Raw genomic sequence first — 55,351 nt, forward strand, 5'->3', positions numbered from 1 at the left:
ATTTTACTGGTCAGGTTCATTATGATATTAATAAGCCTCGAATACAATGTCACCAATCCCCCTGCCCCTTACGCGGGCCGCCCTTCGCCAAGGGGGATTTCGTACGTTATCCTTCTGTAGGTAAAGAGCTTAATCCATAATTCACGTTAGCTTTAGCTACTACGGTAGCGGCAGTAAAAATGCTCAGCTGCAGCGATTCCCCTCCTGAATTAGGAGGGGCAGGGGTGGTTTTGGGGTAGCTAAGGGATGGAAGCGCCAAGCGGAGGCTCCCTCTACAACAAAAAGAGCCGTCCAACAGGGCGGCTCTTTCATTATCAGATGTTATGAACGTGTGTTAGAATTCCCAGAGCTCGTGCTCCAGTTCCAGCAGTTGCATTTCTATCCACTGAGAGGCCATAAGACCGTCTTTGTTGCTGCGGTTGTAGATATCCACCAGCATAGAGTCATCAGGGTTGGCAACTTTGATGATGCGGCCGCTAAACAGGCGTAGGGTAAAGGCATCAGCCAGGTTCAGGTGACCGGCACTGTTGTGCGGGTTGAACCAGATGGCTTCGCCTGGCATGCTGCGGAACAGTTGCTCTACATCTTTGTATTTAAAGACGGCAACTTCGCGCAACAGGCCTGTTTCAAACTGTGAGGCAGGGATTACCAGCTTCACGGCCTGAATATCCCAGTACAGACGGCTACGGCGCTTATCGAAGATCATGTCTTCCATCAGCTCCAGGGTAGTGATCTGGCGGGGCAAGAATTCGGTAGCAGAGGCACTGGACGCTCCTGATGAAGCTCCGGCATTGTTTCCTGCAGCACCTGAATTGTTGTTGGAGCCCCAGCCGCTGGTATCCCAGCCGCTGTTGTTCTCCTGCGAAAAGCCCATTGCTTTTTCTTCCTCAGTAAGCCCTCCGCCGGTATCCGGCATCTGCAGGTTGGCAAGGAAATCCTCGCGCGACATGCGGGTTTTCAGAGAATCATTTGCATAGGGAGTAAGGACCCCCGCCTTTACCGCCTCAATCATGATCTTGCTGATCTCATTGTTGTAGGCAAAGAAGGGCTTGTTCTGCTTTTCTTTCAGGTCAATGCGGCGCCATACCCGCTTTTTCAAGAGGATATCCGATTCGCGTATCGGGCGTACAGAGTTCTCATTGTACTCTGAGGCTCTCTCTTGTGCTATAGCCGGGCTGGCTCCTGCCAGGAACATGGCGAATGCACCTATGTACCAAAATCTTTTCATATACACCTGTTTTAACAACACCTTATTCGTTTATGGGAAGTGTGAAGGTTTTAGTACCCATGGGCACATCCAGCACTTCGTCACGGAAGTTCATCCGCTTCACTTCAGTCACTTCTATTACAATCCTGTCGCCGGGTCTTGCCTGGGCAGCCCACTGACGCAGGTTTACTTCTGGTCCGTTTACTTTCTGGTTGGCTACGGGGCGGTTGCCACGGGCCAGGTATACTGTATAACCGGTTACACGGAAGCGGGCATCTTTAGGAAGGAATTCCTTAAAGCTGGCGTCAGCATCGGCACGCATTACAATACGGCCCAGCTGTGCAGCTTTGATTCCCTGCTTCTGATCCAGTTCCCGGCCACCATCGGTAGGGATGATATCGGGCTTAGGCACCAGGCGTACACCAAAGTTCTCGCTGCCAATGAAGGTACCACCGCTGCTTACGTTCAGTTTTACATTCTTGGCGTTCGGTACCAGGGTTACAATACCAGGCTTGTTGCCTTGCAGTACAGAAGCACCATCGGCGGTGAAGTTTGGCTGGTAGGCAGTACCCAGGGCAGGTACCTGCACGTTCAGCTCGTTACCGCACTGCAGGTAAAGGGCCTGCACAGAAGCAGACTGTACCTGAATTACCGGCTTGGCTACAAAGTACTCGATGGTATTGGTGTAGGTAGTATCACGGCCGCCGGGCAGTGTTACACGGATCTCCGCTTTGTAGGTTTGCTTGGCCAGGCCATCGGCATCGTAGCTGCTGGCCGAGGCCGGAAACTCAACTTTACCAAAGCCATCAGGACCTACAGGCAGTTTCTTGCCGTTTACGTACATGTCCGGGGTAATGCTGGAAGAAGAAGCGGCGATGAACATATCGGCCGTATACTTGGTACCAGCGGCTACCACCCGGGCGTTTGGCAGTACCATGGGTACTACGCGGTCAAACTTCACGTCTTCTGCACCTACTTTGCGGGCCAGCTCATCCAGGGCCGCTTGCTCGCGCATCAGCACTTCGGTTTCGTATTGGGTAATGGTGGCCAGACCAGCTACAAGAGGGGTTTGTCCGAAGTTCAGCTCGGCAAAGTTCTTGCTCTTCTGGTTAGGGTCATTGGCAAAGATGGGGTGCTCGGCACCATCATAAGCGATCGGGTCGGTCTTCACACCTGATTTTTGCTGCAGGAAAGCAGCATAATCATTCAATTGTGCTTTTAGCTCCTCGCCTTTCTTCTTATTGATCATCAGGTTGGCCAGTACCTCTTCGTCATTGATGTTAACGGGGGTTACGCCGTCTTCACCAAAGCCGCCGGTCTGTTGTACCAGATCTGCTTTGATCTGATTCAGTTCGGCAATGATCTGTTGCGTGCGCTCCCGCACTTCGCGGGCGGTCTGCAATACTGCAGCGTCGTCTTTACGGTTTCCGGATTCATCTACCTGCTTCTGGATGCGCGACACAAGGTTGCTGTTTCCAGTATTGGTTTCGGATACGGTATGCTCTAGGCTTCTGTTAATGAAGATGAACTTTTCTAGTACTGTGTTGCTCACTTGTAGGGCGAGCAGGGCGGTCAGCACCAGGTACATCATGCCGATCATCTTCTGCCTTGGGGTTTCTTTTCCTCCTGCCATTGGGTTTTCCTTAAGTTGTGGTTAAGTACCTGATAAATTGGTTAGGAGTGATTAGCGGGCTTGCTGCTGTCCGCCGCTACGCATGGCCGTCAGCATGCTGCCGTACACATTGTTCAGTGAGCTCAGGTTAGTGGTAAGGGCAGACAGTTCTTTCTTGAATTGCTCGCTTTCCTTGCTGGCCTGGGCCATATTGTCCATTGCGCTTGAGATGCTGGCGTAGAATTTGTTCATGGCCTTCACGTGGCTGTTGGCATCCTGAAGTTCCATTTCGTACACCGCATTCAGTGCACCAAGGTTCTTGGTAACGTTCTGAACCTGGTTGTGGTATTCTTTGGCGTCTTTGCTGGCGCTGGCCATAGCCGACATGGCCTCTACAGTAGAGCCGTACGACTTGTTCATTTCTACCAGTGACTTGGAAGCGCCACGTACGTTGGTAGCATATTCTTCAGTGGCTACAGCAGCGTTGCTCAGGTTGGCCATCTGCTTGGCATTCACCGCCAGGCTCTGCATGCCCTGACCCAGGCTCTGGATCAGCTCAGGACCGATCTTGTTGCTTTCCAGCATGTGGTCCAGCTTCTTGGTGATAGAACCGTTGCCATTTGACTGGGCAGCCAGGCGGCTGGTAGGCTCACCGTCAAAATCGTCGGCCAGCTCGGGATATACTCTAGACCAATCGGGATCGCTGTGCTTGGGTTCAAAGGCACTCAGGAAGAAGATAATTGCCTCAGTCATCAGACCGATGAAAAGCATGGTGTTTGCACCTTCCCAGTGAAGGATTTTGAAGAGGGCACCTACGATTACGATGGCGGCACCGATGCCGTAAATTTTAGGCATGATAGAACCATATAGCAGGTTCATGAATCCACCTTTCTTTCTGCTCATTTTCTTAAGGATTAGGGTTTATGATGAAGCTTGTTAATTAGAAATCACTTCTTGAGCGGCCAATGTGGGTCATGGCACAGCGGAAGCCAATGTACGAGCGAGCTGAGTCTTGGTACTCAAAGCTGCGGGTACCGGTCTGGAGATAGTAGGAAACGTCTTTCCAGGATCCGCCACGAACTACTTTGCGTGGTTCGTTCTCATCGAAGTAAGTAGGGTTCAGGTCCCAAACAAGGGGTACAGCAGCGGGGTTGAAGGCATCTTCGCACCATTCGGCTACGTTACCGGCCATATCATAGAGACCAAAGTCATTTGCAAAATAAGATTGTACGGGAGAGGTATAAGCGAAACCATCATCGTAGTAGTTCCCGCGCCCTGGCTTAAAGTTGGCCAGCATACATCCTTTTGCGTTGCGGATGTAGGGGTTACCCCAGGGATAGGTGGCCATGTCCCGGCCGCCACGGGCGGCATATTCCCACTCAGCCTCAGAAGGCAGGCGGAAGGCAGGCATTACAAACTCGCCCTGGCTTTTGCGGTACTCGTTGAGATAGTCGGTACGCCACTTGGTAAAGGTTTTGGCGGCTACCCAGTCCACACCTACTACAGGGTAGTCGTCGAAGGCGGGGTGCATGTAGTAGTATTCTGTCAGCGGATCGCCCATGTGGTGGGTAAAGTCCTTCATCCACACGGTTGTATCGGGATACAGCTGCTGCATGATGAAATCTTCGCCGAGGGTGCTCACAGAATCTTCGAGCATGGCGTTCATAAACTGGCGATACTCGTTATTGGTGATCTCGGTATCGTCCATGTAGAAGCTGCCGATGGTAATCTGCTTGTTGAAGTTGATTTGGGTCTGGGCAATGTCTTCCTCGGCCTGTCCCATATGGAACGTACCGGCAGGCACAACCACCATACCATACGGCGTAGTCGGGGTCCAGCCTTCGCGGCCTTGTACACCCACCAATTCGCCGTAGTCTTCACCAGATCGACCACCGAACAGGCCGCAGCTTTGGATAGAAGCTGCCGAAGCTATTATCATACAGTAGGTAATAGCTTTCCTGAGGGATAGCACTTTATTCATAACACCTTTTATTGTTTAACATCTGTTTCTCACCTGTATGACCCAAAATTATAGGGTCTCACTCTTCCATACCTGTCAATACCGGCCCAAATCTGTAGCTTGTAATATTTAGCCGGAATTGCAGAAAAATAACTACACCTGTATATTCTGTCTCTGGTAACGCAAAGTCCTGATTTTTATTGGCTTATTCGTGCCTAAATCTTGGATTGCGTATAATTTTTTTGCTGTTGGGTGTTGCCTGCGGCAGGGTATAACTGAGCACAACTTCGTGCGATCCTGCACGGGATTTTGCATCCATCCCCTTGATCACCATATCAAAGGAGTACCCAAACCGGAGCGATTTGTCCTTTAGTACGCTATAACCCGTAATAATGTTTATTGATTCCCCCTGCCGAAAAGACAATCCTGCCCAATATTTATCATCCAGGTTACCTATTGTCGAGAGGGTAAAGTTATAGCCGTTAAAATCGGTCTGTACCAGCATCGAGGGGGTAATGGTTACTTTGCGGCCATATTCGTAATCATAGCCGAAGATAAAGTTCATGTGATTCTCCAGCGGGTTGGTGGCCAGGTCGCTGGCGTATTTAAATTCACTCTTCACCAGGTGGCTGAAGGCTACCCCGCCAAACACCTTCTCAGAGCGGAAGTACACCCCTGCCCCAAAGTCGGGCTGGATCTCATAGGCCTGCCCAATCTGCAGCAGGCGGTCATCCATGTCATTGGCCTGAAACCTGGAGTTGTCAATGGACTTGGCAATGGCGCCCAGGCGTGCTCCAAAGCTCAGCTTGGTACGCAGCTCTTTCAGGTGCAGGTGGTAGGCATAGGAGCCCTGCAGCTGCAGGGTAGATTCAGGGCCCAGGCGGTCCTGCACAAAGTGCGCCCCAAAGCCGCTGCTCAGGCGGTAGATGGGGGTGTTGAAACTGACTACCTGTGTGGTAGGATTTCCGTAGCCATAGCCAGCCCACTGAGTACGATGTACAGCCGTAAGACGCGTAAGCCCCTCTACCCCTGCAAAGGCCGGGTTGTAGAACAGGGTATTAAATGTATACTGCGTAAACTGAGCATCTTGCTGCGCCAGTACCTTGCCTCCCCCCACCAAAACAAGGGTGAGCAATAAACTGTATATCTTCCTCATAAGCCTGGGATGGTTGTGCTCTTAATATAAAAGAAAAATCCGGATATACCGGATTTTCTGCTAATTTATAGAGTAGGAAGTTAAGTCTGCGCGAAATGTAATATTTCCTATTTAATTTTATTCGCCTTTTTTATATAGAGCTCCAGGGCGCCGGTCATAGAAGGGGCATTGGGGTGCGGAGCCTCAATATCCAGCCGCAGGCCGGCATCCAGCACCGCCTTGGCGGTAGTAGGCCCAAAGGCGGCAATGCGTGTTTCCTTCTGCTCAAAATCCGGAAAATTCACAAAAAGCGAGTTGATACCCGAAGGGCTGAAGAAGGCTATGATGTCGTAATTGACATCGGCCAGGTCAGAGAGGTCGCTGGCTACGGTGCGGTAAATGATGGCCTCGCTGTAAGTAAAGCCGTTCTCCTCCATAAACTGCGGAATATCTTCCTTGCGAATATCCGAGCAGGGAAAGATGTACTTCTCGTTCTTATGCTTTTTGAGGATCTCAATGAGATCGTTTGCAGTGCGGTAGCCGGTAAACACCTTGCGCTTGCGCACCACAATATATTTTTGCAGGTAGTTTGCAGTTTGTTCGGAGATGCAGAAATACTTCATGTCGGCCGGTATCTCTACCTTGCTTTCCTGCGCCAGACGAAAAAAGTGGTCTACGGCATTGCGGCTGGTAAAGATCACCGCCGTATGGGCCAGTATATCGATCTTTTGCTTCCGGAAGTCCTTGATATCGGCAGGCTCGATCTGGATAAAAGGCCGGAAATCCACCTTCAGCTTGTACTTCTCCGCCAGCTGGTAGTAGGGAGATTTACTGTCGCTGGGTTTTGGCTGAGATACCAGAATGCTCCGGACTTCTTTCAGTTTGGGCTCTTTTTCCTTTTGTGTCATGTGGATTCGAACAGTTTGCTCAAGGCAGATCAGACTAATCAATAAGTAGCTTAAGACCAACCAGAAGCGGCAGTATTTCTGTGGCGCAAAGGTAAGAAAATAAATAGGTTTTTCTAAAGTTGGCCAGTTGCATTAGTTTAAAAAAGATCAGACCTATGCGCAGCAGCGCAAAGATCAGCACTACTTTCAACAACAGGCTGGCGCCGGCCGACACCTGCATGGGCAGGCTCAGAAACACCACCGCTACCGCCGCCAGCAGCATGGAAAAGAACATCTGGGAGATGCGCAGAAAATCAAAATAATGCACCGAGGCAAATTCCTGAAAGTTAAAGATGCCCGCCATGATCTGCAGCATAAAGTACTTGATCAGCTGCAGCAGCAGCACCAGGGCCACCAGCCGCAGCCAGCTCCAGAGGTAGGCCCCAAAGCCGGGATCGGTCCCCAGCCAGCCCAGCTCGGGCCAGTAGCCGGCCGCATGCAGCAGCACCAGCAGCAGAAAGGCAAAAAGCGCACTGTATACGACAATAAAGAGCAGCTGCCCCGGCCCCCCCAGCTTATAGGCAAAGGCCGAGCTGGAATTGGGCATCCGATCTGAGAGCACCTCCCCCAGGCTGTAATAACTGCTGAACACCCGCGGAAAAAGGTTGCGCAGCATGGCCAGCCCTGCCAGGATCAGCACCAGGGCTATCACAAAGAAGTTATCGAAATTGCGGGAGGGCCGCTCCTGTACTTTTAAGAACTGTTCGCCCACATGGCTTTCGGTTACGGGCAGGCTCTGCTGGCCTACCACCGCCAGCTGCACCTCCGGCAGCGACAGGGGGTAGCGGTACAGGGTTACCAGGCAACTATCGCCATAGAGGCTGCGTAGGCTGTCGACCGGGTACACATAACTACCCCCCTGCGGGTAGTGGGCTACTACATTCTGATTGATCAGCAGGGAGGCTTCTGGCGGAGCGCCAATCAGCAGCAGGTAGCTCTGGTACTGGTGCAGGGGCAGCCAGAAGGTGGCCGCATTTGACAGAAAAGGGGTGCCCCGCACATAGGGCAGGTAGCTTTCTACATCATCGTCGTACACCAGCAGGTCGGCTTCCAGATCGTGCACTATGGCATACTGGCGCCCCTGCACCTGCAGCAACTGACTAAAAGCAGGCCCTGCCACCCCCAGCAGCAGTACCAGCAGCAGGTAACACTTATGCTTTGGCATAGATTTTAGGCTGTTGTCTGCCAAAGATGGCCAGCAAAATACTAATGCCCGCCGCAACCCCAATCTGCGCCAGCAGCAGGCCGGTATTGCCCATGTCTGCAAACCAGATGGTACCTACAATTACCCCCAGGTTGATCATGATCATGAGAGTAACTACCATGATCTGGGGCAGGCCCAGCTGCAGAAAGCGGTGGTGCAGGTGATTTTTTGTCGGGGCTGAAGGGGGAGCGGCCATTGCCAATGCGCATGGCAAACACCCGCAGCGTATCAAATACCGGAATAAACAGAATGGCCACAGCCGTAGCCGGCGCTGCCGGCACCGCCCGCAGCTCTACAAATTTAATGGCCAGCACGGCTATCACAAAGCCTGAGACCAGCGAGCCGGTATCGCCCATAAAGATGGAGGCCCGGTACATGTTATAGCGCAGAAATCCCAGAATACCCCCTGCCAGGCAAAAGGCTACAAAGGCATACTCAATGCTGTAAAAGTAAAAGAAGGTACCAAAGCACAGGGCAATGAGCAGAATAATGGAACCGGCCAGGCCATCCAGCCCGTCAATAAGGTTAATGGCATTGGTAATGCCCACAATCACCAGAAAGGTAAACAGGTAGCTGATGCCCAGCTCCAGCTCGCCAATGCCTAAAAAGCCCTGCAGGCTGGTAATGCGCACATCGCCCATGAACATAACAATAAAGGTGGCGATGATCTGCACAAAGAATTTCTTGAAGGCCGATACCGAGATGATATCGTCCTTAACACCGATAAAGAACATGACAATGCAGCCGGCCAGCAACTGCTGCACACCATCTCCGAATTTTCCAAATATGGTGACTGCCGACATAAAGCCTGCAAAGATGGCCAGGCCGCCCAGGCGGGGGGTCAGCATCTCGTGGATGGTACGATGATTGGGTTCGTCGTACAGCTTTTTGCTATGACTAACACGTATTACAGAGGGTACGGTAAAGAGAGAAACAATCAGCGCCCACACAAAAGCAATCAGCAGACTCAAGTACATAGAAACGGCTTTTATCCAATACCAAAAGTACACCAAATTTCCGGCAACACAAAACCAGTCAGAAGCGACTGGTATACCCAAAATGCACCTGGGAACTTCGCAGGGACAGCGGCTGATGCTGCTGACGGCCAAGGGCATATACCAGGCTGAACAACCCGGCACTGGTCTGCAGGCTCAGCCCGCTGCCCAGGCCGGCGGGCCAGTCCTCATAGCGGGTATCCGGCAGGCGGTAGTGGAGCCAGCCCTGGTCATAGAACAAAAACAAAAAAGAAGAGTTTCCGAACTGCTGCCGCACTTCTGCCTGCAGCAACCCGTAGCGGCTCGCAAAGAGCGACTGCTCCCGAAACCCCCGGATCGACTGCAGCCCACCCAGGCGGTAGAGGTCGGGCAAGAAAAGGCGCTCATCCTGCAAAAAGGCTGCCTGGGTCTGCAGCACCAGCGTAGTGCGGGGCGCCAGCCGCCAGTAACGCTCGGCGGCCCACTCGGCACTTAGCTGCAGGCTTTTGCCTGTACTAACAGGGCTTCCGTCCGGTACGGCGGTGATCTGCTTGGGACCGGCCAGCACCCCTCCTTCCAGCCGGTAGCCCTGGCGGGGAAACAGCCGGCTGTCCAGCCGGCTCCACTCGGCCCGCAGGCCCCACTTATGCAGCCTGAAACTAGCCAGGTTTGGGCCCCTGGCGGCATCCAGCAGGCGGGCATCCTTAAACTGGTACTCCAGCCCCAGCAACAGCCCCCCTGCCTGCCGGCTCTGCAGCTGCACGGAGGCCATACGATTCAGGAATTGTTGCTGCTCTTTGAGCAACCCCCCTTCCAGCGCCAGGCTCAGGGGGGAGCCCAGCAGGTAAGGATGCCGGTAGGCCAGTTTCAGCTGCTGCGATTCTTCGTTGGCCGCTGCCAGTTAACCGCCAGCAGCTTGCCGCCGCCAAAGGGGTTCTGCAGCAGCAGGTCCAGCTGCCCGGTCAGGAGTACACCCCCTGTGGGGCGCGACTGCAGGCCCAGAATGCCATCGAAGCGGTTGGCAGGCCGCTGGCGGAGGGTGAGCCACAGCCGCGCCTCCCGGTTCTGAAAGCTCAGCCGCGGCGGCTCGGCCAGCCGCAGGTAGGGCAGCATCTCCAGCCGCTGCAGGGCCTCGGCTATGCGCTGCTGGCTAAAGGGCTGTCCGGGCTCAATACCCAGGTGCGCTGCCAGAAAGCGCTGCCGGATGCGCACATCGCCCGTAAGCTGCAGCGAGTCAAAGGTAATGTAGGGACCCGGGTCGTAGTAGAGCGAAGCGCTTATGCTGCCGGGCACTATCTGCAGGGAATCGAGCCGTACCTGGGCAAAGGGGTAGCCGCTGTTTTCGGCCGCTTCTACCAGGCGGCGCATCAGCTGCGAAACCTGCTGATAGGAAAAGGGCTTCTGCCGGTAAAAGCGCTCCCGGTAGCCCGCCTGCAGCAGCATGCGTTCCTCTACATTACCGGGCCGCAGCTGCAGCCAGCTGAAGGGCTCGCCTGCCGCCAGCAGGTATCGGCTGCTGTCTGGCCCTTGCTGTAAGGGGAGCAGTTGAGCCAGCAGATAACCCTCGGCCTGCAGGGCCTGCAGCACCGTACGGGCCTCCCGCAGGGCCGTAGCCGAATCGGGCTGTTGCGCCTGGTAGCGGTAGCGGCTCAGGAGTGCTCCCTCTGCCGCACCGGCCGGTTCCAGCAGCAGCAGGTGCTGGGCATGGCAGAGGGGAGCCAGCAGCAGCCAGCACAGGCCAAGCAGTATAAGGGCTCTCCCATTCATTCCCCCTAAAGTACGGAATTTACCTCATCCATTTCATGAGGGTTATGGAATGATGGCTATTCAATAGAAGCCCTAACCTCCGCTCGTGCGAGCTTGCAGCTCGTACGTTTACCCATTCAACTGGAAGTACCAGCTGCTAGCTCGCACGAGCGTTTTAGCACCAGTGAATGAGTATGCATTACCAGAATACACAAACATGAGTCATCCCGAATTTTCTAAATGGCTAAAACAGCCTTAGATTACTGTATTCTAGCCCAAAAACATAAAGAAGGGACGTCATCTCGACCAGCGGGAGAGATCCGGCATAGGACAACTCATTACTAAAAACTTTCCAAGATCTCTCCCCGCGCGGCGGCCGCGCTGGTCGAGATGACAGCCTACCTTAATAAAAAAGGCCTCAAGATTCATTCTGAGGCCTTTTTTATTAAGTGTCCCGCTAAAAAATTCGGGATGACTCATGTCTATACCTTAGGCAGGTATGTATATTTGTGTGCCGGGCCCGGCTTGTTAGTGCGCCGCGGCCTGAGGATTGCTTGCTTCCTTAAGGGTGATGGTACGGGTTACGGGGTTAAAAGGACTTTCTACCCGATTGCCGTTGCCGTCCAGCAGCTCCAGCTGAATGGTGGTTTCGCCCATGGGCAGGCCGGTAATGTAGTAGGGCTTCCACTCATTGATCATAAACTCCTGCCCGTTGATGGTGGCCCGTACCTTGTGGCCGTTTTCCTGCAGATCGGCATTCACCAGGTAAAAATCCAGCATGATGCGCTCGGTATCCTTACCCTCATACTCGCCTTTGGGGCGGCTGTAGAACATATGGGGCTGGGTAAGGTCTACATTCTTGTTTTCGGCATTGCCAACCGTAAACTGGCGTAGCACATAGGCATCGGGCGTTTTGATGCTCTCATGATAGGAGCGGCTCAGGAAGGAAAGCGCTACATAATGGCCGGCGCTCAGCTCTTTCTGATGGGTGGTCTTGTAGAGCGCATCATAGGGATCGTTGTTTACAATCAGGTGAATGTGCTGCCCCTGCTGTGAGTTTGCCAGCATTTTGTTGTGGGCATCCTCGGTCATTTCAGTGAGCTTGAAATTCTTGATGTTGTAGCGGAAGGTAACGGATTCGGAGCGAAATTTCTGGCCATCGGTAGGCTGTATCTGCTCCAGCATGGCATCCGGAAATTCGGGCGAATCTTCTCCTTTGGTAAGCTGTATGGAAGATTGCGCGCTGTTGCCAGCGTCTACAGAGGTGGCGGTAGTGTCGGTTGCGGCTTGTTCGGCATCCCGATTGGTGCCGGAATCACAGGCGGTTAGCAGGGCGCCTGCCATCAAAAAGGAAAAAAATAGTGAATTATTCATAGTGGCTGTTTGGTTGATCGTTCGCTATCTATAGCTAAAGTAATAAAAATAGAATTTGTTTGAAAAACTGCTAACTTGCGCTACTCATTTACCATACGAAAGAAACGAGCAGAAACCATTATGAGTCAGGTATTATACGATGAGGTTCCCTCGCTGGACCTTGCAGATTTTCTGAGCGGCGACCCACAGCGGAAGCAGCGGTTTGTAGAAGAGCTGGGCCGTGCCTATCAGAACATTGGCTTTGTGGCGATCAAAAACCACGGCCTTAGCGATGCCCTTACCAACCAGCTCTATACTACCATTAAAAAATTCTTTGCCCTGCCCGACGAGGTAAAGATGAAGTACCACCTGGCCCACCTGGCCGGACAGCGGGGCTATACCCCCAAAGGAAAAGAGCATGCCAAAGGCCGCAATACAGGCGATCTGAAGGAGTTCTACCACGTAGGCCAGGAGGTGGAGGGCAACGACCCCATCCGCAGCCAGTACCCTGACAATGTATGGCCCACCGAGATCCCCGAAATGGAAGAGGTGTGCGTTACCGCCTACAAAACCCTTGAGAAAGCCGGCAAGCACATGCTGCAGGCCATTGCCCTGTACCTGGGCCTTGATGAGTTTTACTTTGAGGATAAGGTGCGCAACGGCAACTCCATTCTGCGCCCCATCCATTACTACCCCATCGAAAATCCCGACAGCGTACCGGCCGATGCCGTACGGGCTGCCGAGCATGGCGATATTAACCTGATCACCCTGCTGATGGGCGCCAGCGCCGACGGCCTGCAGGTACTGCGCCGCGATGGCCAGTGGATTCCCATTACGGCCCTGCCCGAGCAGGTGGTGGTAAACGTGGGCGACATGCTGGCCCGCCATACCAACGACTACCTGAAGAGCACCATTCACCGTGTGGTAAACCCGCCACGTGAAAAAATGAACACCAGCCGCTTCTCCATCCCCTTCTTTATGCACCCGCGCTCCGAAATGGACCTGACGGTGCTGCCAAGCTGCGTGGATGCCAGCCACCCCAAGAAGTACGACGACATTACTGCCGGCGACTTCCTGAACCAGCGTCTGGCCGAAATCGGACTTAAGAAATAAGCGCAGCCTATGCCACTCTGCGGGCATAAACGCATACGCACCTCCCCTATAGTGCCTGAAGACTCCCGCTCATGAGTCTCAGGCACTATATTTTTTTAAAGGAGGTATTCCTGTTTGCCCTTACGGCCTTTGGGGGTCCGCAGGCGCACTTTGCCATGATGTTCGATATTTTTGTGCACAAGCGCCGCTACCTGAGCGAGCAGGAGCTCATTGAACTCAACGCACTCTGCCAGATTCTGCCCGGGCCTACCTCTACCCAAACCATTACCGCCATTGGCTTTCGGCTGGGAGGACCTACCCTGGCCTACCTGACGCTGCTGGTCTGGGTGCTGCCGGGCGTAAGCTTTATGACCCTGGCCGCTATTGCCATCCACTGGCTTGAGCAAAATGGCGTATCGCTGCACTTCACCAAATTCATTCAGCCCATTGCCGTGGGCTTTGTGGCCTTTGCCGCCTACCGCATCAGCTTTAAAGTAATCAATTCCAGGCTAAGCATTTTTCTGATGGTGGTGGCTGCCGTGGTCTCGTACTACATTCGTACCCCCTTTGTGTTTCCGGCCCTGCTGCTGGCCGCCGGGGTGGTTACGGCCTTTGATTATAAGCAGCATCCCAAGGAAGTAAAAGCTCCCTTTAAGGTAAACTGGTCCAACTTTCTGCTCTGGGCAGGGGTACTTATTGCCGCTGCGGTAGTGGGCCACTATACCCGCTGGTTGCCGGTGCGGCTCTTTGAGAACTTTTACCGGAATGGCAGCCTGATCTTTGGCGGTGGCCAGGTGCTGGTACCCCTGATGTATACCGAGTTTGTGGAATTTAAGCGCTACCTGACTTCCGAGGAGTTTCTGACCGGCTTTGGCATTGCCCAGTCGCTGCCCGGTCCCACCTTCTCCTTTGCGGCCTACATCGGCGCCATGAGCATGCAAAAGCACGGTCTTTCCGGCGAGCTGCTGGGCGGCCTGGTGGCAGCTGCGGGTATTTTTCTGCCCGGCACCTTTCTGATCTTTTTTGTGATCCGCTTCTGGACCCGGCTAAAACAGTACCGGCCGGTAAAAGCCTCCCTGGTAGGCATCAATGCGGCCTCGGCCGGACTGGTGATTGGGGCGGCCATTCTGCTCTTTGAGCCCATTGAAAGTACCCCCCTCAACATCGGCTTTATTCTGCTCACCTTTGGGTTGTTGCTGCTCACCCGGGTGCCTTCCTTTCTGATTGTGCTGGTGGGCCTGCTGGCAGGCTTTCTCTTGTAAGCGTTTCCCTTTCTTCTACCCCCTATAGGCGCAAACACTTCGGCTACTGACCCCCTGCACAAGTTCGGTACATACGGCAGAAGGGCTTTTTAGACTTTTTTCAAAAAAAATAGGGGGCAGCCTTGGTACTTTGGCAAATTACTACTTGCTTTGCATATCGAATGAATATTCAATACATGAAAATAACCGATAAGCGAGAAGCCATCTTACAGGCCACCATGCAGCTGATCACCGAACATGGCTTTCATGCCACCCCCATGTCAATGGTGGCCAAGCAGGCAGGGGTAGCAGCCGGCACCATTTACCACTACTTCAGCAGCAAGGAAGAACTCATCAACAAGCTCTATGCTGAGCTCAAGCAAAAGATGGGCGCTGCCCTGCTGCAGAATGATGCCGGCAGCAGCAACATCCGGGAGCGCTTTTTCCGCTTTTACCGCAATCTTTATACGCACTTCATCCAGCACCCGGACGAATTTGGCTTTCTGGAGCAATACGCGAATTCGCCTTATATCAGTCAGGCCTCCAAAGAAGAGAACCAGCAGTTCTATAAGCCGGTAGTAGATTTTCTGCTGCAGGGCATGGAGATGGGGGTGCTGCGGGGAATGGAGCAGGAGCTGATCACTGCCCTGGTGTACGGGCATGTAGTTTCGGTGGCCAAACTGCAGCTCTCCGGCCAGCTTGAGATTACCGATACCCGCCTGCAGCAAGCCATCCAATCCTGCTGGGATAGTGTGAAAATCAATTAAGGCCCCCCTCTCCCTCGAGTGAACCTGTACGTTCACTCTTTTTAGCACGTACGCATAGAATGAATATTCAATACAAAAAAGATGAAAAAGACTGTTTTGATTACCGGCGCCTCCAGTGGTATTGGCAAAGCCAGCGCCCTTTATTTTGCCCAACGAGGTTGGAATGTTGCAGCCACCATGCGCCGGCCCGAGCTGGAAACCGAGCTGCAGCAGCAGCAGGGCATCCGTCTCTTTTCCCTGGATGTAACCCAGCCCGAATCCATCGAGAAGGCTCTTGCCGATACCCTGGCCCATTTTGGCCGGCTGGATGTGGTGGTGAACAATGCCGGCTACGCCATAAAAGGGGCCTTTGAGGCAGCCAGCCCGGAGCAGATCCAGCGGCAGTTCGATACCAATGTATTTGGCCTGATGCAGGTGGTGCGGGCCGTGCTCCCCTATTTTCGCCAGCAGGGGCAGGGCACCATCATCAATGTGGCCTCCGTGGGCGGCCGGCTTACCTTTCCGCTCTACAGCCTGTACCACAGCACCAAGTGGGCTGTTGAGGGTTTTTCAGAATCGCTGCAGTATGAGCTGGCCCCTCTGGGCATACGGATAAAAATTATTGAGCCTGGACCCATCAAAACCGATTTCTATGATCGTTCGCAGGACCTGGTCACCAAAGAAGGGCTTACCGCCTACACCCCCTACCAGCAGGCCGTATTGCCTCTGATGGACAAGGTAGCCGCCCGGGCTGAGGGGCCCGAAGTAGTGGCCAAAACCATTTATAGCGCCGCCACCGATGGCAAAAGCAGGCTCCGCTATGCCTCAGGCCGGGGCACGGCCGCACTTCTGCTCATGCGCCGGCTGCTGTCTACCACCCTGTTTATGGGCATGGTGCGTCGGGTGGCCGAGCGCGGCCGCAAGCAGGGGATGCCAAATCAATAAGCTTCCCCTGGCATTACAGCAGGGGTAAGGTCCGCAATGCTCATGTAGGCGCAGGCTGCCTGCAGGCGGGCAGCGGAGGGCAGGCAGGGGTGGTGAAATTCTCCGGATTTTACTATCATTAGTCCTGCAACTCCTTGTTGTTCCCCATGCTAAGACGGCTGTTCAGATACTTCTATGTCCTGCTGCTAAGTCTGCTGGCCCTGCTGCTGCTCTTTGTAGGGCTCGCCTGGCTGCTGGCCCTTCTGCCCGCCAATGCCGATGCACATCCGCAAAGCGAGGGGGTAGCGGTGTACATTACCACCAATGGGGTGCATGCCGATTTTCGGGTGCCGGTGCAGACGGAGGTGATCGACTGGCGTCAGCTGCTACCCCTCAGGGACTATACCGGTGCCGATAGCCGCTTTCGCTATGTGGCTTTTGGCTGGGGCGACCAGGGCTTTTACCTCCATACCCCGCAGTGGAGCGACCTGACGCCCGGCACGGCCGCCCGGGCCCTGTTTATGCCCAGCCCTACAGCCATGCATGTGACCTACTACCCCCATGCCCCTGCCACAGGCAAGGATAGTCGACGCCTGTACCTGAGCCCGGAGCAGTACCGGCAGCTGGTGGCCTATATTCAGCAGAGCTTTGCCCGCACCGCATCCGGAGAGCTGCTGCTGATCCCGGGGGCTGGCTATTCCCCTTATGATAATTTTTACGAAGCCCGGGGAAGCTACACCCTCTTCTACACCTGCAACAACTGGGTAAACGAGGGGCTACAGAAAATTGGGGTTAAAACCGCCCGCTGGGCGCCCTTCGACTGGGGGGTGATGTATCATTTGGAAGAGTAGTGGGCAGCGAGTAGAAGCGATCTTCCCAGTCTAGTATTGTTGGTGAAAACACCAACAACTGGACAGGTTTTCATATTGTAGCCGGCGGGCCAGCCTTACTGTTGAAAATGGAGAACCGGGGTACTAAGGATTGTTGGTAGCCGGTAATGAGTATGGGGTATAGAGAACTGGAGATTAGGTATTTGGTAGGGGGCATCCAGTTGTTGGTGTTTTCACCAATACCTTCCCAATTGTTGGTGTTTTCACCAACAACTCCAGCGGCTTATCTATTCTGTATGCTTCGTTCGTTTAGTAACCTTTGTCACCTGCAAAGCTGATTTCCTAAGTCGGCTGGCTGAAAGATGCTGCAGAGGCGTTGTTGGTGAAAACACCAACAACTGGACTGGGTAGTATCTCTTCTCTCACGGCGCTCCCCTTTGTCGGTGTTTTTCACCAACAAATCCTTTAACTCTCACCACTAGGTACACTGCGATTCGCCACCTCACCGATGCTTTTCCACCCCTACCTGCCGGCACATGGGTAGCAGCAGGCAGGTGGAGCAATGGGGCAGGCGGCCGGTGCAGATGTGCTTGCCAAAGGGTACCAGCAGCTTGTTGATCTCTACCCAGTACTGCTTCGGTAGTTTTTGCTGCAATTCCATCCAGGTTTTTTCGGGTGTTTGCTGGGTTACATAGCCCCAGCGGTTGCTCACCCGGTGCACATGAATATCCACGCCTATGTAGGGTTGGTGTGCAGCAATGCCCAGGGCCAGGCCGGCGCATTTGGGGCCAACCCCCTTAAAACCTGTCAGCAGGGCAAAATCTGCCGGCAGCTCACCGCCATACTGCTCCTCGGCCTGCCGGGCTATTTCCAGAATGGTAGCGGCTTTGTTGCGGGCATAGGAGCTTTCCTGGATCAGCTCAGCCAGCTGCTCGGGGCTCAGCTGCAGCATTTCCCGTGGGCTGCGGGCCCGGGCAAACAGCCGCAGGGATACCGGCGTGGTTACTTCATCAAAGGTGCGGATGGAGATCAGGCAGGCCACCAGCTGCTCAAACAGGCTGGTGTAGCCCCGCTCGTACAGATCAAAGAGGGCGGCAGGGGGCAGGGGGGCCGTCATCTGCCGCAGCAGCAGCACCATTCGGTCGATATCGAGGGGTTCTTTTTCCATCTCCATATGCCAGATACAAGCTGGTTGAGGGGTAGATGGTTTAATAAAAAAAGAGCCCTGCCAGGGGTGGCAGGGCTCTCTATTTTTATAGGACTCCCTTAATTATACTGTCCGTAAAACTGCCGGCAGGCCACCGTAAGCTGGTTAAAGATGGGGGCGGCAAAATTGTGGAACATCTCCTGCGGCGGCGGAGGAGGCACATCCCGCTGCTCTACGATCTTTCTATGCTTGGGCTCCAGCGCCCGCTCATCGCCATTGAAGTAGCCCCACTCGCTGAACCACACAAACTCGCCCGGAAACTGGCGGTGCTGCAGCACGGCATTGGTGCGGGCATCTACAATGTACATGCTTACGCGGCCTCTGGAAATGATCTCCTTGCGGAACTTGGTAAGCTTGGCTTCTACCGTGCCATATACGGGAACTACCGAATCACCTTTGATCTTAACAGTACCAATCTGCACACTATCGCGCTTGAGCTGCTCCCGCAATTCGGAGGTATGCGTTTCGCCGATGATAAATTCATCAAACTGAATGCGTACGTAATGATCGGGCTGCTTGAGCTGCTCAGCCTCAGCTTCGGGCTGTGAATAGAAGCGCACAAACTGGTGCTGCGGACGGGTATTGTGCAGGAAGGCCTCTACCTGATCCTGAAAGTAGTTGGCATCGAAGGCATAGCGACCCGGCACGGGGATCTGGTCTACCAGCACCTTTAAGGTAGCCAGGTAAAGGGCTTCAGCCATTTTCTGCTCGCTGTCGCGGTAGTTGGGCACATAATAGTGCGTGGCCCTGAAATGGTCGTAGGCCAGGCGGGCGGCCTCCCGGGTTCCCTTGTTCAGCTCCAGCTGGCCGGCGGCATAGCTTTCGGCAGCTGCCATATCGCGGGCATCGCGCAGCTGGGCGTGATAGTGGCGGGGGTTGGGAATAATGGCTAGGGCACCGGGCGTATGGCGGATGGCATCGTAGAGCGTATTGAGCTGCTCATAGCGATCTACCACGCCCCGCCAGCGGTTGGCCCCCTGCAGGGTATTGAGGTGGATGATATCCGACTCCAGCTTTTCTACCGCCATCGGGTAGGCCTGGCGCAGCACCTCGGATGATTTTTTGTGATCGGGGTTTTTCTTAAGCCGGTCAATAGCCTGCAGGGTGGCACCATAGTAGTTGCCCTTTTCCCAGGACTGTTTGCCGGAGCTGCAGCCAACAGCGGCCAGAGCCAGCAAAACAACGAGTATGTGTATAGCCTGCTTCATACGCGGGTAAGGATTGAGAGTGTGTACTGGTAAATACAGAAATAATGCCAATTCTGTAATGAGCATCAAATAATAAAAAAAGCCCCAGCACGGCTGGGGCTCTTGTAATATTATTTCACTTCTGTTCACTTCTGTGCCACAGGGGCTTGGCGAAAACGGGCCAGGCCCTCATCCAGAAACTCCACAAAATTCTGCACCTCCAGATCATAGGCCTTGGGCGGCGCCAGCAGCGCTTCGGTAACAGGATCAACCAGGGTATAATAGGGCTGCGCATTGGCATTAAGGCGCTGGATCATAAAATCCAGGTTTTGCTTGCCGATGGAGCTTTTGAGCTTGTTGTCGTAGGCGCTGATGTACCATTCGCTTTCGGGTAGCTGGCTTTTTTCATCTACATAGAGGGCCACCACCACAAACTCTTCCTGCAGGCGGCGCAGCACGGCGGGGTCGCTCCAGACAGTGGCCTCCATTTCCCGGCAGTTTACACAGCCATGGCCGGTAAAGTCGATAAAGAGCGGCTTGTTTTGCGCCCGGGCACAGGCCAGCGCCTGCTCATACTCAAAATAGCCCGTCAGCCCGTGGGGCAGGTGCAGCAAGCCCTCGAATTTGGGTACTTCACACAGGGCAGGCAGCTCCGCTTTTTCTTCGCCCTTTAAAATGGCCACCAGGTTAAAATCATGCGTGCTCATGGGGGGCAGGTAGCCCGCAAGTGCCTTCAGGGGGCGCCAAACAGGCCCGGGATCAGGTAGAACACAAAGCCAAAGGTACCAATGGCCATAATCAGGCCCAGCACCGAGGTATGCTGTTTTGGGCTATCGTGCGGCATGCGCAGCTTGCCCAGCAGGTAAAAGCCCATCAGGGTAAAGATGATGATCCAGAGCGCCAGGTATACCTCGCGGTCCAGCAGGCCCCAGTGGTAGGTCTGGTCGGCTACGCTCAAAAACTTAAGGGCCAGCGCCAGCTCCAGAAAGCCCAGCACCACCTTTACCGAATTGAGCCAGCCGCCGCTTTTGGGCAGTGAGCTAAGCCAGCCCGGAAAAATGGCAAAAAGCGTAAAGGGCAGCGCAAAGGCAAGCGAAAAGCCCAGCATAGACACAATGGACTTCAGCCCGATCTCGTCGGCTGTTTCGATAAGGATGGTGCCGGCAATGGGGCCGGTGCAGCTAAAGCCCACCAGCACCAGGGCAAAAGCCATAAAAAACACCCCTATGAGCCCACCCCGGTCGGCCTGCTTGTCTACCTTGTTCACAAAGCTACTGGGCAGTGTAATGTCAAAAAGGCCAAAGAAGGAGAGGGCAAAGAGCAGAAAGATAAAGAAGAACAGCAGGTTAGGTAGCCAGTGAGTACTGAGCTCATTGGCATAATCGGCCCCGAACACCTTAGCAAATATTACGCCCAGGCCCACATAGATCAGGATAATGGAAAGTCCATACCCCAGCGCATAGAGCACCCCCCTGCGGCGGTTCTTCTCCCCCATTTTAATGAAATAGGTAACCGTAAGGGGAATCATAGGGTAGATGCAGGGGGTCAGCAGGGCCACAAAGCCTGCCAGCAGGGAGACCAGAAACAGGGCCCACATCCCCTGCTTCTCTGCTCCTTCGGCCTCAACATTATAGGGGTTGTCAAAGGGGGCTAGGCGCCGTACGGGCACCTCCCCTTCTGCAGCAGCAACCTCAGGCGCTGCCTGCTGAAACGGCTGGCTGCCGGCAGGGGTCTGGTCCTGACCCGCAGGTTCGGGGCTAGACCCCTGATCTGAGCCCGGCTGGGAAGAATTGGGCGCGCCCGGCTGCTCCAGGGGTATGGTATTGCCGGGCTGGCGCTCCAGGCCACCCGTGCCTACGCTCTTTTCCTGGGGCTGCTTTTCGCCCTGTTTGGGGGGTTGGATCTGCTCTTCGGGCGCCTGCTGGCTGGCGGCTGTTCCGCTTACGGCAATAGCCGGAATAGCCAGATCGGTATCAAAGGGAATGCACTGCCCCGTAACATCGGAGCAGATCTGGTAGCTCACCGTAGCGCTGATCTTCGGATTGGCTTGTAGTACCTTTACCTTCTGGCGAAACTCGGCTGTGCCGGTAAAATAGGTGTATTCGCCCTCCCAGATCTCATCGTACTTGCGCCTGGCCCCAATGGGCCGTACCCCGCCCTGCAGCTGGTAGCTGGCGTGGGGGGCAAAGGCAAACTCGGTAACGGTAGGCCCCAGCTCGGGATCAAAATCAGAGGAATAGAGGTACCAGTCTTTGGGCAGCTGCGCCCGGATGATCAGCTCTGCCTCCCCTCCCTGCGTTACGGAAGCAGGGCTTACCGCTACCGTCCAGCGCGGGGCCTGCATCATTTTCGACTGGCTGCCCGGCGACTGGCCCAGTTGGGCAAAAGCAGGCAGGCCAAAGGCCATTAGCAGAACAAACAGGATGGGGGCAGCTAGTTTCATAACGAGGCGTTCTGGGAAGATCTCTCTGCAAAAGTAACACAATCAGGCCATAAAAAATTGTGCCCTTTGTCACAAAGAGGGCAAGCTCCTGCTTTCGCACCCTCCTCCTTGATGCTCAAACCTGCTATATGTCATCATCTTGTGGCTGCCCGGCATCCCGTTCTTCTCCTTGCTCTGTTCCCCATGGTAGCCAGATCTTCCCTTACTTCTGGGGCTTTGGTGCCGGCAGGCCGCCACGCTGCAGGGAAAAGGCCCGCCGGAGGGGGGCATGATTACGCATACCTGCTCAGGCCTGCAGGTAACGCCGGTACCAGTCGGCGGCCAGTTGGGCTACCTGCTCCAGCTTGCCGGGCTCCTCAAACAGGTGGCCGGCCCCGGGCACCACCTCCAGCCGGCTGGGAGAAGAGAGCCGGGCCAGGGCAGTCTCATTTAGCTGCACCACCTCATGGTCAAGCGCCCCCACGATCAGCAGGCTGGGGGCTGTTACTGCGGGCAGATCGGGCAGTGCCAGGTCGGGGCGGCCTCCCCGGCACACCACTGCCTGCACATACTCCCCCAGGCGGGCGGCTGCCATCAGGGCCGAGGCTGCTCCGGTGCTGGCCCCAAAATAGCCGATGGGCAGGGCCTGCAGCTCATTGAGATTGCCGGCCCAGCGCGTAACACTTACGAGCCGACCGGCCAGCAGCGCTATATCAAAGCGGTTTTCATACCGCTGGTCCTCTTCTTCGGTGAGCAGATCAAAAAGCAGCGTGGCCAGCCCGGCCCGCTGCAGCAGCCTGGCTACTTTCTGATTGCGGGGACTAAGGCGGCTGCTGCCGCTGCCGTGGGAGAAAAGTACCAGGCCGGTGGCCTCATCGGGCAGGATCAGCTCACCTTCCAGGTGAATGTGCCTGCCTACGGGTATGGTTAGTGCTTCCCGGATTATCTGCATGCCTAGCGGGGTCTAAAATTTCTGCGTTTGTGCAGCAGTGCTGCCACTTCCTGATCGGCTACCTGGTCAAAGGCCTGGTAAAACTGCCCAACGGAGCGAAACTCCCGGGGGCTGGCCAGGCAAAGGGTCTCATCGGCTACTGCCTCAATTTTTTTAAGGGCCTCCGGGGCCGATACGGGCACGGCCACCACCAGCCTGGCTGGCTTGGTGCGCCGGAGCAGGTCTATAACCGACAGCAGCGTGTGGCCGGTGGCTACCCCATCGTCTGTCAGAATTACCGTTTTGCCGCTTAGGGGCAGGGGGTTCTGGTCTTGCAGGTAGGTGTGGTAGGTAGTTTCCAGCGCCTGCCGGATACGGGCGATTTCAGTTTCCAGATACTCCTGCGGCACTGCTATGTCCCTATTCACCACGTAACCATTCAGGCTTACCGCCCCTATGGCGTACTCTTTATTGGTGGGATGGCCAATTTTCTTAGACAGGGCAATCTCCAAGGGCCAGCCCAGCGCCTGGGCAATCTCATAGCCAATGGGAATGCCCCCGCGGGGGACCCCTACTACCACCCCCTGCTGGTCTTTGAAGTGCTCAAGGCGGCTGGCCAGGGCCTGGCCGGCTTCTTTTCGGTCGGTAAACATGGCGCTGGTGGTTTAGGTAAAAAAAGGCTTTACAAAAAAATAGGGCCGGTCTGCAGGCCGGCACACCCCAGGCTAGACCACAGAATGTCAGCTAGTTATCTAAAGTAAACACAAAAAAGCCACTTTGCAAAAAGTGGCTTTTCATAAATGGCGTTAAAGCGGGAGGGGTTATACCAGTGGCAGGTTCACCAGTGCATCGGCTATGGGCGAATCACCGCTGGTCAGCTCAAACACTTTGTTTTCGGTATGGCGAATGTCCAGACAGGCCACCATGGTTTTGGCTACATCTTCCCGGGAGATGCTGCCATCATGATTTTCAAGCTTATCGGCTACGCGGATCTTGCCGGTACCGGCATCATTGGTAAGCCGGCTGGCGCGCAGAATGGTAAATAAAATACCACTGAACTTAAGCTCCTTATCAGCCTGGTGCTTGGCCTCCAGGTAGGGTTTTAGGTCGCTGGGTCCTTTGCGGGGGTCATCGGCACCTATGGAGCTGAGCATGATAAAACGCTGCACCTTGTGCTTATAGGCATCTTCAATGAGCTTGATGGCGCCTTTTTCGTCTACGGCCCGGGTTTTATCCTCGCCGGTATCGGGTCCGGAGCAGGCCACAAAGAACACGGCATTGACCCCCTCCAGCGGAAAGGTCTTATCTTTTTCCAGATCGGCCACAACGGGTTTGGAGCCCAGCTGCTGCATTTCGTCGGCCTGGCTGGAGTCGCGTATCATGGCAAGCACCTCGTGGCCTTTTTGGCTCAGCATTTTTACCAGGTGGTGCCCTACTTTTCCATGGGATCCTGCTACAAGTATTTTCATATCAAAAAATCTGGTCTGCGTTATCTAAACTAAAAAGATGAAAAAATGGTAAGCCTGGGCCTACCATTTTTGGTATTTAGTTAACACATCCGGACAGGAGTTGTTTTTAGGTCATCTCATTTAGCGGGAATTCCAGTTAGTTTCGCTGGAACGTCGGGCTACTTGTGTAAACAGATTTCCCTGAGCCCTCATATCAACATAATTCGCATTAAGACGTCCTGTTCTCCGCAGGTCAATCCATCGGTGCCCCCCCTCTAACCAGAGAGAATACCGCCGCTGAAAGAGTATTTCATCTATCACTGCATCTTGCGTCATCTCACCTTGATAATCAGGCAACCCCCAAATATTGCGTATAATATTGACAGCTCGGATTGCTTCTTCCAGATCCATAGGGGATTTACGTGCCTGCGCTTCTGCATAAATTAGGATTAGCTCTTCATTACGAATAAAAGGTGTGGGGTCCGAAGGGCTTTGGTAGCGGGCATCCTGATATTCCCCAGGAATAAGCTCGCCACTTGCCAGCTTGATGTTCGCATTCGAAGCAGGGTTTTCAACCCGCCGAGCAAATTTTTCAAGCCTTCTGTCGCCGGGTAGTGCATCATCAATCATGGCTGGATGGACGATTAAAATAGTGCTTGTTTGTCTATCCAGAGGATAATATAAGGGATTGGGCTGATCAGGTGCATTTCCCCAAATATGTACAGGCCCTCGTTGTAGACCCTCAGGCGTAGTCACACTCAGATCCATAAATGAACCTTCCAGTGCCTGAAGGGCTCCGGTAAAATCCTCATCATAGAGAGCAACTCTGGCGGCAATTGCATTATTAATTTCCAATAAGCCTGCTATACTCTCAAACCCCGCAAAACCCGCAGTAAGATTATAAGGTAACGCTTCCATATCTGACACCCTTTGCAGGTCGGCTGCGCCATCAGCCAGAATACCTCTAATTTCACTTAAAGCGGCATCATACTCAAGGATGGGGCCAGGATCCAGAGGATTGGTGACATCAACTCGAATGCCATTTTGATATTGCTGCATTAGTGGCCAAATAAGCTGAAACCCTTTGATGGTTTTAGCCAGACCTGTATATGCGAAACGTTCGTCTTCAGTAATATTTGTACTGTTTTCAGCAGCTTGAATAAGTACGTTTGCCTGCTTTACTGCCAAGTACGGCTGTACATAGGTACCTGCTGAAGCAAAAAAATCCGGATAGGTTTCTGCAATCCCTAGTCCAAGCCATTCATTGGGGAAGCGAGGGTCAGAACCGAAATAGGGCAGTACCTCTCGCCCAAAAGAACCAAACAATTGATTTGCATTTTCAACATATCCTCTATTTCGAGCCTCCAATCCCGTAACCAATACCTGTAGCTCAGGCTTAGAGGCGTTGGTGAGCACACTACCCAGGGAGGGGTTATTCGGATCGTTTATTTCTTCAATCTCACATGCGCCCACTATAAGTGTAAGACCTGTGAGAAGCATTACCGAGTATCTATTGACAATTTTCATATAAAGGCTGGATTAGAATTCAACATTGAGGTGAAAAAAGTAACGTCGAGAGCTAGGATAGGGAGTTACCTCTATATTTGAGGCAATAGGCTGGCTGCCAAAGTTCGACGTTTCAGGATCATAGCTTTCATAAGGCGTCCATAGTAAGAAATTGTTGCCGGAAACCCCCAGCTTTACTTTGTTTATAAAACCTCCACCAACACCAGAAGTAAGGGTTTTAGGCAACGTATAATATAGACCTATTTCACGCAGCTTTACATAATCTGCCTTTTGCACAAATACTCCGGTATTACCATTCACAGCCCAGTCTAAAAGCCTATCGAGGCCATCTGGTGTGTCATTATTATCGGTATCGCCGCTCCAACCAGGAGTTTGGCCACCATCATCCCACAACAAAGAAGATAGGTTTATATTTTCACCACCTTTTTTCCAGTGAATGAGAAAATTAAATTCAAGGGAGTTACCAATAGAGAAATTGTTGAGAAAGGTAAGATTAAAATCAGGCTGGCGGTCTCCATATATTGTATAGCCGCCGGGTACATCAGATGCTGCCGGAGTACCAATGATGGTAGTTGGAGAATACCCTTCAGCCAGCAAATAAGATCCGAGCGAGGGACCAAATCCACCAACAGTGCGGGTTGGGATATTCATTTTGGTAATCTTTGATTGGTTATTCCAAAAAAGTGTTTGTGTACTCCACACTAGATTGGAAGTTCTAACCGGCATAACACCCAAACCAAGTTCCCAACCTTTATTTTCCAGGTCAGCTGCATTAGTGGCAATGGCCAGAATTCCACTAGCTTCAGCAGGCTGCAGATCGAGAATCAGATCATACACCTTCTTGTTATAGTAAGTAGCTTCTAGCGTAATTCGGTTATCCAGAAAACCTGCGTCTATACCAAGCTCCAGTTCCGAGGCGGTTTCGGGTACCAGATTAGGATCAACCCCACGTGTACCCACCTGACCGCCAGTTTCACCTCCAATAATTTGTGGCGATAGTGATTCAAATGTTGAACCATATACTGGTAGACCTCCGGTTTGGCCATAGGCAGCCCGTACCTTAAACGCGTTTGCATATTGGCTTGCCCCCTGCCAGAAATCGAAGTTGTTAAGATTTACAGCAACCGAAGCGCGTGGAAAAGGATAATATTCGTTTTGATTCATGTTTAGGGTTGAGCGATCCCAGCGTATACCTAGTGTACCAATGATCTTATCTTCCCAGTTAGCTTCCTGCTGTAACACCCAGCCAAAATCTGTAATTCGGGTCTCTGTTTGATCAATAGAACTTGATACCTGCGCCCACTGCAGATTTTTTTGCCCTCCCACTAATCCTCTTCCTCTTTGGAGAAGAAAATCTGCATGCTGATCTAAACGAACTACCCCTGCCTGACTGGTAAGATCAAAGCCACCTACTGAAGTATTATAGATCAAGAAACCCTGGAGATTTGTATTTATATTATCCTGACGCCCCCATAACACATCTCCAGCCGGTTCTGATGATGCCTGTTGGTGCTGTAAGAACTCGGGCATATGGACCAGAGAATTCGAACTCAGGTAGTCCACCCCTCCATTAATGGTATATTTCAGAAGAGACCTGCTGGTCTGTATCAGATTACCATCTAAAGACGCTGACGTGATAAAACGATCTACTTTCTGATTATTAGTCGCCAGATCCCGGATAGCCAGAGGGTTATCATTGAAATAGGGATTATTGGGGTAGTTTCCCTGCTCATCAGGAAATAGTTGAGCATATGAAGGTGTATATGCAATACTGTAGCCTATAGACCCCCCCGTATTGTTCTGATTCCCTGTAAATCCCCGATCTGTGTCAGAGCGAACATAATTAGTGTTTAGATTCAAATTAAATAGTTTGCTTAACTCATGGTTTACGTTAGCACGTATTGAGTATCGCTCAAACCCTGTATTTTTAATAATTCCATCTTCGTTTTGAATACCGGCCGAAACAAAAAACTGCGTTTTTTCGCCACCTCCTGATAAACTAAGCTGGGTATTGTACAACATAGCGGTCTCACCGTAAAAAACTTCCTCCCAGTCGGAAATACGACCTGTATTTTGTGCTTCCCGGTAACGCTCTAATTCTAACTGCCCACGTTCTCCCTCGCCATAGTAGGTCCGTATTTTATCTTCATTCCAGGGATCAAAACCTACCAGATTTTGTGCTTTGGCAAATCCTATATCCTGATTTAGCCGCACTTGTGTTTTTCCCTGCTTTCCTTTTTTGGTAGTTATAATAATTACACCTGCATTGGCGCGTGTTCCATATATAGCGGCTGCCGAAGGTCCTTTAAGCACTTCAATTCGCTCAATATCATCAGGATTTAAATCTGCAATGCGATTAGCAGCATCATCCTGATTAGATGCTGCCTGCCCTGCTGCAGCTCCACTAGCCTGCGTACGCCCATTACGGATGGAGGAATTATCAATATACACCCCATCAACAATATACAAAGGCTGAGAAGAGCCTGCACCAAGTGTTGAAATACCCCTAAGTTGCACATTAATCCCCCCTCCAGGGGCACCACCGTTTGCATTCATATTCACACCTGCTATCTTCCCGTAGAGGGCATTGTCAATAGTCTGTGGAGTGGTGTTCCCTACTAACTCCTGACTTGATACAGTTGATACAGCATTGGCCAGGTTACTTCGCTTAACCGTAGTAGCCAGACCGGTCACTACTACTTCTTCCAACCGGCCAATGTCTTCCTTAAGGGTAATGGTGAGGGGCCGGGTGGTGGCATTTACACTCACTTCTTCATTTACATAGCCCAGAAATGAGATCACCAATACCCCCTGGCTGCCGGGTACTTCTATTGAAAAATTACCGTCCAGGTCGGTCACTACCCCCTGGGTGGTGCCTTTTAAACGAACGGCTGCCCCGGGCAGGGGGTCTCCGCCTGCCTGATCCCGGACGGTTCCGCTTACGGTAAACTGGGCAAATGCCGGAAGACTGAACAGCAGCAGTCCCATGATAGCCCAGCCGGCTAATGGTAAAATCCTCTTCATTGATAAAAGTTTATGGTGGTTAGTGCGTCTTAAAAAAAGCGTTTAAAAAGTAATTGATGGGTGTAATATAGGAAATAAGCACTTTTGACAAAATATACGCTTAATAATTTTAGTTTTTACCAAATAGATGTGCAAAGCCCGAAAGCAGATGATTTATTGGAATCATGCAAGTTATCAGATGGTGCACCACCAAGTTGTACGAACCAAAAAAAGCCCTTTGGAATACCAAAGGGCGCTTAAAAAAAGAAGGTGCCGGCCTACTGCAGTCCGGCAATGAATTTTTTCTCTTTATATCCTTGCGGAATATCCCAGCTTCCCGCCGGCATTTCTATTGCTTCTATTGATTCCAGGGTGCAGGTAAAGAGCGGCTTGCCCTCCGGATCGTAGGCAATGCTCTTTACCGGCAGTCCGGCCTGCTGCAGGGGATGATTGCCCGCAAGCTGGATCATGGCTGCCGGCAGGGAGCGGCCCAGCTGAAACTGATGCTGCTGCACATAGGCGCTCAGGCGGAGCAGGGCCTCAAGGTCTTTTTTATCAACCTCCAGCTCGGCATAGGGGGCCATAAAGAGCTCGTGCCGCAGCCGCCCGCTGGCTGTACCTGCCCACTTGCTGCTGGTCCAGTGCTTAACGGCTATCTCCGCTGCTTTTTGGGTGTAGGCCAGCTCCTGCAGTTCTACTGGCGCATCCGCCAGCTGTTGCTCCAGGAGCCTGCGCTGGGCTGCCGGCAGGCTTTTAACCTGCTGCTGCAGCTCGGCGGTGGCCAGGCCAATCTGCTTGCTGATGTTTTCCAGCTCGCCCTGGCTCAGGCGTGTAAATTCCTTTTTTTTATGGTCCAGCAGATAAAGCGTTTCCTTCTTTGCATCAAACAGCAGGGCGGTTTGCTCCCCCTCTACTGCCAGCAGCACCTTCTCGCTGCTAAGGTAAATGTGCGTACGGCTGGCCCTGGTTTCGGTATCCAGGCTGTGGGTGGTCAGCAACAAGCCCTCTTCCGGCTGCTGCGCCCCTAAAAAGAGGCTGCTCAGCAGAAGCAGAAGGGGGATGGACAGAAGTTGAATGCTTGTTTTCATACCGTAACGGTGATGGTATACATTCTTTTACTCAACTCCCCCCTAAAAGTTGCCCTCAGGGGCCTAGTGCCCCCTTTGCCGGCGTCTGCGGTAGGCCCTGATGCCCGGCACGGCCACCGCAACTACCAGAGCCAGGGGCCAGAGGTAGGCCAGCCCCAGTACCAGGTTCAGCAGCAATTGCCAACCCCCATCTAACGCTCCCAGTATGCGCTGTCCAAAATGGGGGCTGCGGCTGGGCAGGTATTCAAATTTCTGTACTTCGTACATATTCAGGTGAATGGTGCTGTAGCTTACCTGATGGGTGAGGTAGCGCAGCTGCCCTTCCTTGGCTTCAATCTCCTCCTGCAGCTGGCGCAGCTTTTCTTCCACTTCCAGGATCTCCTTTACTGTATTGGCTTTCTGGAGCAGCTCCTGGTAGCGCTTTTCCACCTTTTTCTTGGTCTGCAGGCGGCTGCGCAGGTCAATGTACTCTTCGGTTACATCCCGGGCTTCTACCGATTGATGGTCGATGCGCTCGGGCAGCGCAGCCAGGGCCTGCATCAGGGCATCAAAACGGGCCGAGGGAATGCGCAGGCTGAGGTTCAGCTCATGCCGCTGGGAGGAGTTGTTCTGGTTGGAAGAAGAAATGTAGCCCCCCAGCCGCTTCACCAGGCTATCCACAGTGTACTGGGCCTGTTGCAGCTGCTTTACCTCATAGACCAGGGAGGCCGTTTTGATGATCTGTTTCTGGATGGTATCGGAGCTGGCTACCGGGGGTTGCGTTACGCCGGAGGGGCCTGAGGGGCCACCGGCCTGCCGGGCTTCCGGCGCAAAGGCCAGCTCTTCGGCATACTCCATAGGCGGAGCCGGCTGCTCGGTCATGGGAATATCATACAGCACATCTTCTGAGGCCCGTTCGGTATAGTCCTGTCCGGAGCCGCTGCCCTCGCAGGCAGCCAGGGCTAGCAACAGTATAAGGGGATAGGGGAGGAACGCTTTCATAGAGGAGCGGATTGGTTTTGGCTAAAACGCACACCCCGCTCCTGAAATTGCCCAACTTCCTGCCTGAAAGATGCTATTGCCCTTCCGGGAGATGGAGCTTTTCCACCAGGCTCCAGAGTACAATGCCCATGCTTACCGCCACGTTCAGCGAATGCTTGGTGCCCCATTGGGGGATTTCAAGGGCAGCATCGGCCAGCTGCATCACCCCTTCGCTTACCCCCTCTACCTCATTGCCAAAGACCAGCGCCCATTTCTCCCCTTGCTGCGGTACAAACTGCTGCAGGGGGGTGCTGCCCTGGGCCTGCTCTACGGCCAGCACCCGGTAGCCCTCCTGCTGCAGCTGCCGGCAGAGGGCGGCGGCATCGGCCGCCCATCCCAGGCCACCGTCTCCTGAGCGCCCAGGGCCGCTTTGTGAATTTCCCGGTGCGGGGGGGTGCCGGTAATGCCGCATAACCAGATCTTTTCTACGGCAAAGGCATCGCCGGTGCGAAAGGCGCTGCCCACATTGGCCAGGCTGCGGATATTGTCCAGCACCAGTACCAGGGGGTGCTTGGGCAGGGCCTCAAATTCCTGGGGAGAGAGGCGGTTTAGTTCGTCGAGTTTTAGTTTGCGCATGGAGGGGGATGGGGTATCAGGTATGGGGTATCAGGTATGGGGTTTCAGGTATGGGGTTTCAGATATGGGGTATCAGGTATCGGGTGGCCGACGGGCGGTATGGCAGCCAGCCTGCTTAGCTTTTTACCAACAGGGGTCAGAAGCACAGGCGGCAACGCAGCCGCCCACAAAATTGACCCCTATTTTCTTAAAACCGAAACGGCTTTCAAAATTGTGCGCCCTATCTCGTATCTTTGGAATTGGTTGCCCTGCCTCCAATACCCGCTTTACTCCGCAGCAGCCTGTCCCAGACCATGAGCCATACCAAGACCAAGCCCAAAGAAGAAACCCCCCTGATGAAGCAGTACAACGCCATCAAGGCCAAGCACCCCGGTGCGCTGCTCTTATTTCGGGTAGGCGATTTTTATGAGACCTTTGGCGAAGATGCCGTTACCGCCAGCAAGGTACTGGACATTGTGCTCACCAAGCGTTCCAACGGCTCGGCTTCAGAGGTAGAGCTGGCCGGCTTTCCGCACCACAGCCTGGACTCCTACCGCCCCGCCTGGTGCGGGCCGGCTACCGGGTGGCCATCTGCGACCAGCTGGAAGACCCCAAAATGGTCAAAGGCATAGTGAAACGGGGGGTTACCGAGCTGGTAACGCCCGGCCTGAGCTTTAACGACCAGGTGCTGGAGCGCAGCCGCAACAACTACCTTTGCTCCCTGCATTTTGGCAAAAGCAGCATTGGTATTTCGTTTCTGGATGTGTCTACCGGTGAGTTCATGGTGGCCGAGGGCCCGCTGGACTATGCCGAAAAGCTGCTGCAGGGCCTGCAGCCCTCGGAGGTGATCTACAGCAAAGGCAGCCGCAAGGCCTTTGCCGAGCATTTTTCAACCTATAGCTTCAGCACCTATACGCCCGAAGACTGGGTGTTCCAGTGGGAATACGGCTACGAATGCCTCACCAAACACTTCGGCACCTCTTCCCTGAAGGGCTTTGGCGTAGAGGATCTACCTGAGGGCATAGTGGCCGCCGGCGCCATTCTGCACTACCTGCAGGAGACCGAGCACCACGACATGAAGCACATTGCCCAGCTCTCCCGCATTGCCGAAGAGCACTATGTGTGGCTCGACCCCTTTACCATCCGCAACCTGGAGCTGGTATACCCCCAGCAGCCCGATGGCATCCCGCTGATCTCGGTGCTGGACCAAACCTGCACCCCTATGGGTGCCCGCCAGCTTCGCCGCTGGCTGGTGATGCCGCTCAAAGACCTTCCGGCCATACAGGAGCGCCTCTCGGTGGTAGAGGCCCTGGGCCAGCAGTCCGATCTCCTGCAGCAGCTGGCCCAGCGCCTGCGGCAGATCGGCGATGTGGAGCGGCTTATTTCCAAAGTAGCCGTGGGCCGCATCAACCCCCGGGAAATGCTGCAGCTCAAGCGCGCCCTTAAGCACACCCAACCCATCCGGGAGCTGCTGGCCGATACCTCCATCGACCCCCTGCGCAAGCTGGCCGATCAGCTCAACCCCTGCAGCTACCTGCTGGAGCGCATTGAGCGGGAGCTGGCCGACGAGGTACCCCTGGTCATCAACCAGGGCGGCATGATGCGCGATGGGATTCATGAGAAACTGGACGAACTGCGCAGCATCTCCTTCAGCGGCAAAGATTACCTGCTGCAGATCCAGCAGCGCGAAACCGCCCGCACCGGCATCTCGTCCCTGAAGGTGGCCTACAACAAGGTATTTGGCTATTACCTGGAGGTGACCAACGCCCATAAGAATAAGGTGCCGCAGGACTGGATCCGCAAGCAGACCCTGGTAAACGCCGAGCGCTACATTACCGAAGAGCTCAAGACCTACGAAGAAAAGATCCTGAATGCCGAGGGCGAGATCAACAGCATCGAGCAGCAGCTGTTCCTGGACCTGGTGGCTGCCGCCGCCGAATACACCGCCCAGATCCAGCAAAACGCCCGGGTACTGGCCACCATCGACTGCCTGGCCGGCTTTGCCCTGGTGGCCAAAAAGCGGGGCTATGTAAAGCCGGAGGTCAATGAGGGCTTTGCCATCGACATCGAGCAGGGCCGCCACCCCGTTATTGAACAGCAGCTGCCCGCCGACCAGCCCTACATCCCCAACGATACCCTGCTGGACCCCGACGAGCAGCAGATCATGATCATTACCGGCCCCAACATGGCGGGTAAATCGGCCCTGCTGCGCCAGACGGCCCTTATTGTGCTCATGGCCCAGGTGGGCTCCTTTGTGCCGGCCAGGCGGGCGGCCATTGGGCTGGTAGACCGGGTGTTTACCCGCGTGGGCGCCTCCGACAACCTCTCCCGGGGCGAAAGTACCTTTATGGTGGAGATGATCGAAACCGCCTCCATCCTCAACAACCTGAGCAACCGCAGCCTGGTGCTCATGGACGAAATTGGCCGGGGCACCAGCACCTATGATGGCATCTCCATAGCCTGGAGCATTGTGGAGTACCTGCATGGGAATGATAAGCACCGCCCCAAAACCCTCTTTGCCACCCACTACCACGAGCTCAACCAGCTGGCCGAGGATTTGCCGCGGGTGCGCAACTACAATGTATCGGTAAAAGAGGTGGGCGACAAGGTAATTTTTATGCGCAAGCTGCAGCCCGGTGGCAGCCAGCACAGCTTCGGCATCCACGTGGCGCAGATGGCCGGCATGCCCAACCGGGTGGTGATTCGCGCCAGCGAGATCATGCACCACCTGGAGGGCGACAAGAGCCGCCTGCAGCACCAGCAGAAGGTAAAGGAAGTGCCCAAAAACACCTACCAGCTGAGCCTCTTCGAGCTGGACCCAAAGTTCGAGCAGGTGCGCCAGCTCATCGAAAAAACCGACATCAACGTCATTTCGCCCGTAGAAGCCCTCCTCAAGCTGAATGAGATCAAAGGGCTGCTGGAAAACGGAAAGAAGGGGTAGCAGTATGCGACGAGTGGTGGCACGAATCACTCGTGCCACCAATACTGGACCTGGCAGCCCAGCTGCTTCCTTCCTACAACACCTTCTCTCGACCGGCCCGGTCCTGGGCCGACTACCGCTCGTGCCAGGACTCACCTACTACCCCGCTTAAAACAATAGCCGGCAGTAGCGGGTATAAAAGAAAGTGGTGGCACGAATCACTCGTGCCACCACTCGTTACCCCCTACCCCTGCACCATGTCCATCACCCACGGCCAGCTTTATCATGTCTATACCCGGGGCAATAACCGGCAGCGCATTTTCTTTTCGCCCCAGCATTATTTTTATTTTATCCGGAAGATGCAAATCCAACTGGTGCCCGTAGCAGATGTGCTGGCCTGGTGCCTGATGCCAAACCATGTTCATCTTCTGCTCCAGCTCAAGAAAAATAGAGAACCACAGGAATTTTCCACCCACTACCGGGTGCTGCTGAGTTCCTACTCCCGGGGCATTAATAAAGAAAGGGGGTGGAGCGGTTCGCTCTTCCAGCAAAACAGCAAATTCAAGCCGCTGGACGGGCGCAAAGGCTACCCCTACATTTGCTTTCACTACATCCACCAAAACCCCCTGCGGGCCGGACTGGTACAAGAGCTTACCGCCTGGCCCTATTCTTCTATTCAGGAATATGTGGGAAAGCGGCCCTTTGGGATTGTGCAGCAGCAGGTGGCAGCGGAGCTGCTGGGAATTTCAGGCGAGGTGGAGCAGTTTCTGCAGGAGTCGGCCCTGGTGATTCCCGAGCAGTGGAAGGGGGTTCTACAGGCGTAAGAGGGCGGGAACGCCCCTTTTCTAAAATTTTTTTAAATTTTTTTACCGACCACTATTGCCTTTTTCTTGCTTTGCCCTACCTTTGTAATCCCAAGCGGACAGCGCGAGGGAAAACATAAAAAACACACGCGAAAGTAGCTCAGCTGGTAGAGCGCGACCTTGCCAAGGTCGAGGTCGCGGGTTCGAACCCCGTCTTTCGCTCAAGAAAGCATCCTGAGATACCGGGATGCTTTTTCGTTAACAGGCTATGTGGTTTTGCCACGCAGCCGGCCGCCGGGATGGTGGAATAGGTAGACACGCGGGACTTAAAATCCCGTGGCACGCAAGTGCCGTGCGGGTTCGATTCCCGCTCCTGGTACGGAAAAAGCCCTGATAACTGCTGTTGTCAGGGCTTTTTGATTTTACGGGCCATCTCCTGCCTGAGAAAGAACATTTGGCAGTGGAAGGAGGCCGGAGGGAGTGGTGCCACGATTGGGTTGCCGGCCGCTCCACTTCCGCTGCAGGGGGCCTATTCGTGGCACCACTCCCGACTCCGCTAGTCTGCAACAGCGGCTTTTTTCCGGGCCTTTTTCGGTTTTTCCTTTTCAAACAGGCCGGCGGTGTATTTCTCATAGAGCTCAAAGAGAAACTCCATGCGCTTGGCCTCCGAGGGAAAGGCCTGCGGCCGGTAGCAAAGGTCTACGGCCCGGTCCAGCTCCTGATGCGCTTTCACCAGGGCAGGGGGCATGGTGAGGGGGTCGTATAGATCGGCCAGCGAACTGTCCGGAAACTGCGCCCGTACATCCAGCACCTTTTGCCCTGCGGCTTCTACCGCTTTTACCTGTTTTTCGCTGGGGTTCTCCGGCCAGGGGTAGTTGTTGTAGACTACACTAACTGAATAGCTATAATCTGATTTCATTCTCCCACACGTATAACGCATCCATGTCATATGCATAAGAGAATTCAATATACCGAAATGAAATAAATTCGCATTGGGCAGAATTCTCAATTTATTACTGCATACAATTTTCGGGTGTAAAAAACCTATTGGTATGTAATTTCTTCTTTCAGAGGATACTTCAGGTATTACCAAAAAGCTTTCATCAGGCATATTTTCAGTATGATACCTTGTTGGTGTTGAAGCTAATTTTATTGTAGGCTTACTTGAGCTTGAAAGCCTAAACTTCTTTACTGCATTAATCCGCTTTATAACTTCAGGCAGCATTTTGAGTTCAGCAGGATTTGGCTTCTTTAAGATATAGTATCCATCTCCGTTTACCATTAATAAACTCAACTGCGCCTAAAAAAGGTAAGATGTACTTTTCCGCATTTGGCTCTAACACTAAAAAAGCCGATTTCTCTTCATCATTAAATATATAATGCCCCCCATCAATTGGTTTATTCCCAGTGGCCACTTCCGAAACATTGCATATTGGCTTATTTCTACTAGCAATTGTTACATCTGACCCTTCTACTAAATATGGATTAATATTCTTTACTTTAACTTCATCGGTTTCAGAGATTGATCTTTTAATAAAGATTCTTTTTCCTACAACATCAAAATTACCGAAGCCAACTATAACCACATGAACGGCAGCCTTTCCCCTCGCTTCACTTTCCCACGGAAAACTTGTATGGGCAAAATGAATTTTTACACCTAACGAGAATAGGTAGTTCCATAATGGCGCCACTTGTTCACCTTGGCAAATTGAGTTGGTAGATACAAGGCCTACACCAATATTGGTATCTTTAATATATCTAGCAGCTTTAATAAACCATCCACCAACATAGTCTAACAAGCCACCATTTTCAACACCCAAAGTAACAATTCTCAAATCTTGACGCTGAGAATCGTTTAGAAATTTAGCTCCTACAAAAGGCGGGTTTCCCAAAATATAACTCAGCTGCTCTTTCGGCACTACACTTTCCCAATCCAGTTGCAGGGCATTGCCATGCACAATGGTAGCGGCTTTCTTCAGGGGCAGGCGCGCAAAGTACTGGCCAAATTCCTGGCTGATGAGCATGTTCATCTGGTGGTCCATCAGCCACATGGCTACCTCGGCTATGCGGGCGGGAAATTCTTCGTACTCGATGCCGTACATCATGTCCACATCCAGCCAGATGATCTCCCGCACATCCAGAAATCCCTGTCCGCTGCGGTTCATGGCCCGCAAAATCTCGATCTCCAGCAGGCGCAACTCACGGTAGGTAATCACCAAAAAGTTGCCGCAGCCGCAGGCCGGGTCCAGGAACTTTAGCTGGCTGAGCTTTTTATGAAATTCCGGCAGCTTGTTGCGGTTGTGTTTAATGCTTTCAAACTCCTGCCAGAGCGCATCCAGAAACAGGGGTTTTATCACCTTCAGGATGTTCTTCTCGGAGGTGTAGTGTGCGCCCAGGTTGCGGCGCTCCTGGGCATTCATTACGCTCTGGAACATGGAGCCGAAAATGGCCGGCGATATACGCCCCCAATCCAGGCCGCAGCAGTCCAGCAGGGTTTGCCGCATCTTGGTATCGAACGCAGCTGGCGGCAGGGGCTCTTCAAACAGCTTGCCGTTTACATAGGGAAAGCGGTTGAGCTGCTCATCCAGGTTTTTCAGCCGTTTGTCGCGGGGGGTATTCAGCACATAAAACAGCTCGCTCAGCCGGGCGCCCAGGTCGCTGCCGTCCTCGCTGGTGCGCAGCTCCAGAAAATCGCGGAAGATGTCTTTTTCAAAAATGGTGGTATCGTCGGCAAAAAGGCAAAACAGCAGGCGCACCAGGTATACCTCCAGAGGGTGGCCTTCGTAGCCCACATCCTTCAGGCGGTCGTGCAGGCGGCCCATCAACTCGGCAGCCTGTATGTTTACAGGGTCCTGCTCTTTGTAAATGCGTTTCTGATAGCCGGCAATAAAGCCAAAGTGCTGCACATGCTGCACCAGGTCCTTCAGCTGAAAGGAAACGGTGGTTTCTTCCAGCAGATCGTAGAGCCGGAAATGCTCAAAGTCGGAGACCAGAATGTAGTTGGGCAACTCATGCTGCTTGAGGCCATGCAGGTAGTCCAGGGCCTGCGCAAAGGCTTTGTCCAGGTTCTTGCCCCGGCTTTTCATCTCCACCAGCAGGGTGCCTTTCCAGAGCAGGTCGATGTAGCCCTTGTGCTCATCGAGCTTTTTCACCCGGTGCTCAAAGGTGCTTACCTTTTTGCTGCTGATGCCAAATATGTTGAAAAATTCTACCAGAAAGGGCTTGGCGTCGGCTTCTTCGTTATGGGTATGCTCCCATTCCTTTGCAAACTTTGCCGCCCGGTCTTTGATCTCGTTCCAGCTTAAGGCCATGTTCTTTCATTATTCCCGAGATCAATTTAATGTTATTTATAAGAAAAAGGAATATCACCGGCCTCACCTCCCCTTCTTTTACCGAAATACCCCCCTCAGCGCTAGGAATGATACAGGTTTAAGCTTGGTACATATGAAGAAAGGGGTAGTTAGAGGTTATCCCATAAATAGGTTGACTCCACGCGTCATCCCGGCACAGGCCAGGATCTCTTTACTTTATGATAAGAAGCAGGTTACTTTGACACTTTAATTAGACAGATCCCGGCCTACGCCGGGATGACGACCTTACTCTAAGGTGTTTATGAGATAGCTCCTACCTATCTTTCCATACATATTCATCTGCTTCTGCCTAAGTCCCGGCTTTCTCTACAGATAAATCTCAATTACCATTCTCCATGCAGGTATTGCCTAAATAAAAATATATCGCAATATTGTTATATAATTTATGTCATTTTTCCTTTATCTACTTTTTTCATATCCTATGAAACCCTCATCTTCCAGAACAGCCGCTGCGCTTTGGCTCTGGCTGTTCTGCTTTTCGTCCGCCTTTGCCCAACAACAGCCCGGGCTGTACAGCAAGCCCGCTAGCCCGCTGCTTAAGGAGCTGCCCGCACTGCCCGCCTCTTCTGCGGCTGCCTATTCGCTGGCAACGGCTACGGCTACGGCTGGAGAACCACATCAGCAAAAGATGGTCCCCAGCGAATCCTTTGCCACCCGGAAAAAGAGCCTTGAGCGGATCATCGAAGAAATGCAGGCCTCCTCGCTGGTGCTGAGCGCCAGTGCCGGGTCAACCACCGCCGAACAGGAGCAGCTGATGAAGCAACTGCAGGACCCGGCATTCCAGAAAAAACTGGAGGCCATGTCGCAGCAGGAGCAAATGGCCTTTGCCATGAAAATGCAGCAGGTCATGACAGCAGGCGGCGGGCAGCTGAACGGCGCCGAAGAGGAGGATGTGTCTGAGGTACTGAACACCATGGGCGATATCTCCTTTCAGCTCAATGGCACCCAACTGGAGCCGTCTTCCTACAGCGGCCTGCAACAAAAAATTGCGGCACTATACCAGAACGTGCGCCAGCACAACACCCAGGTGTGGGAGTGGGAACAGGCCGAATACAAGAAAATACCCCTGGTGGCCAGCCACCTCAGGCAACAGGTGGTGTCTAACAAAGAACCCAAACTGGTAAAAGAGCTCCGGCTGGCTGCCCAGGCAAAACGGATTGCCCACATGGACCAGCAACTAAAGGCCCTGGCCCCCCACTGGAATGCCCACCTGGCCTACTTGCAGCAAACCCTGACAACGGTAGATCAGCAACTGGCCGGCATTAACTACTATAGCCGCTTTAAGAACAATGTGTTCAAAAACCAGCTGGCGGCCTACCACGTCACTTCCCTTCAGCAGATCCAGTACCTGTGGGAAGACCTGGAAAAGATCATCCTGGAGTCGGCCGAGCTGCAGCTGGCCCTGAATAAGCTTGAAAAAACGCCAGTAGAAAGTTTTGACTGATCGCAACCACTTTTTGCGCCCCGGCCTGCTCACTTTTTGCCCCAGCCGGCATTAAGGGTACCATGAAAGTACAGATCGAAAAAATGCTCTCCCTGATCCGAAAGGGCCAGGTGGCGGAAGGGGAGATTGAAGCGCTTATCAGCCGCCTGAAGGCTGCCCTTGCCGAAAATACTGCTCAGGGAAAGGAACTTGGCCCGTACATCCGCCTGATCAAACAGGCCCAAAAGGCGCAGGCTCGCCCCACAGGTCTATCCTGGCTACCGCTGCTAAAGGGGTCGCTGGCCATAGGCCACAAGCCGGGTGGCAAGCTTTCCTTTGCCGGGCTGCAGGCCGAAGGGGTAACGGCTGTACTTACGCTGCTGCAGGAAAAGGAAGGCGCGCTCCTCATCGGCCAGCAGGTACAGAAGGCGGGCATGGGCTGGATCTGGTTTCCCTTCTCGGCCTCGCGCCCCCATACCGGCGAAGCTGCGCAGGAAGTTATCACCCTCTATGAGGAGATGGAAGCCCTGCTGGCTGGCGGTGGCAGGCTCTACATTCACTGCTCGGCGGGCATACACCGGACCGGCATGATCACATACGGACTGCTGCGCTACCTGGGCCAGGGGGAGGCAGACGCCCGAGAATCTCTGCTGCGCCTGCGTTCTGTTACAGCCGAGCAAGCCGGAGAAGAGCGCCTGACCTGGGGCGATCAGTTTGCAAGGGGGTAGTGTTGTAGCCTCTTTCTCGCCACTCGGTACTGGGTACTGGTGCCACGAGTAATTCGTGGCACCAGTACCCAGTACCGAGTGGCAGGCCACCCACCCCCTCAAAATCCATCCGCCGCATCATCGCCGCGGGGGTCGGCGCCACCTTCCAGCCGGCCGTCGGGCAGCACCAGTATGGCCGCCGCCCGGCCTATGGTGCCAAAGCGGGGCACCAGCGTGTGCCCCTTGAACAGGAGGGGAAAGTAGGTGCCGGAATTATAGGAATTCCACTCCGACAGCACCACATCGGGCTTCCACTGGTGGTGATAGCGGCCGGCGCTTACCGCCCCCTGCATGCTCAGGTCGTGCTCCACTACATTGAGGATGATCTGATACACGGTGGTAATAATGGTAGAGCCCCCCATGCTGCCCACCACCATAAAGAGCTTGCCGTCTTTCTCCAGAATGGTAGGGGTCATGGAGCTGAGCATGCGCTTGCCCGGCGCTATGGCATTGGCATCTTCGCCCAGCAGGCCGTACTGGTTGGGCACCCCGGGCTTGGCGCTGAAATCATCCATCTGGTTGTTGAGCAAAAAGCCCGACCCATCCACAAACACCAGCGAGCCAAATGTGCTGTTGAGGGTGGTGGTGGCCGATACGGCATTGCCCTGGGCATCTACAATGGAGTAATGGGTGGTGTTGGGGCTCTCTGAGAATTGGGGCTCGCCGGCATAAATGGCATCGCTGCTGGAGGCTTTTTCCAGGTCTACATTGCCCATGCGCTCCAGAATATACTCCCGGCTCAGCAGGCCTTCTACGGGCACCTCCCAGAAGTCGGGGTCGCCCAGGTGGCGGGAGCGGTCGGCATACACCCGGCGCTCGGCCTCGATCATCAGGTGGGCCGTCTGGGCCGTGTGCCAGCCCCACTCGGCCAGGGGATATTGCTCGCTAATGGTGAGCAGCTGCAGCAGTGAAATGCCGCCGCTGGAGGGAGGAGGCATGGCGATTATCGTATAGTCTTTGTAGTGGCCGGTAAGGGGGGTGCGCCAGAGGGCCTTGTAGTTCAGAAGGTCTTCTTTGGTGATGATGCCCCCGCCCCGCTCCATTTCGGCCACAATGTTTTCGGCGGTTTCACCTTCGTAAAAACCGGCCCGCCCCTTATCCCGGATCAGCCGCAGGGTATGGGCCAGCTCGGGCAGGCGTAGCGTATCGCCCGTTCGCCAGCGGCCGCGCAGCACAAATTCGGGCCGGCGGGTATTGTAGCGGACAAAGTCTTTGTGGTACTGGTTCAGCTTTTTGGCTTCTTTTCGGGTAAGGGGAAATCCGCGCTCGGCCAGCTCAATGGCCGGCTGCAGCAGCTCGGCCCAGGGCAGGGTGCCGTAGCGGTCGTGCAGGCGCATCATGCCATCAACGGTGCCGGGCACCCCGGCCGCCAGATGGCCCTTCAGGCTCAGCTCCTCCTGTACCTCGCCCCGCCGGCCCAGGTACATGTCCCGATGGGCCGCTGCCGGGGCGGTCTCCCGGTAATCAAGCGCATCAGTAGTACCATCGGCAAAGCGCAGCACCAGAAAACCCCCGCCGCCAATGTTACCTGCATCAGGATAGACCACCGCCAGGGCAAACTCAGTGGCTACGGCAGCATCGGCCGCATTGCCCCCCCTGCGCAGGATCTCGGTACCCACAGCCGAGGCCAGGGGGTGGGCCGACACCACCATGGCCTGCTCGGTGACCAGGCCCCGCTCCAGCAGATCGGGCTCCCGGCAGCCAAACAGCAGGAGAAAAAGCAGGGAAAAAGCGTATTTGGTAAGCATCATCAGGAGATTGCTGATCAACAGAAAAGGCAGGGTCCGGCTATAGAGTATACCCTGAAAGGCCCTGCGGGGTTTGGCCACTGGCAGGCCAGGTGGCTGAAAGGGCATGATGATTCTCCTTATCAGGCCCGGGGCAGGCTACTTGGGCAGCTCTATATAAAAGGTAGTGCCCTTTCCCTCCTGGCTCTCAAACCGAATGGTTCCGTCCAGCTGATCGGTCATGGTCTTGATCAGGTGCATGCCCAGTCCTACCGGCTGCTCGCCCTGGGTGCCTTTGCGGCGGGCCCGGGTGAATTTATCGAAGATAAGGGGTTTGAGCGCATCGGGTATGCCAATGCCATTGTCGGCTACGGTGATCAGAATGGTGTGAGGCCGCTCTTCCAGGCTTACTTCTATGCGACCCCGGGCCTCGGTAAATTTATAGGCATTGGTCAGCAGGTTTTCCATAATGAGCATCAGCCGGATGCTGTCAATGGTGGTATAGATCGATTCGGTAGTGGTGTGCAGGATAAAGGTCTTGTTTGCTTTATCCAGCAGCCGGAAAGCATCCAGCTGGCTTTGCATCCTGGCCACCAGGTCGATGCGGGTTTTCTTGATGCCCAGCTCCTGGGTCTCCAGGTACTCCAGGTTGAGCACTTCCTTGATCATGTCCAGGGAGTTGCGGCAGGTACGTTCCACAATCTCCACCAGCTGCTTCACCGATTTGTTCTCCTCCAGGTTCAGCTCCCGGCCCATCAGCGACATGGATAGGGAAATGGTATTGAGCGGCGCCCGCAGGTCATGGCCCAGCACCTGAATCACAATATTCTTCTGCTCTTTCATGGCCAGAAGGGCCAGCTCATACTCCTTGCGGCGGGTGATGTCTTCGGCCATGCCAAGCAGCTGCAGATTGCCTGTGGCTTCCTCCTGCAGGCAGTACGCCTTTAGCCGCAGCCAGGAGAGGGTCTGGTCGGGCCGCTGCACCCTAAACTCCAGGGCAGCCGAGCCAGCGCCCTTTTCAATGAGCTCCTCAAAGCCGGAGCGCAGGTAAGCATGCTCTTCCTGCGGTACCAGCTCCAGCAGCCGCAGCGGCAGGGGCTGCTGCGGCTGCCCGCCGCCGCTGCTGTCAGGCGCAAGCCCGGTAAAGGCCGCAACCGATTCGCTGATATAGAGAAAACGCGCTTCTTGTACGGAGTATACAAAAGCAAGGTCGGTTGACTGTTTTACCAGCTGCTGCAGAAAGGTGATAGACGAATGCATGTACTGATAAATACCTGAAGCGGCAATTTGTTGCAAAATATGTACGGTAGCTCTTCACAAACAGTTATCAGCACCCGCCAGCAGCGCACGAGCCACTGGTAGGTTATCGTTAAATTCTGTCTTTCTCTAAAACCCTGCGCCTGCTTTCCGGTTCTCTTTTGGTAGCCGGAAGGGAGCAGCCCCCTGCCTGACTATCCAGACCAGCGTTGGTATGAACACCCAGCTTCTAACAAGCAGCCCCACTCCGCCCTGACCGGGCACCTACCCCCTACCGCTTTGCGGTACGCGCCGCCCCCTTTCTGCGGCCGCCCACTCCCTATTGGAATATGTGTACCCCCTGTACCTGCGCCTCTTGCGTAGGCGGGGCCAAGGTGTTTGTATGAAGTTTCTCAATGAACTTAAGGAATTCTGTTACAGGTTTTTTTCGCTCCGGAAGCCTGAAAAGGAGGAGGAACCCCCCTCTGCGGAACAGACCGCGTTTGTCTATGTGATCATTGCCATTTTGCTCTACCTGCTGCTATTTTTGCTGCTGCAGGAAGGCGTGCTGTAGCGGCTGCCCCCTGGCTGCTCCGGGCCCCTTTGGTATAGCGAGCGGGTAGGTGCACGCTCCTGGCACGGTATTGGGTAACAAAAAGGCAGATATTGGGTTTAATAGTCCAGTAAAGTAGATTTTTTTAGCTTGCTGCCTTTTACACAACCAATCGTTTAACCGAAACAACCTTACTATAATGAGAAAATATGCGCTAAGCTGTCTGCTACTGACGGCACTGCTCTTGTTTGATTCCTGCGCTACCAATCCGGTTACCGGCAAGCGGCAGGTAAGCCTGGTATCCACCAACCAGGAGATTGCCATGGGCCAGCAGGCCGATCCGCAGATCGTGGCCCAGTTTGGTCTGTATGAAGATCCCGCCATGCAGCGCTTCATACAGGAGAAAGGCCAGCAAATGGCGGCCATCTCCCACCGCAAAGAGCTCAATTATGAGTTTAAGATCCTGGATTCGCCGGTGATCAATGCCTTTGCCGTGCCCGGTGGCTACGTGTACTTTACGCGGGGCATTATGGCTCATTTTAATGATGAGGCTCAGTTTGCCGGCGTATTAGGCCATGAGATCGGCCACATAACGGCCCGCCACTCGGCTCAGCAACAAACCAAGGCTACCCTGGCCCAGGGGGGCCTGCTGCTGGGCATGGTGATCTCTCCGGAATTTGCCCAGTTTGGCAATACGGCCGCCCAGGGCCTGCAGCTGCTTTTTCTTAAGCATGGCCGGGACGATGAGCGGGAATCTGACCGCCTGGGCGTAGAGTACTCAACCAAAATCGGCTACGATGCCGCCCAGATGGCCAATTTCTTCCAGACCCTGCAGCGACAGTCTGCCTCTACCGGGCAGGAGCCTATTCCCAACTTCTTATCTACCCACCCCGATCCGGGCGAGCGCTACGAAACTGTACACCAGCTGGCAGCCGAGTGGAAGCAAAAAGCAAACCTGACCAATGCCCAGATAAACCGCAACAATTACCTGCGCATGCTGGAGGGCATGATCTACGGCGAAGATCCCAAGCAGGGCTTTGTGGAGAATGGGGTGTTTTATCATCCCGAGCTGCGCTTTCAGTTTCCCGTACCGGCCAACTGGCGGCACCAGAACAGCCCGCAGGCCTTTCAGATGGCCGCACCCGATGGCAAGGCCATGATGATGCTTACCCTGGCCCAGGGCAACAGCCTGCAGGAAGCGGCCCAGAATACCATGGAGCAATACAAGCTGCAGCCTGTAGAAAGCCAGAACACCACCGTAAACGGACTGCCCGCGCTGGCGGTGATTGCCGATCTGCAGCAGCAGCAGGGCACACTGCGCACCCTTTCCTACTTTATCCAGTATGGAGGGGTTATTTACAGCCTGATGGGGGTAAGCGCCGCCCAGGATTTTAACAGCTATGCCCAGCTGTTTAGCTCTACCATGCAAAGCTTCCGGGAACTTACCGATGCCTCTAAACTGAACCGCCAGCCTGAGCGCCTGCGCATAGTGCCCGTACAGCAGACTACCAGCCTGGAGCAGGCCCTGCGCAGCAACCAGATCCCCAACGACCGCCTGGAGGAGTTTGCCATTCTTAACGGCATGCAGCTAAACGAGCAGGTACCCTCGGGCACCCTCATTAAAGTTGTGCGCAGGTAAGCCCTTTTTCACCCCCCTTTTACCTAACTCCGGCAGTCCAGCACTGCCGGAGTTTTTTTGTGCCTTTAGCTCTGCAGGGCGGCACATATGCGCCAAGGTTTTACACCTGTACCATAGTGCATACTTTTGGCGGCAGCTTTCGGCATTTTTCATGGATCTTGGATGACCTTTTGTACCGGCCTGCATTAAGCTGAGAAGGGGCCAGGCAGGGCCAGGCCTACAAATGCTCCTGGCCCTGCTCCGCTGGCTCAGCCTTTATCCAAAAAAACGACCCCATGAAAAAAAACCTACTGGCGCTGTTGCTGCTGCTGTTGCTGAGCAGCCTTGCCCAGGCTCAACAGGAGACCCCCCTGCAACAGGCCCTTGCGCAGAACATGGTAACGCTTTCGGCGCAGGCGGCCGGTGGCCTGGGCAGGCAAAACCTGCAGCTAAAGATCCGCAGCCTGTTGAAGCGACAGATCCGGCTGCGCATACCCCCCGGCCTGCACTTTAAAGCGCAGGATAGCGGAGCCCAGGATCTGTTTACGGCAACAGAAGACGTGCTGGTACTGGAGGCCGGGGCCGAAAAACTAGTGAGCCTGCAGGGCTTTTGCATGAATGCCTCCCGCTATGCCCCCGCAGCCCGGGGGGTGTACCACTTCCAGGGCCTGGCGTCTCCCTCCCTGAAGGTGCTGGGCGATACGCTGGCCCGCTACCCACCCCTGGCCGAAGAGTGGGGGCAGATGTTTGTGTGGGCCATTACCGATGGCAGAGGGCTCTATCCTGTATATGTGGATTCTGCCTTTGTACGGCCCGCCACCAGCCTGATGGCGCATGCAGCTGCTGCCAGTGGCCAGGCCAGCGCAGGGGTGCATGTAAAGGCAAAGGAGAGCCGTAGCCCTACGGTAACGGTTTTTTTCAAAAAAGGGGTGCTAGCCTTCCACAACCCTACCGACCAGCGGGCTTCCTTTATTCTCTGTGATGCACAGGGCAATAAAAAATGGGCCTATTACGAGAACCAGCCCCTGTCGCACGGGCTTAAGCACTACACCTTTGGGGTAAACGAGATCGTAGCTGTGGGTGATGAGCCGGTCTACTGGGCAAAGGTGATCAGCGAATCGGGCAGGGTACTGGCTCAGATGAAGGTAGACAGGCATACCGAAGCCCGGGATGTTCAGCCCAGCGTGCTTTCCTTCACCTTTCAGTTTGAGCTACGGCAGCCGGTGCGGCGGGCCAGCCTTACCCTTTATCTGCAGGATGGCACACTGGTAGAGGAATTTAAACGCTACAGCGAGCTGGGCATAGGCGCCTACGACCTGCACATCCAGTTTTTGCACCTGCACAAGACCAACACCCCCTTTGTGGCCAAACTGCTGGGCGAAGATGGCCGGGTGCTGGCACAACAGCTGGTGAAAAGCCCCTGAGCCGCGCTGAAACAAAAAAGCCCCGGAAGCGGGTGCATCCGGGGCTTTTTCTGGAAAACCAGACTAGTTCTCATGCCTAATAAAGTTCAGGCGAGCGCTATCCAGTGCAGGGTCATGCAGGGTTTCAAATATAAACTGATTACCGCGGTACACGATCTTTACGGTATCATATTCCTTGAAACCTTCTTCAATGACGGATTTCAGGCTCGACAAACAGGTCAGAAAAGCCACCGTTACAGCGGTGCTGAGGGTGGAGTAATCATGCTTACCAAGCTTCAGGGCAGTTTCGCAGCATTCGTCCAGGATCAGACTGTGCAGCGGATGTATGCCGTCTATACTGTAATCGTCTATGTATTGCTGTTTTAATATATGTGCATCCGTTATCATTATTCCAAATTTATCTCGATTTATGTACGAAAAGTTGGAAGAGAAAGATACTCGGCTTGCATACTTTCTACCCTAAAAGGGGCCCTATCTGCCTGAAAAGGGCTTTTTTAGGGCGCCCTTTTTGTGTGTTGCTGCAGCCAGGCAAGCAGCTGGGAATAGTGCATGCGGCTGGTGGCCAGCGCCAGCATCAGCTGCTGCCGCTCCTCCTCTCCGGCGCTTAGGTCCAGGCCTGCTTCCAGCAGCTGCAGCCGCATCAGTACATAGGCGGTGCGCATGTTGCCTTCTACAAAGGGGTGATTTTTTGTAAGGCTTTCAGCCAGGGCAGCAGCCTTTTCCAGCGGACCGGGGTAGAGCTCGTCTCCCCCGAAAGAGGCCAGGGGGCGGGCCAGGGCGGCCTCCAGGGCACGCTCATCCCGCAGGCCCGATGCGCCAAAAAAGCGCTCGTTCAGCCGCTCATGCAGCTGCAGCACCTCTTGCTTTTCCATCATCGGCCCAGGCGTTTTAGCAGGGGGGCATCTTCGGCCATGATCTGCTCAACCAGACGCGCCCGCTGTTGCAGGTCTGGGGCAGATGCTGCCCGGTCGGGCGCAGGCTGCTCTACGCCCAGCTGCTGAAAATAAAGACCCATCAGGCCCCTGCCCTCCATGCTGCCGGGGGGCAGGCTGGCCCGGGGCAGGGGGTTGTGCTCCGGGTCCTGCGCCTTAAGCCAGTGGGTGACGGGACCAAACTTGTTTTCGGTATACTGCAGCATGATCCACTCCCAGCGGGCATAGTGCTGCAGCATCCAGATCAGCTCGGGGGCAAGCCAGCCCTTTTCCACCAGGGTGTTGAGCCGGTAACAGGCTTCGGTGATGCGGTCTTCCTCCAGATCGGCCAGGCCGGTAAAGGGGGCGGGTTCAACCTCGGCATACCAGCTCAGAAACAGGGCCCGCTTAAGGGCTTCGTTGCGCAGCTCCCGGCTGCGGTGGTAGCGCCCCAGCGCCACATAGCTGGCGTGAATGTGCCGGTAACGGGCAAAGATGCCCTCCTGCTGCAGCTGCCGGTTGCGCTGGGCTGCCGTGCCGCTGAGCTGCTGCACATACTGCCTAATGGCAAGCTCCTGCTCATGCAGCTGCAGCAGGATGGTGGGATCGGTATAGCGGGGGTCTACTGCCATGGCTGCTCAAGTATTAAGAGCCTAAGCAGTTGTTTCATCGCCCAACGCTCAGAGTGGTTCAGAAAAAACACAACTAAATATTCTAACTATTCAAAATATGCTACCAAGTTATTCCTTCTTTACGCTATAAGCCGTATCTTCACATTTTTAAACGAAACGTTTCCTCAATCTTTGCCGCTCATGAAGCATTTTTTACTTACCCTGGCCTGCTGCCTGCTGGCATTGGGTACACAGGCACAACATTTTGTAGGCGCCCGGGCAGGCTACGGCTTTCACCAGATGCGCTTTAATGTAGTTCCTGCTCCTGCGCAGGAATGGGCCCAGGGCGCCACCGGCGGATTTATATTCCGCTCCATGGCCACCAAGCACCTGGGCATCCAGATAGAACTGCTGGCCGAAGAAAAAGGCTGGCACGTATATCCGGGCACTGCAGAAGCCTATCACCTGCAGGAGCTGCATGCCACCCTGCCGGTGCAGTCGGTGCTGGTCATTGGCAAAGGCAAGTTACAGTTTGTACTGACGGCAGGCGCCTTCGCTTCCTATATTTTTGGGCAGGAGCCGCAGCTCGATGGGCTGGATACCAGCGATAAGGATTATTATAACGACCAGCGCCTGCAGGAATGGCAGTTTGGCCTGCTGGGCGGCGGCGGCCCCATGCTAAAGGTAAGCAAACGCAGCCGGCTGCAGCTGGATGCCCGCTATGTATATACCCTAAGCAACCGCCTGGAACCCAACCTGAGCCTGGATAACACCTATGATGTAAGCCAGTTTAACTCCATACAGGTAGGTCTTAGCTGGCTGATTCGCCTGCGAGAACTGGAAACCTTTAAATCAAGATACGACCACTCTAAATAAGACCAGCCGAGCCTTTATATACCAACTTTGGTCCTGCTACGTTCTCTTGTTCCAGTTCTGTTTGTTATTTTAGTGCATGGATAATTTCGTATCGGGTTCCAACAGCGTGAATGAAGATCTCCGCAGAGAGCATCAGCAAAAATTAAAAGAGGTTTTTTTTGAAGTAGGCAAAGTAGTAGTAGGCCAGCAGCACATGCTCAACCGCCTGCTGATTGGCCTGTTCACCAATGGCCATATTTTGCTGGAAGGGGTGCCCGGCCTGGCCAAAACCCTGGCCGTAAATACCCTGGCCCAGGTACTGCACCTGGACTTCAAGCGCCTGCAGTTTACCCCCGACCTGTTGCCCGCCGACCTGATCGGCACCATGATTTACAACCAGCAGACCGGTTCCTTTGAGGTAAAAAAGGGTCCTATCTTTGCCAACATCATCCTGGCCGATGAGGTAAACCGCTCACCCGCCAAGGTACAAAGCGCCCTGCTGGAAGCCATGCAGGAAAAACAGGTGACCATAGGTGATACCACCTATCCCCTGGACCGCCCCTTTCTGGTGCTGGCCACCCAGAACCCGGTTGATCAGGAAGGTACCTACCCCCTGCCCGAAGCGCAGGTAGACCGCTTTATGATGCGCGTGTTTGTGGATTACCCCAGCAAGGACGAGGAGCTGGAGATCATGCGCCGCATGGCCAATACCTCCTTTTCGGCCACCATCGGCACGGTATTGAGCAAGGATGATATCTTTCAGATCCGCAACGAGATCAATGCCGTTAACATCAACGATTCCCTGGAGCGCTACATCATAGAGCTGGTGTGGGCCACCCGCCAGCCGGCGCAGTATGGACTTAAGGACGAGGCCAGCTACATCCAGTTTGGTGCCTCGCCCCGCGCCAGCATCAACATGAACCTGGCCGCCAAGGCCGTGGCCTACTTTGACGGGCGTGATTATGTGCTGCCCGAAGATGTAAAAGCCGTAGCCGAAGATGTGCTCAACCACCGCATACTGCTCAACTATGAGGCCGAGGCCGAAGGGGTAACCGGCAAGGATCTGGTACGCTCCATTCTGCAGAAAATTCCCATCAGCAGCCTGTAATCCCTTCTGCCAGCCCCGGCCTGCCCAAAACTTATTGCTGGACCGTCAGGCTTTCCTGGCTGCTCCTGTATTCTCCACAGATGGGAGAAAAGGTGCCGGCCGTAGGATAGCACCGGGCTTTTCAATAAGATATCCGGACCTCCCGATACTTTTTTTGGCCGGTGCATATAAAACTCCGGCTCTATCCGTTACGTACTCACTAAGGATAGTATAGTGATGTAAGAAAAAGACCTATCCTGGAGCAAAAGATACCGCCTGCATAAACGCTGACCTGATTGTAATTTTTCCATAATTAGTTGATTTAATTAGCTATATTCGCAACTTATTAGTAGAATTGCAGACTATTGGACTGCCTATAGGAACCCGCGGGCTTGAGTTCTGGATGTAAGAAGTAAGGGATTGATGGCTATTGTTTCAATGCACAAAAGACTAGTTTTACTCATAGGCCTGTGGCTTCTGCCACTCCTGATGTTGGCTGAAGTAAGCAACATTTCCATCTCCGGTGAGGTCATAAGCCCCAAAAACCGGCAGGTGCGCGTGTTGCTGTACTCTTTTGTGCCCGGTGAGCAAGCCCATGCCGCTACCACCGAACTGGATGAGAGCAACAAGTTTAGTTTTGTGGCCTACATCCGGGAGCCGGTATATGGCCGCCTGTATTATGGTGCGCATTCTACCGCTGTATTCCTGGAGCCGGGCATGCAGCTTAGCCTGCGCTTTGATGCCACCAACTTTGAAACCTCCCTTACATTTTCCGGCGATGGCGCTGCCGAAAACACCTACCTCTTTCAGCACCGGCGCACCTACGAGATTGGCTTTAATGAACTTCAGGACAAAGTTGCCAAACTACAACCCGCAGACTTTCAGGCCTGGGCCCGGCAGCGCAAAGAAGAGCAGCAAAAATTCCTGCAGTCCAGGATCAATGTGGTTAATCCGGCCTTCTTTGCCTTGCAGCAGGCCGATATTGAGTACAGCTGGGCCAATGAGCTCTTTCTGTATGCCGAAACGCACCACAATACCAAAAGCAAGCGCTACCGGCTGCCCGAGCAATACTTTGCCTATATCGACCAGATCAAGCTCCATCACTATGATGTCATCCACCTGGCCAGCTACCGCAATTTTCTGCTGAACTACATCAAACATCAGTACACCAAAACCTACAAGACCCAACCCAGGCCTGAGGATGAGGACTACTACAGCCGCATGTACGCCCTTACGGCCGACAACCTGCGCTCGCTGCCCAAATTTCATGTGCAGGCTGTGTTTCTGGTAGAGGCCATTGCCGGCCGGGGTCTGGAGGTGGTAAAGGATGAGTACATTGAGTTTGCCAACGAATGCCCCGTGCAGCCTTACAAAAACGAGCTGCATGAGCTGGTAAAGATGCAGAATGTGTTTGAGGTAGCCGCTCCCAAGGTAGTGTTCCGCAGTAAAGACGGACGCGAGGTACCCCTGAATCACCTCAAAGGCCACATTGTACTGGTTCGCTTCGACAATGACCCCCTCTCTGCCGATCCGGCCGAGATAGAACAGCGCGATGCCCTGCTGCGCCGCCAGCTGTCGGGCTTTAAGGATGTGAAATTTCTGCAGCTCTCCATGGCCGACAACCGTGAGGCCTATGAACAGATGGTGTATGCCGATGCCAATGAGTACCTCAAAAGCATCATCAACCGCCCCAAGCCCGGCCAGCAGGTACAACTTCCGGCCTGGTCGTATGTAGTGCTAAACCGCGAGGGCCTGGTAGTAAGCAACAGCCTGGACGATCCCAAAAACGAACTGGCCATCGATAAGATCAAGATCATACTGGAGCAGGAAGAGCAACAGATTGCGGCCGACCAGGAACCCTGATCCTTTTTTTATCAGCCCCTAACTTTTTGCTCAACCAGCCCGCATACGGCTGGTTTTTTCGTTTAGGGCCCAGTCACAGGCAGCGCTCCGCTACGCCACTCCTGCCAGGCCCTGAAAATCCCGGCCCGGAAAAAGCCTCTGATGGTGCTGCAGGGCGCCAAAGACCCCCCGGTGCTGCAGGTAGAATCAGACGAGATTGTAGCGGCCGTAAAGAAAAATGGCGTGCCGGTAGAGTATGTGCTCTTTGAAGATAAGGGCCATGGGATTGTAAAGAAAGAAAATGAAATAGAGGGCTACGGCAAGGTGCTTCAGTTTCTGGATACCCACCTAAAGAAAGCCAATCCGTAAACCGGTATTCAAAAGCCCGCCAAAGCGGGCTTTTTTACTGCCTGTAGTAGTAATGATGTAGTCGTCTGCAAACGTTGTAGTAGTAATGATGTAGTGTTTTCATAAGCGATTTAGGCTGAGGGTGGTTTGATTGTTCTATACCAACTACTAACCACCCCATGAAAAAACTTGTACTTCTGACAATGGCCTGCTGCTGCACCCTGCTGGCACAGGCCCAATGCCCAACACCGGTTTGGGCCGATGAATTTAGTGGAACCAGCCTGGACCAGAGCAAATGGAACTACCAGATTGGCGATGGCTGCGCCGAAGGCATCTGCGGCTGGGGCAACAACGAGCTGCAATCCTATCAGCAGGCCAATGTAACCGTAGCGAACGGCTTGCTTAAGATCACGGCTAAACGGGAGCGCATCCGGGGCGCCAATTATACCTCCGGCCGCATCAATACCAAGGGCAAAGGCGACTGGACCTATGGCCGCATGGAAGCCCGTATTAAATTACCGGCCGGGGGCGGTCTGTGGCCTGCCTTTTGGATGCTGCCCACCAATGAAGTATATGGAGGATGGCCAAAAAGCGGCGAGATTGACATTATGGAGTTTGTGGGGCACCATCCCCAGGAAGTGCTGGGCACCATTCACTATGGCGATGCCTACCCCAACAACCAGTATCAGGGCAACAAATATGTGCTTCATGAGGGCACTTTCCCGGAGGGGTACCACACCTTTGCCATCGAGTGGGAGCCGGGCGAAATTCGCTGGCTGCTGGATGGCGTGCTGTATTCTACCAAGCGCACAGCCGATCTTTTGCCCTACCAGTGGCCTTTTGATAAGGACTTTCATTTTCTGCTGAATGTAGCCGTAGGGGGTAACCTGGGCGGAGCGGTAGATAACACCATTTTTCCGGCCACCATGGAGGTAGACTGGGTGCGGGTGTACGATACCTACCTGCCCTACCTGCAGGGAGCCCGGGAAGTGGCCTACCAGGCCAGCGGCACTTCCTACACCCTTAAGAACCTGCCGGCCAATGCTACTGTCAACTGGTCGGTGCCCGCCGGGGCCACCCTTGTATCCGGACAGGGTACGCCCACCATCACCGTAGACTGGGGCAGCAGCGGCGGACAGCTCACTGCCACCTACAGCACAGGCTGCGGTACCCAACAGCTACAGATGCTGGTACGCGTAGAACCAAGCTACCAGCGCAGCTTCAGTTTCCAGAACTTTGATGCCCCCGCCACCATTGCCTTTAGCTCGGCTACAGGCACCCTTAGTACGGTAAGCAATCCGGCTCCCAATGGGGTAAATGGATCGGCACTGGTTGGAAAATACATTCGCAACGCTTCGCAGCAGTATGATGTGCTGGCCTACACCGTACAGAATATTTCAGATGCCTCACTCTACTACACCAAGGAGAAGAAATTCTACATGGATGTTTACACGGCCGCTCCGGCAGGCACCCAGATTCTGCTGCAGCTGGAGACGTCTACGGCTACGGCCAGCAATTACCCCAGCGGCCGCCATAGCCGCTATGTAGCCACCACTACCAACACCAACAGCTGGGAGCGGCTGGAATTCAGCCCCCTTGATCAGCCCGATGCCAGCGCCAGCAACAGCGGGGTCACCAAGCTTATTATGCTCTTCGCCTCCAATACCTTTACCGGCGATACCTATTACTGGGATAATTTTGATAGCTACGATGCCCAGAACGATGGGGGTGGCGGGGGAGGCAATCTTGCCCCTGCCGTAAGCATCAGCAGCCCGGCCTCGGGCAGCACCTTTACCTCCCTCAATCCCATTGCCATAACAGCAAGCGCTTCGGATGCCGATGGCAGCATCAGCAAGGTAGATTTTTATGTGGGCGCGCAATTGCTCAGCACCGATACCAGTGCTCCTTACGAAGCAAGTTTTACACCCCCCGGCAATGGCACCTATACCCTTACGGCCGTGGCAACGGACAATGAGGGGGCCAGCACAAGCTCTGCAGGGGTTAGCATTACTGTGCAAACCAGCACCAAGGGCGGAGGCAAACCTAAGCGCCTCTCTGGAGAAGTGGCCTACTTTCCCAATCCCCTGAAAGGGGAGCTAAGCATTCGGCTGGATGATGGCCAGGCCAGCGGTATGGTATACATTCTAGATACCTCCGGACGGCGCCTGGCAACGGCTCCTTTAGAAAAAGGGCAGGCGCAGCTGAGCGTGCAGCAACTTCCGCAGGGCCTCTATCTGCTGGAGATCCATACCGGGCAGGGCATACAGGTTGAGCGGGTGGTTAAGTAGCAACATGTTACCCACAACAAGACATGAGTCATCCCGAATTTTTTTATTGGGGATTTAATGATAAAAATAGCCCTTGGGCATCTCCAGAGGCTGTTTTTATCTTCAGGTGTCGGTCATTGTGATGAAGCGGGGGGCGCCCCCCGTAGCGGAAGAAGCAATCTGGCTTCTGTGGGCATTGACGCCAGATTGCTTCTCTTCGATCGCAATG

45 protein-coding genes, 2 tRNA genes and 3 pseudogenes are annotated in these 55,351 nt (G+C 54.1%); 19 read left to right on the top strand and 31 right to left on the bottom strand.

Annotated features, from left to right (window positions below; genetic code table 11):
• Positions 1 to 334: 334 nt before the first annotated feature.
• The 11 genes from porN to ADICEAN_RS04940 form a co-directional block, all read right to left on the bottom strand.
• Positions 335 to 1,228, bottom strand: a complete 894-nt coding sequence (porN, locus tag ADICEAN_RS04890) for a type IX secretion system ring subunit PorN/GldN (protein WP_040396266.1) — start codon at positions 1,226 to 1,228, stop codon at positions 335 to 337.
• Between the two features lie 22 nt (positions 1,229 to 1,250).
• On the bottom strand, positions 1,251 to 2,840 hold the full coding sequence (gene porM, locus ADICEAN_RS04895) for a type IX secretion system motor protein PorM/GldM (protein ID WP_009194426.1): 1,590 nt from the start codon (positions 2,838 to 2,840) through the stop codon (positions 1,251 to 1,253).
• A 51-nt stretch (positions 2,841 to 2,891) separates the two neighbouring features.
• The gene (gene porL / locus ADICEAN_RS04900) at positions 2,892 to 3,722 is read right to left on the bottom strand and encodes a type IX secretion system motor protein PorL/GldL (protein WP_009194427.1); all 831 of its coding nucleotides are present in this window, start codon (positions 3,720 to 3,722) and stop codon (positions 2,892 to 2,894) included.
• Positions 3,723 to 3,759: 37 nt separating this feature from the next.
• Positions 3,760 to 4,800 carry a T9SS ring complex lipoprotein PorK/GldK gene (gene porK, locus ADICEAN_RS04905; protein ID WP_009194428.1) on the bottom strand — a complete coding sequence of 347 codons (1,041 nt, stop codon included), beginning with the start codon at positions 4,798 to 4,800 and terminating at the stop codon, positions 3,760 to 3,762.
• A 184-nt stretch (positions 4,801 to 4,984) separates the two neighbouring features.
• Positions 4,985 to 5,935 (bottom strand): PorP/SprF family type IX secretion system membrane protein, encoded by a 951-nt coding sequence (locus ADICEAN_RS04910; protein WP_009194429.1) that lies wholly within the window; start codon positions 5,933 to 5,935, stop codon positions 4,985 to 4,987.
• Between the two features lie 107 nt (positions 5,936 to 6,042).
• A complete protein-coding gene (locus ADICEAN_RS04915) occupies positions 6,043 to 6,822 on the bottom strand; it encodes a uroporphyrinogen-III synthase (RefSeq protein ID WP_009194430.1) in 780 nt (259 codons plus the stop codon).
• A gap of 34 nt (positions 6,823 to 6,856) precedes the next feature.
• Positions 6,857 to 8,026, bottom strand: a complete 1,170-nt coding sequence (locus ADICEAN_RS04920; protein ID WP_009194431.1) for a DUF4271 domain-containing protein — start codon at positions 8,024 to 8,026, stop codon at positions 6,857 to 6,859.
• A gap of 41 nt (positions 8,027 to 8,067) precedes the next feature.
• Positions 8,068 to 9,042 (bottom strand): glycosyltransferase family 4 protein, encoded by a 975-nt coding sequence (locus tag ADICEAN_RS04925; protein WP_009194432.1) that lies wholly within the window; start codon positions 9,040 to 9,042, stop codon positions 8,068 to 8,070.
• A gap of 58 nt (positions 9,043 to 9,100) precedes the next feature.
• Positions 9,101 to 9,940 carry a BamA/TamA family outer membrane protein gene (locus tag ADICEAN_RS04930; RefSeq protein ID WP_083879674.1) on the bottom strand — a complete coding sequence of 280 codons (840 nt, stop codon included), beginning with the start codon at positions 9,938 to 9,940 and terminating at the stop codon, positions 9,101 to 9,103.
• Positions 9,907 to 10,806 (bottom strand): BamA/TamA family outer membrane protein, encoded by a 900-nt coding sequence (locus ADICEAN_RS04935; RefSeq protein ID WP_009194434.1) that lies wholly within the window; start codon positions 10,804 to 10,806, stop codon positions 9,907 to 9,909. Before ADICEAN_RS04935 ends, ADICEAN_RS04930 begins: the two co-directional genes overlap by 34 nt.
• Positions 10,807 to 11,313: 507 nt before the next feature.
• Positions 11,314 to 12,159: a hypothetical protein gene (locus ADICEAN_RS04940; protein ID WP_040396269.1), complete on the bottom strand. Its 846-nt coding sequence runs from the start codon at positions 12,157 to 12,159 to the stop codon at positions 11,314 to 11,316.
• A 120-nt stretch (positions 12,160 to 12,279) separates the two neighbouring features.
• Here ADICEAN_RS04940 and ADICEAN_RS04945 point away from each other — a divergent pair, with 120 nt between their 5' ends.
• The 5 genes from ADICEAN_RS04945 to ADICEAN_RS04965 all read left to right on the top strand — a co-directional run bounded on the left by ADICEAN_RS04945 (position 12,280) and on the right by ADICEAN_RS04965 (position 16,992).
• Positions 12,280 to 13,251 (top strand): isopenicillin N synthase family dioxygenase, encoded by a 972-nt coding sequence (locus tag ADICEAN_RS04945; protein ID WP_040396271.1) that lies wholly within the window; start codon positions 12,280 to 12,282, stop codon positions 13,249 to 13,251.
• 71 nt (positions 13,252 to 13,322) lie between these two features.
• On the top strand, positions 13,323 to 14,492 hold the full coding sequence (gene chrA / locus ADICEAN_RS04950) for a chromate efflux transporter (RefSeq protein WP_009194437.1): 1,170 nt from the start codon (positions 13,323 to 13,325) through the stop codon (positions 14,490 to 14,492).
• A gap of 176 nt (positions 14,493 to 14,668) precedes the next feature.
• A complete protein-coding gene (locus tag ADICEAN_RS04955) occupies positions 14,669 to 15,238 on the top strand; it encodes a TetR/AcrR family transcriptional regulator (RefSeq protein ID WP_152426318.1) in 570 nt (189 codons plus the stop codon).
• A gap of 81 nt (positions 15,239 to 15,319) precedes the next feature.
• The gene (locus tag ADICEAN_RS04960; protein ID WP_009194439.1) at positions 15,320 to 16,162 is read left to right on the top strand and encodes an SDR family oxidoreductase; all 843 of its coding nucleotides are present in this window, start codon (positions 15,320 to 15,322) and stop codon (positions 16,160 to 16,162) included.
• 146 nt (positions 16,163 to 16,308) lie between these two features.
• Positions 16,309 to 16,992, top strand: coding sequence for a TIGR02117 family protein (locus ADICEAN_RS04965; protein WP_009194440.1), 684 nt, complete (start codon positions 16,309 to 16,311; stop codon positions 16,990 to 16,992).
• 481 nt (positions 16,993 to 17,473) lie between these two features.
• On the opposite strand, the gene ADICEAN_RS04970 is transcribed toward ADICEAN_RS04965, so the two are convergent.
• The 12 genes and pseudogenes from ADICEAN_RS04970 to ADICEAN_RS05020 form a co-directional block, all read right to left on the bottom strand.
• Complete coding sequence (locus ADICEAN_RS04970) at positions 17,474 to 18,145, bottom strand: endonuclease III domain-containing protein (RefSeq protein ID WP_009194441.1); 672 nt, start codon at positions 18,143 to 18,145, stop codon at positions 17,474 to 17,476.
• Between the two features lie 92 nt (positions 18,146 to 18,237).
• Positions 18,238 to 19,386 (bottom strand): hypothetical protein, encoded by a 1,149-nt coding sequence (locus ADICEAN_RS04975; protein WP_009194442.1) that lies wholly within the window; start codon positions 19,384 to 19,386, stop codon positions 18,238 to 18,240.
• Between the two features lie 125 nt (positions 19,387 to 19,511).
• Positions 19,512 to 20,072, bottom strand: a complete 561-nt coding sequence (locus tag ADICEAN_RS23680; protein WP_009194443.1) for a thioredoxin family protein — start codon at positions 20,070 to 20,072, stop codon at positions 19,512 to 19,514.
• 26 nt (positions 20,073 to 20,098) lie between these two features.
• Entirely contained in the window at positions 20,099 to 21,808 is a 1,710-nt protein-coding gene (locus ADICEAN_RS04980) for a cytochrome c biogenesis protein CcdA (protein ID WP_009194444.1), read from the bottom strand.
• A gap of 286 nt (positions 21,809 to 22,094) precedes the next feature.
• Positions 22,095 to 22,739, bottom strand: coding sequence for a dienelactone hydrolase family protein (locus ADICEAN_RS04985; RefSeq protein ID WP_009194445.1), 645 nt, complete (start codon positions 22,737 to 22,739; stop codon positions 22,095 to 22,097).
• Between the two features lie 2 nt (positions 22,740 to 22,741).
• Positions 22,742 to 23,371 (bottom strand): phosphoribosyltransferase, encoded by a 630-nt coding sequence (locus ADICEAN_RS04990; RefSeq protein WP_009194446.1) that lies wholly within the window; start codon positions 23,369 to 23,371, stop codon positions 22,742 to 22,744.
• A 168-nt stretch (positions 23,372 to 23,539) separates the two neighbouring features.
• Positions 23,540 to 24,187, bottom strand: coding sequence for an SDR family oxidoreductase (locus ADICEAN_RS04995; RefSeq protein WP_009194447.1), 648 nt, complete (start codon positions 24,185 to 24,187; stop codon positions 23,540 to 23,542).
• Between the two features lie 120 nt (positions 24,188 to 24,307).
• Positions 24,308 to 25,693, bottom strand: a complete 1,386-nt coding sequence (locus tag ADICEAN_RS05000; protein ID WP_009194448.1) for a RagB/SusD family nutrient uptake outer membrane protein — start codon at positions 25,691 to 25,693, stop codon at positions 24,308 to 24,310.
• A 12-nt stretch (positions 25,694 to 25,705) separates the two neighbouring features.
• A complete protein-coding gene (locus ADICEAN_RS05005; protein WP_040396272.1) occupies positions 25,706 to 28,717 on the bottom strand; it encodes a SusC/RagA family TonB-linked outer membrane protein in 3,012 nt (1,003 codons plus the stop codon).
• A gap of 257 nt (positions 28,718 to 28,974) precedes the next feature.
• Positions 28,975 to 29,784 (bottom strand): hypothetical protein, encoded by an 810-nt coding sequence (locus tag ADICEAN_RS05010; protein WP_009194450.1) that lies wholly within the window; start codon positions 29,782 to 29,784, stop codon positions 28,975 to 28,977.
• A 63-nt stretch (positions 29,785 to 29,847) separates the two neighbouring features.
• Entirely contained in the window at positions 29,848 to 30,765 is a 918-nt protein-coding gene (locus ADICEAN_RS05015) for a DUF4349 domain-containing protein (protein ID WP_009194451.1), read from the bottom strand.
• A 73-nt stretch (positions 30,766 to 30,838) separates the two neighbouring features.
• Positions 30,839 to 31,380, bottom strand: a pseudogene (locus tag ADICEAN_RS05020) (TrmH family RNA methyltransferase).
• A 293-nt stretch (positions 31,381 to 31,673) separates the two neighbouring features.
• On the opposite strand from ADICEAN_RS05020, the pseudogene mutS reads away from it, so the two are divergent.
• From mutS to ADICEAN_RS05040, 4 genes and pseudogenes are all read left to right on the top strand, one after another.
• Positions 31,674 to 34,300: pseudogene (mutS, locus tag ADICEAN_RS05025) on the top strand (DNA mismatch repair protein MutS).
• 32 nt (positions 34,301 to 34,332) lie between these two features.
• A complete protein-coding gene (locus ADICEAN_RS05030) occupies positions 34,333 to 35,103 on the top strand; it encodes a transposase (RefSeq protein ID WP_152426319.1) in 771 nt (256 codons plus the stop codon).
• Between the two features lie 128 nt (positions 35,104 to 35,231).
• Positions 35,232 to 35,304, top strand: a tRNA-Gly gene (locus ADICEAN_RS05035).
• 71 nt (positions 35,305 to 35,375) lie between these two features.
• Positions 35,376 to 35,461, top strand: a tRNA-Leu gene (locus tag ADICEAN_RS05040).
• Between the two features lie 177 nt (positions 35,462 to 35,638).
• Here the strand turns inward: ADICEAN_RS05040 and ADICEAN_RS22965 are convergent.
• From ADICEAN_RS22965 to ADICEAN_RS05045, 3 genes and pseudogenes are all read right to left on the bottom strand, one after another.
• Positions 35,639 to 36,001, bottom strand: a complete 363-nt coding sequence (locus ADICEAN_RS22965) for a type IIL restriction-modification enzyme MmeI (protein ID WP_009194457.1) — start codon at positions 35,999 to 36,001, stop codon at positions 35,639 to 35,641.
• A pseudogene (locus ADICEAN_RS23835) lies at positions 36,002 to 36,364 on the bottom strand (type IIL restriction-modification enzyme MmeI); the annotation flags it as partial.
• Positions 36,315 to 38,393, bottom strand: a complete 2,079-nt coding sequence (locus ADICEAN_RS05045) for a DNA methyltransferase (RefSeq protein ID WP_009194458.1) — start codon at positions 38,391 to 38,393, stop codon at positions 36,315 to 36,317. The gene ADICEAN_RS05045 and the pseudogene ADICEAN_RS23835, both read right to left, overlap by 50 nt.
• A 481-nt stretch (positions 38,394 to 38,874) precedes the next feature.
• On the opposite strand from ADICEAN_RS05045, the gene ADICEAN_RS05050 reads away from it, so the two are divergent.
• A complete protein-coding gene (locus ADICEAN_RS05050; protein ID WP_009194459.1) occupies positions 38,875 to 39,897 on the top strand; it encodes a hypothetical protein in 1,023 nt (340 codons plus the stop codon).
• Positions 39,898 to 39,959: 62 nt separating this feature from the next.
• The gene (locus tag ADICEAN_RS05055) at positions 39,960 to 40,604 is read left to right on the top strand and encodes a protein-tyrosine phosphatase family protein (RefSeq protein ID WP_009194460.1); all 645 of its coding nucleotides are present in this window, start codon (positions 39,960 to 39,962) and stop codon (positions 40,602 to 40,604) included.
• A 98-nt stretch (positions 40,605 to 40,702) separates the two neighbouring features.
• Here the strand turns inward: ADICEAN_RS05055 and ggt are convergent, their stop codons facing one another.
• Positions 40,703 to 42,391: a gamma-glutamyltransferase gene (gene ggt, locus ADICEAN_RS05060; protein ID WP_394330742.1), complete on the bottom strand. Its 1,689-nt coding sequence runs from the start codon at positions 42,389 to 42,391 to the stop codon at positions 40,703 to 40,705.
• Between the two features lie 138 nt (positions 42,392 to 42,529).
• Positions 42,530 to 43,630, bottom strand: coding sequence for a PAS domain-containing sensor histidine kinase (locus ADICEAN_RS05065; protein WP_009194462.1), 1,101 nt, complete (start codon positions 43,628 to 43,630; stop codon positions 42,530 to 42,532).
• A gap of 379 nt (positions 43,631 to 44,009) precedes the next feature.
• Here ADICEAN_RS05065 and ADICEAN_RS22545 point away from each other — a divergent pair, with 379 nt between their 5' ends.
• From ADICEAN_RS22545 to ADICEAN_RS05075, 3 genes are all read left to right on the top strand, one after another.
• On the top strand, positions 44,010 to 44,180 hold the full coding sequence (locus ADICEAN_RS22545; protein ID WP_009194463.1) for a hypothetical protein: 171 nt from the start codon (positions 44,010 to 44,012) through the stop codon (positions 44,178 to 44,180).
• A gap of 178 nt (positions 44,181 to 44,358) precedes the next feature.
• On the top strand, positions 44,359 to 45,798 hold the full coding sequence (locus ADICEAN_RS05070; protein WP_009194464.1) for a M48 family metalloprotease: 1,440 nt from the start codon (positions 44,359 to 44,361) through the stop codon (positions 45,796 to 45,798).
• A 275-nt stretch (positions 45,799 to 46,073) separates the two neighbouring features.
• Positions 46,074 to 47,201, top strand: coding sequence for a hypothetical protein (locus ADICEAN_RS05075; protein WP_009194465.1), 1,128 nt, complete (start codon positions 46,074 to 46,076; stop codon positions 47,199 to 47,201).
• Positions 47,202 to 47,264: 63 nt separating this feature from the next.
• Here ADICEAN_RS05075 and ADICEAN_RS22270 read toward each other — a convergent pair whose 3' ends face one another.
• From ADICEAN_RS22270 to ADICEAN_RS05090, 3 genes are all read right to left on the bottom strand, one after another.
• Positions 47,265 to 47,588 (bottom strand): hypothetical protein, encoded by a 324-nt coding sequence (locus tag ADICEAN_RS22270; protein ID WP_009194466.1) that lies wholly within the window; start codon positions 47,586 to 47,588, stop codon positions 47,265 to 47,267.
• A gap of 107 nt (positions 47,589 to 47,695) precedes the next feature.
• Complete coding sequence (locus tag ADICEAN_RS05085) at positions 47,696 to 48,076, bottom strand: type II toxin-antitoxin system death-on-curing family toxin (protein ID WP_009194467.1); 381 nt, start codon at positions 48,074 to 48,076, stop codon at positions 47,696 to 47,698.
• Positions 48,073 to 48,744, bottom strand: a complete 672-nt coding sequence (locus ADICEAN_RS05090; protein ID WP_009194468.1) for a hypothetical protein — start codon at positions 48,742 to 48,744, stop codon at positions 48,073 to 48,075. Before ADICEAN_RS05090 ends, ADICEAN_RS05085 begins: the two co-directional genes overlap by 4 nt.
• A 180-nt stretch (positions 48,745 to 48,924) precedes the next feature.
• Between ADICEAN_RS05090 and ADICEAN_RS05095 the strand changes: the two genes are divergently transcribed.
• The 5 genes from ADICEAN_RS05095 to ADICEAN_RS22550 all read left to right on the top strand — a co-directional run bounded on the left by ADICEAN_RS05095 (position 48,925) and on the right by ADICEAN_RS22550 (position 55,143).
• The gene (locus ADICEAN_RS05095; protein WP_009194469.1) at positions 48,925 to 49,599 is read left to right on the top strand and encodes an outer membrane beta-barrel protein; all 675 of its coding nucleotides are present in this window, start codon (positions 48,925 to 48,927) and stop codon (positions 49,597 to 49,599) included.
• 76 nt (positions 49,600 to 49,675) lie between these two features.
• Complete coding sequence (locus tag ADICEAN_RS05100; RefSeq protein ID WP_009194470.1) at positions 49,676 to 50,686, top strand: AAA family ATPase; 1,011 nt, start codon at positions 49,676 to 49,678, stop codon at positions 50,684 to 50,686.
• Between the two features lie 468 nt (positions 50,687 to 51,154).
• Positions 51,155 to 52,528, top strand: a complete 1,374-nt coding sequence (locus ADICEAN_RS05105; protein ID WP_040396284.1) for a hypothetical protein — start codon at positions 51,155 to 51,157, stop codon at positions 52,526 to 52,528.
• A gap of 117 nt (positions 52,529 to 52,645) precedes the next feature.
• Entirely contained in the window at positions 52,646 to 52,876 is a 231-nt protein-coding gene (locus ADICEAN_RS05110) for an alpha/beta hydrolase family protein (RefSeq protein ID WP_262486173.1), read from the top strand.
• A 158-nt stretch (positions 52,877 to 53,034) separates the two neighbouring features.
• Positions 53,035 to 55,143: a family 16 glycosylhydrolase gene (locus tag ADICEAN_RS22550; RefSeq protein WP_009194473.1), complete on the top strand. Its 2,109-nt coding sequence runs from the start codon at positions 53,035 to 53,037 to the stop codon at positions 55,141 to 55,143.
• Positions 55,144 to 55,351: the final 208 nt, after the last annotated feature.

The organism is Cesiribacter andamanensis AMV16 (genome assembly GCF_000348925.1).
Lineage (GTDB): Bacteria > Bacteroidota > Bacteroidia > Cytophagales > Cyclobacteriaceae > Cesiribacter > Cesiribacter andamanensis.

Coding starts and splice junctions, on each gene's coding strand:
- porN (WP_040396266.1), bottom strand. CDS start 1,228: ATGAAAAGATTTTGGTACATAGGTGCATTCGCCATGTTCCTGGCAGGA.
- porM (WP_009194426.1), bottom strand. CDS start 2,840: ATGGCAGGAGGAAAAGAAACCCCAAGGCAGAAGATGATCGGCATGATG.
- porL (WP_009194427.1), bottom strand. CDS start 3,722: ATGAGCAGAAAGAAAGGTGGATTCATGAACCTGCTATATGGTTCTATC.
- porK (WP_009194428.1), bottom strand. CDS start 4,800: ATGAATAAAGTGCTATCCCTCAGGAAAGCTATTACCTACTGTATGATA.
- ADICEAN_RS04910 (WP_009194429.1), bottom strand. CDS start 5,935: ATGAGGAAGATATACAGTTTATTGCTCACCCTTGTTTTGGTGGGGGGA.
- ADICEAN_RS04915 (WP_009194430.1), bottom strand. CDS start 6,822: ATGACACAAAAGGAAAAAGAGCCCAAACTGAAAGAAGTCCGGAGCATT.
- ADICEAN_RS04920 (WP_009194431.1), bottom strand. CDS start 8,026: ATGCCAAAGCATAAGTGTTACCTGCTGCTGGTACTGCTGCTGGGGGTG.
- ADICEAN_RS04925 (WP_009194432.1), bottom strand. CDS start 9,042: ATGTACTTGAGTCTGCTGATTGCTTTTGTGTGGGCGCTGATTGTTTCT.
- ADICEAN_RS04935 (WP_009194434.1), bottom strand. CDS start 10,806: ATGAATGGGAGAGCCCTTATACTGCTTGGCCTGTGCTGGCTGCTGCTG.
- ADICEAN_RS04940 (WP_040396269.1), bottom strand. CDS start 12,159: ATGAATAATTCACTATTTTTTTCCTTTTTGATGGCAGGCGCCCTGCTA.
- ADICEAN_RS04945 (WP_040396271.1), top strand. CDS start 12,280: ATGAGTCAGGTATTATACGATGAGGTTCCCTCGCTGGACCTTGCAGAT.
- chrA (WP_009194437.1), top strand. CDS start 13,323: ATGAGTCTCAGGCACTATATTTTTTTAAAGGAGGTATTCCTGTTTGCC.
- ADICEAN_RS04955 (WP_152426318.1), top strand. CDS start 14,669: ATGAAAATAACCGATAAGCGAGAAGCCATCTTACAGGCCACCATGCAG.
- ADICEAN_RS04960 (WP_009194439.1), top strand. CDS start 15,320: ATGAAAAAGACTGTTTTGATTACCGGCGCCTCCAGTGGTATTGGCAAA.
- ADICEAN_RS04965 (WP_009194440.1), top strand. CDS start 16,309: ATGCTAAGACGGCTGTTCAGATACTTCTATGTCCTGCTGCTAAGTCTG.
- ADICEAN_RS04970 (WP_009194441.1), bottom strand. CDS start 18,145: ATGGAGATGGAAAAAGAACCCCTCGATATCGACCGAATGGTGCTGCTG.
- ADICEAN_RS04975 (WP_009194442.1), bottom strand. CDS start 19,386: ATGAAGCAGGCTATACACATACTCGTTGTTTTGCTGGCTCTGGCCGCT.
- ADICEAN_RS23680 (WP_009194443.1), bottom strand. CDS start 20,072: ATGAGCACGCATGATTTTAACCTGGTGGCCATTTTAAAGGGCGAAGAA.
- ADICEAN_RS04980 (WP_009194444.1), bottom strand. CDS start 21,808: ATGAAACTAGCTGCCCCCATCCTGTTTGTTCTGCTAATGGCCTTTGGC.
- ADICEAN_RS04985 (WP_009194445.1), bottom strand. CDS start 22,739: ATGCAGATAATCCGGGAAGCACTAACCATACCCGTAGGCAGGCACATT.
- ADICEAN_RS04990 (WP_009194446.1), bottom strand. CDS start 23,371: ATGTTTACCGACCGAAAAGAAGCCGGCCAGGCCCTGGCCAGCCGCCTT.
- ADICEAN_RS04995 (WP_009194447.1), bottom strand. CDS start 24,187: ATGAAAATACTTGTAGCAGGATCCCATGGAAAAGTAGGGCACCACCTG.
- ADICEAN_RS05000 (WP_009194448.1), bottom strand. CDS start 25,693: ATGAAAATTGTCAATAGATACTCGGTAATGCTTCTCACAGGTCTTACA.
- ADICEAN_RS05005 (WP_040396272.1), bottom strand. CDS start 28,717: ATGAAGAGGATTTTACCATTAGCCGGCTGGGCTATCATGGGACTGCTG.
- ADICEAN_RS05010 (WP_009194450.1), bottom strand. CDS start 29,784: ATGAAAACAAGCATTCAACTTCTGTCCATCCCCCTTCTGCTTCTGCTG.
- ADICEAN_RS05015 (WP_009194451.1), bottom strand. CDS start 30,765: ATGAAAGCGTTCCTCCCCTATCCCCTTATACTGTTGCTAGCCCTGGCT.
- ADICEAN_RS22965 (WP_009194457.1), bottom strand. CDS start 36,001: ATGAAATCAGATTATAGCTATTCAGTTAGTGTAGTCTACAACAACTAC.
- ADICEAN_RS05045 (WP_009194458.1), bottom strand. CDS start 38,393: ATGGCCTTAAGCTGGAACGAGATCAAAGACCGGGCGGCAAAGTTTGCA.
- ADICEAN_RS05050 (WP_009194459.1), top strand. CDS start 38,875: ATGAAACCCTCATCTTCCAGAACAGCCGCTGCGCTTTGGCTCTGGCTG.
- ADICEAN_RS05055 (WP_009194460.1), top strand. CDS start 39,960: ATGAAAGTACAGATCGAAAAAATGCTCTCCCTGATCCGAAAGGGCCAG.
- ggt (WP_394330742.1), bottom strand. CDS start 42,391: ATGCTTACCAAATACGCTTTTTCCCTGCTTTTTCTCCTGCTGTTTGGC.
- ADICEAN_RS05065 (WP_009194462.1), bottom strand. CDS start 43,630: ATGCATTCGTCTATCACCTTTCTGCAGCAGCTGGTAAAACAGTCAACC.
- ADICEAN_RS22545 (WP_009194463.1), top strand. CDS start 44,010: ATGAAGTTTCTCAATGAACTTAAGGAATTCTGTTACAGGTTTTTTTCG.
- ADICEAN_RS05070 (WP_009194464.1), top strand. CDS start 44,359: ATGAGAAAATATGCGCTAAGCTGTCTGCTACTGACGGCACTGCTCTTG.
- ADICEAN_RS05075 (WP_009194465.1), top strand. CDS start 46,074: ATGAAAAAAAACCTACTGGCGCTGTTGCTGCTGCTGTTGCTGAGCAGC.
- ADICEAN_RS22270 (WP_009194466.1), bottom strand. CDS start 47,588: ATGATAACGGATGCACATATATTAAAACAGCAATACATAGACGATTAC.
- ADICEAN_RS05085 (WP_009194467.1), bottom strand. CDS start 48,076: ATGATGGAAAAGCAAGAGGTGCTGCAGCTGCATGAGCGGCTGAACGAG.
- ADICEAN_RS05090 (WP_009194468.1), bottom strand. CDS start 48,744: ATGGCAGTAGACCCCCGCTATACCGATCCCACCATCCTGCTGCAGCTG.
- ADICEAN_RS05095 (WP_009194469.1), top strand. CDS start 48,925: ATGAAGCATTTTTTACTTACCCTGGCCTGCTGCCTGCTGGCATTGGGT.
- ADICEAN_RS05100 (WP_009194470.1), top strand. CDS start 49,676: ATGGATAATTTCGTATCGGGTTCCAACAGCGTGAATGAAGATCTCCGC.
- ADICEAN_RS05105 (WP_040396284.1), top strand. CDS start 51,155: ATGTTGGCTGAAGTAAGCAACATTTCCATCTCCGGTGAGGTCATAAGC.
- ADICEAN_RS22550 (WP_009194473.1), top strand. CDS start 53,035: ATGAAAAAACTTGTACTTCTGACAATGGCCTGCTGCTGCACCCTGCTG.